This window comes from Pseudomonas sp. Pseusp49 (assembly GCF_059491875.1).
In genome coordinates this window covers 5,740,259-5,795,324 of record NZ_CP168514.1, presented here as the reverse complement: position 1 = coordinate 5,795,324, position 55,066 = coordinate 5,740,259, and the positions used below count along the sequence as shown (strand labels likewise).

Below are 55,066 nucleotides of genomic sequence, written 5' to 3'. Positions count from 1 at the left end.
AAGATCAGTTCCAGGTCGATGATTTCGATGTCGCGTTTCGGGTCGACGCTGTTGGAGACGTGAATCACGTTCTCGTCTTCGAAGCAGCGGACCACGTGGGCGATGGCATCGGTTTCACGGATGTTGGCCAAAAACTTGTTGCCCAGGCCTTCACCTTTCGACGCGCCGGCAACCAGGCCCGCGATGTCGACGAATTCCATGGTGGTCGGCAGGATGCGCTTTGGATTGACGATGGCCGCCAGGGCTTCCAGACGCGGATCCGGCATCGGCACGATACCGCTGTTCGGTTCGATGGTGCAGAAGGGGAAGTTCTCGGCCGCGATCCCGGATTTGGTCAGGGCGTTGAACAGGGTGGACTTGCCGACGTTAGGCAGACCGACGATGCCGCAATTGAATCCCATGGTGTTTTCCCCGAGGAGTGAGTCAGGCCTTCTGGCTGTGCAGGTTTTTCATCGCGCGGTTCCATTCCCCGGCGAGGATATCCGGCAGCACGCCGAGGGCAAAGTCGATGCTGGCATCGAGTTTTTCCTGTTCGGCGCGTGGCGCACGACCCAGGACGAAATTTGAAACCATACTGGCAACGCCCGGGTGGCCAATGCCAAGCCGCAAGCGGTGAAAGGTATTCTGATTGCCCAGTTGCGCAATGATGTCGCGCAACCCGTTGTGACCGCCGTGGCCGCCGCCTACTTTGAGCTTGGCAACGCCCGGAGGCAGGTCGAGTTCGTCGTGCGCCACGAGGATTTCTTCGGGCTTGATGCGGAAGAAACCGGCGAGTGCCGCCACGGCCTGGCCGCTGCGGTTCATGTACGTGGTGGGAATCAGCAGACGAACATCCTGACCCTGGTGCGAATAGCGCCCGGTCAGGCCGAAATATTTGCGGTCCGCCACAAGGTTCACGCCTTGTGCGTTCGCGATGCGCTCAACAAAAAGGGCCCCTGCGTTATGCCGGGTCTGTTCGTATTCAGCGCCTGGATTTCCCAGGCCAACGATCAGTTTGATGGCAGTCACGATAGGGGCCCTTCATTGGAGTGGTGGATAACATCGCCGCAATCAGGGAAAGCGGCGAAAGTGGACGAAAATTGCTCATTTACCATGATGTAAACTCCGCGTTCTCGCCCGCTTTCTCGCTATGCTCTAGTCCGCGATGTTTCCGGTCACTCCGGCGTACAGAGTAAAATTACTCTGCAGCGCCTTCTGCAGCTTCTGGAGCAACACGTGGAGCGTGGACGTTGGCAACAGCCTTGTCATCGCCGTGTGCCAGGGCCACGAACTCAACGCCTTTAGGCGCCTTGAGGTCCGACAGGTGAATGATCGAACCGATTTCAGCGTTAGCCAGGTCGACTTCGATGAACTCAGGCAGATCTTTCGGCAGGCAGGAAACTTCGATCTCGGCAACAACGTGCGAGATTTCGCCGCCTTTCTTGGTCGGTGCTTCTTCGTTGATGAAGTGCACTGGAACGATCGCGGTCAGTTTCTGGCCAGCGACTACGCGTACGAAGTCAGCGTGCATCACGTGGCCTTTGGCCGGGTGACGCTGCAGGGCTTTGATCACGACGTTCTGCTTGGTGCCACCAACGTTCAGCTCGATGATGTGGCTGTAAGCCGCTTCGTTTTCGAGCAGTTTGGCAACTTCTTTGGCCAGCATGCTGATGGATTCAGGGGCTTTGTCGCCACCGTAAACTACAGCTGGAACCAGGCTTGCGAGACGACGCAGGCGGCGGCTCGCACCTTTCCCCAGGTCGGAACGCACTTCAGCATTCAGAGTAAAATCGTTCATGTTGTATCTCCAAAATAACCACACTCGCCCCAGCGTTTGCGACCAGCGCTAAAGGCGATATGGGCAAAAAAGCCCCGCCCCGACAGGAATGCCGGGGCGGGGCGCTTTTCGTCAACGAGACATTTCGAGAAGGGCAGGGCCCTTAGCGGAACATCGCGCTGATCGATTCTTCATTGCTGATGCGGCGGACCGCCTCGGCAACTACCGGTGCGATATCCAGTTGGCGGATACGCGCACAGGCTTGTGCTGCAGCGGACAGCGGAATGGTGTTGGTCACCACCAGCTCGTCCAGCACGGAATTTTCAATGTTCTCGATTGCCCGACCCGACAGCACAGGGTGCGTGCAGTAGGCGAAAACCTTGGCAGCGCCATGCTCTTTCAGGGCCTTGGCCGCGTGGCACAGGGTGCCGGCGGTATCGACCATGTCATCGACCAGAATACAGGTACGCCCTTCGACATCACCGATGATATGCATCACTTCGGAGTGATTGGCTTTCTCACGGCGTTTGTCGATGATCCCGAGATCCACGCCCAGGGATTTGGCAACGGCACGTGCACGCACGACGCCGCCAATGTCCGGGGACACGATCATCAGGTTTTCGAAGCGCTGATCTTCGATGTCATCCACCAGAACCGGGGAGCCGTAGATGTTATCTACCGGAATATCGAAGAAACCCTGGATTTGGTCAGCATGCAGATCAACCGTGAGAACACGGTCGATGCCGACTACGGTAAGCATGTCAGCCACGACTTTCGCGCTGATAGCCACACGTGCGGAACGCGGACGGCGATCCTGACGGGCATAACCAAAGTAAGGAATAACAGCAGTGATACGAGTAGCCGAGGAGCGGCGGAAGGCATCAGCCATCACTACCAGTTCCATCAGGTTATCGTTGGTCGGAGCGCAAGTCGGCTGAATAATGAAGACGTCTTTACCGCGGACGTTTTCATTGATCTCGGCTGTAATTTCGCCGTCGGAGAATTTACCGACAGAGATGTCACCGAGAGGGATATGCAGCTGACGTACGACACGCCGAGCCAGATCGGGGTTAGCGTTCCCCGTAAAGACCATCATCTTGGACACGCGCAGTACCTGAAGGCTGAGGGTAACCTGGATGAGTATAGGAAAATGGCAGGGGCGGCTGGATTCGAACCAACGCATGGCAGGATCAAAACCTGCTGCCTTACCGCTTGGCGACGCCCCTGTATCTGTTGCAACGATTACCCGGTAATCGGTTCCTTTAGAGCAGACTTTGAAGCTTGCGATGCAACATCGAAACGTTGCTTCCTTTTGCTACAAAACCTGTAAGGGTCTCTGTAAGAAGGGCCGAGACTTTATCAGCTTCAGCTTTGCTTGGGAAGCCCCCAAACACACAACTTCCAGTTCCGGTGAGTTTTGCTTCGGTAAATTTACCTAACAAATTCAAAGCGTTACGTACCTCTGGATAACGCCTTGTTACCACCGGCAAGCAGTCATTTCGACTGTTTCCCTTGGGAACGGGGCGCACTTTAATGGGAGGAGTGTTACGTGTCAACAACGGATCTGAAAAAATTTCTGCCGTACTTACAGAGACTTGCGGCACCAGCACCAGATACCACGGTTCTTCGGGGTCGACAGGGGTCAGTTTCTCCCCCACGCCCTCGGCGAAAGCCGCATGGCCACGAACGAAAACCGGGACGTCGGCGCCCAGCGTCAATCCCAGGCCAGCCAGGCGATCTTCATCCCAGCCCAATTGCCACAGGTGATTGAGGCCGAGCAAAGTCGTGGCGGCATTCGAACTGCCGCCGCCAATGCCGCCGCCCATGGGCAGGATCTTTTCGATCCAGATATCGACACCCAGCGAACAACCGGATTGCTCCTGGAGTTTTTTCGCGGCCTTGACGATCAGGTTGCTGTCGTGGGGTACGCCGGCGAATTCGGTGTGCAGTTGAATGACACCGTCATCGCGCAGGGCGTAGGTGATTTCGTCGCCGTAATCGAGAAACTGAAACATCGTTTGCAGTTCGTGGTAGCCGTCTTCGCGGCGACCGAGAATGTGCAGCATCAAATTGAGTTTGGCCGGAGACGGCAGAGTCAGGCGATTGACTGGCATGTCATGACCCCAGTTTGCGTGGTTGCCAGGCCTTGATCACCAGGGTGACGTCAAGGTCGGTGCCATGCAGCTTGATGCGCTCGGGCAGCCAGTAACCGTTTTGCTGGGTGTAGTCGGTGTATTCGACCTGCCAGCCATCCTGCTCGAGGTTGGCCAGGCGACTGTCGGCATCCAGGGTCAGGTGACTTTTGCTGTCCGGAGACGGGAGCCCGCGTACCCACCAGGCCAGATTGGACACCGGCAGCTTCCAGCCCAACTGTTCTTCGAGCAGTACTTCCGGATTCGGCGCGTCGTAGCGTCCCTGGTTGGCGACTTCCAGCGACACCTTGCCCGGACGTCCGGTCAGGCGAGCCGCACCGCGGCCCAGTGGCCCGGACAGGCGAATGTCGTAGTAATCCTGGCGCTGCAGCCAGAACAGCGTGCCGCTGCCCGAATCTTTCGGCGCACGGATGCCGATCTTGCCGTCGATCTGCCAGCCGTCGAGGCCGGTCAGTTGCTGTTTGTGCTCACGCCATTGGGCGGCGTTGCCATGACCCTCGACCGATTCGCGGGGACCAAGGCCTGCGCAACCGGCGAGCAGGGCGATAAAGCTGAAAACGATGAAATGGCGCAAAAACATAATCTTAAAGAGTCTCTGATCCGGTCAGGCGTTTGATGGTGCCACGCAGAGTCGGGCTGTCAGGCTGTTCCTTGAGGAATTTGCCCCAGACTTGTCTGGCCTCGCGCTGTTTGCCGTTGGCCCACAGGACTTCGCCCAGGTGTGCGGCGACTTCCTGGTCGGGGAAGCGTTCCAGGGCCTGGCGCAGCAGGCGCTCGGCTTCGTCGAGATTGCCCAGGCGGTAATTCACCCAGCCAAGGCTGTCGAGTACCGCCGGGTCTTCCGGACTGATCTGGTGCGCCTGTTCGATCAGGGCCTTGGCTTCGGCGTAGCGCGTGGTGCGGTCGGACAGGGTGTAACCGAGGGCGTTCAATGCCATGGCATTGTCCGGGTCACGCTTGATGATCGTGCGCAGGTCTTTTTCCATCTGCGCCAGGTCATTGCGTTTTTCCGCCTGCATGGCACGGGTGTAGAGCAGGTTCAAATCGTCCGGGTATTGCTGCAAGGCTTGATGCAGAACGCTCCAGGCCTTGTCGCCCTGATTGTTGGCGGACAGGGTTTCGGCTTCGATGAGGTACAGCTGGATCGCGTAATCCGGCTGCTCGTCGCGCTCTGCCGCCAGCTTTCTCTGCGCTTCGGCGGTCCTGCCGTTGTCTATCAGGATGTCGGCCTGACGCAACTGCGCCGGCAGGAAATCGTTGCCCGGGCCAACCTTGGCGTACTCGATCAATGCGCCTTGCGGGTCGTTTTGTTCTTCGGCGATGCGGCCGAGGTTCAGGTGCGCCGAGTCGACGTGGCTGTCCCGGGCGATCAGGTCTTCAAGATAACCCTTGGCCTCGTTCCAGGCCTTGGCTTCCAGGCAGACCAGTGCCAGGGAGTATCGCAGTTCGTCGTCTTCCGGGTATTGCTGGACCAGGCTGGAGAATTCGGCCTTGGCGTCGTCCATGCGGTCCTGTTCAACCAGCATCCGCGCATAAGTCAGGCGCAGGCGCTTGTCGTCCGGGTATTTCTTGATGCTTTTCTGCAGCAGCGGCAAGGCCTCGTCACCGCGATCGAGGGTTTGCAGCAGGCGTGCGCGCAGCAGGATCGGAGCAATTTCGCCGTCGTCCGGCGGATTGTCTTCCAGCAGTTTCAGTGCGCCTTTGGCGTCGCCATCCTGTTGCATCAGCAGTGCCTTGCCGAAAATCAGCTGGCTGTTGTTCGGATGGCGTTGCAGCAAGCGGTCGAAGCTTTTCATCAGGCCGTTGCGTGTGTCCTGGTCGGTGTCGGCCGCCGACAGTGCCAGGAAGTCGAAATGAGTGTCGCCCTTGCCTTGCAGGACTTTCTCCATATAGACCATGGAGTCGTCATAACGCCCGGCGCGGGCCAGTTGCACGGCGGCGGCGCGTTGCGCTTCGAGGTCGTCGGGGGCGTTTTTCGCCCAGATCAGCGCAGTGTCCAGGGCAGCCTGATCGGCGCCCAGGTATTCGGCGATACGGAATGCCCGCTCCGAGATGCCCGGATCCTGGGTGTTGATGGCCTGGGTCACATAGTTGTCCAGGGCAATGTCGAAACGATTGCGCTGGCCAGCCAGTTCGGCGCTCAACAAGCTGAAGACGGTTTCCTCGCTGAAGGAGCTGTAGACCTTCGGCTTTTCAGGGGCCGGGGTGCTGTCTTCAACCGGCGGCGTACCGTCCGACGAAACGGGTGCCAAGGCCTGGCAGCCGCTGAGGAAGACAAAAGCGAGGAGCAACGCGGAAGATCTATTCATATAGGAAGAGGACGACTAACCTGCGGTCGGATCATCATGACACAAGCTTTAGGCCAAACATAACCGGCCCGCCAATTTACCCAATCCCGGGACTTGCGCGATGCCCCTGTAGGAGCTGCCGCAGGCTGCGATCTTTTGACTTTGCTTTTCAAGATCAAAAGATCGCAGCCTGCGGCAGCTCCTACAAAGAGCCGAAACGAGAATTGCTCGCAACGTTGGCGTCGTCTACCGGCGCGATAGATATCGAGTGGTTGTTCTGATTCCGTCGAAGTAGGACAATTGCCGGCTTCACGTCACCATCAGCGACTTTGAATGGCCTTCCTTGCACTCGGTATTAACCACAAGACTGCTTCAGTAGACGTCCGCGAGCGCGTGGCTTTTACCCCTGAGCAGCTGGTTGAGGCCTTGCAGCAGCTCTGCCGACTCACCGACAGCCGCGAAGCTGCGATCCTCTCCACCTGCAATCGCAGTGAACTCTATATAGAACAGGATCACCTGTCGGCGGACGTCGTGCTGCGCTGGCTGGCCGAATATCATCATTTGAGCTACGACGAGCTGCGCGAAAGCGCCTATGTGCATGAAGATGATGCGGCAGTTCGTCACATGATGCGGGTGGCCTCCGGGCTCGACTCGTTGGTGTTGGGCGAGCCGCAGATTCTCGGCCAGATGAAGTCGGCCTATGCCGTAGCTCGCGAGGCGGGCACGATCGGGCCATTGCTGGGGCGGCTGTTCCAGGCCACGTTCAACGCGGCCAAGCAGGTGCGCACCGACACGGCCATCGGCGAGAACCCGGTGTCGGTGGCATTTGCCGCGGTGAGCCTGGCCAAGCAGATTTTCAGCGACCTGCAGCGCAGCCAGGCCTTGTTGATCGGCGCCGGCGAGACCATCACCCTGGTCGCCCGCCATCTGCATGACCTGGGGGTAAAGCGCATCGTGGTCGCCAACCGTACCCTGGAGCGCGCGAGCATCCTGGCCGAGCAGTTCGGCGCCCATGCGGTGTTGCTGTCGGATATTCCGGCAGAGCTGGTGCGCAGCGATATCGTCATCAGTTCCACCGCCAGCCAGTTGCCGATCCTGGGCAAGGGTGCAGTGGAAAGCGCCTTGAAACTGCGCAAGCACAAACCCATTTTCATGGTGGATATCGCCGTTCCCCGCGATATCGAACCCGAAGTCGGCGAGTTGGACGACGTTTACCTCTACAGCGTCGACGATCTTCACGAAGTGGTCGCCGAGAACCTCAAGAGCCGCCAGGGCGCTGCCCAGGCCGCCGAAGAGATGGTCTCGGTCGGCGCCGAAGACTTCATGGTCCGCCTGCGTGAATTGGCGGCGGTGGACGTGCTCAAGGCCTATCGTCAACAGAGCGAACGCCTGCGCGACGAAGAATTGCAAAAGGCCCAGCGCATGCTGGCCAACGGCAGCAGCGCCGAAGAGGTGCTGGTGCAACTGGCTCGCGGGCTGACCAACAAACTCTTGCACGCACCGAGCGTGCAGTTGAAAAAGCTCTCTGCCGAAGGTCGCCTGGACGCGCTGGCGATGGCCCAGGAACTCTTTGCCCTCGGTGAGGGCTCATCGGATAGCTTTTCGGATAAAAAACCGCAATGAAAGCGTCACTGCTCAATAAGCTGGATATTCTCCAGGACCGTTTCGAGGAATTGACTGCCCTGCTGGGCGACGGCGAGGTCATTTCCGATCAGAACAAGTTCCGTACCTATTCCAAGGAGTACGCGGAAGTTGAACCGATCGTGGGCACCTATAAAGAACTGCTGAAAGTGCAGGATGACCTCGAGGGCGCCCAGGCTCTGCTCAAGGACAGCGACCCGGACATGCGTGAAATGGCCGTGGAAGAAGTCCGCGAGGCCAAGGAGCGCCTGGTCACGCTCGAAGCCGACCTGCAGCGCATGCTGCTGCCCAAGGACCCGAACGACGGGCGCAACGTGTTCCTCGAAATCCGTGCCGGCACCGGCGGCGACGAGGCGGCGATTTTCTCCGGCGACCTGTTTCGCATGTATTCGCGTTACGCCGAGCGTCGTGGCTGGCGGGTGGAGATCCTCTCGGAAAACGAGGGTGAACACGGCGGCTATAAAGAGGTGATTGCCCGGGTCGAGGGCGACAACGTCTACGGCAAACTCAAGTTCGAATCCGGTGCGCACCGTGTGCAGCGGGTTCCGGCGACCGAATCCCAGGGCCGCATCCACACGTCGGCCTGCACCGTGGCGGTATTGCCCGAGCCGGACGAACAGGAAGCCATCGAGATCAACCCGGCCGACCTGCGCATCGATACCTATCGCTCCTCCGGCGCCGGTGGCCAGCACGTCAACAAGACCGATTCGGCGATCCGCATTACGCACTTGCCGTCCGGCATCGTGGTCGAATGCCAGGAAGAGCGTTCGCAGCACAAGAACCGTGCCCGGGCGATGTCCTGGTTGTCGGCCAAGCTGAACGATCAGCAGACTTCCGCCGCGGCCAACGCCATCGCCAGCGAGCGCAAGCTGCTGGTGGGTTCCGGTGATCGCTCCGAGCGAATCCGCACCTACAATTTTGCCCAGGGCCGGGTCACCGACCACCGGGTCAACCTGACCTTGTACTCCCTCGACGAGATCCTCGCCGGCGGCGTCGAGGCGGTGATCGAGCCGTTGCTGGCCGAGTACCAGGCCGATCAACTGGCGGCGATAGGTGAGTAAATGACGATCATCGCCAGTTTGTTGCGTGCCGCCGATCTGCCCGACTCGCCGACGGCGCGTCTGGATGCCGAATTGCTGCTGGCGGCGGCGTTGGGCAAGTCCCGCAGTTTCCTGCACACCTGGCCGGAACGTATCGTGCCGAGCGAAGCGGCGCTGACGTTCGCCGAGTATTTGCAGCGCCGCCGCAGCGGCGAGCCGGTGGCCTACATCCTCGGCCAGCAAGGTTTCTGGAAGCTGGACCTGGAAGTGGCGCCGCATACGCTGATCCCGCGCCCGGACACCGAACTGCTGGTGGAAGCTGCGCTGGAATTGTTGCCGGCCGCACCGGCCAAGGTGCTCGACCTCGGTACCGGCAGCGGCGCGATTGCCCTGGCGTTGGCCAGCGAGCGTCCGGCCTGGAGCGTCACGGCCGTGGATCGCGTGCTGGAAGCCGTCGCCCTGGCCGAACGCAATCGCCAGCGTTTGCACCTGAACAACGCCAAGGTGCTGAGCAGCCATTGGTTCAGCGCTCTGGAAGGTCAGCGTTTTCAGCTGATCATCAGCAATCCGCCCTACATTGCAGCGGCCGATCCGCATCTGGTCGAGGGCGATGTGCGCTTTGAACCGGCCAGTGCCCTGGTGGCCGGTGTCGACGGGCTCGACGATCTGCGTCTGATCGTCGCCCAGGCGCCGGATCATCTCGACGCTGGCGGCTGGCTGATGCTCGAACACGGTTACGATCAGGCCGAGGCGGTCCGCGACCTGCTGCTGACTCGCGGTTTTGAAGAAGTCCACAGCCGCACCGATCTGGGCGGTCATCAACGCATCAGTCTGGGGCGCCTGCCGTGCTGAATGATCAGGAGTTGCTGCGTTACAGTCGGCAGATTCTGCTGCAACACATCGATATCGACGGTCAGTTGCGGCTCAAGGACAGCCGCGTATTGATCGTCGGACTCGGCGGCCTTGGCGCGCCAGTGGCGCTGTATCTGGCGGCCGCCGGCATTGGCGAGATGCACCTGGCGGACTTCGACACGGTCGACCTGACCAACCTGCAACGCCAGATCATTCACGACACTGACAGCGTCGGTATGACCAAGGTCGATTCGGCGCTCAAGCGCCTGACGGCGATCAATCCCGAGATCCGCTTGATCGCCCATCGCGCGGCGCTGGACGAAGATTCCCTGGCCGCCGTGGTGGCCGGGGTGGATCTGGTCCTCGATTGCTCGGACAATTTCTCTACCCGTGAAGCGGTCAATGCCGCGTGCGTGGCCGCCGGCAAACCGCTGGTCAGTGGTGCGGCGATTCGCCTCGAAGGCCAGCTGTCGGTGTTCGATCCGCGTCGGCCAGAGAGTCCGTGCTACCACTGTTTGTACGGGCACGGCAGCGAAGCCGAACTGACCTGCAGCGAAGCCGGCGTGGTCGGTCCACTGGTGGGACTGGTCGGCAGCCTGCAAGCGCTTGAAGCGCTGAAGTTACTGGCCGGATTCGGTGAGCCACTGGTGGGGCGCCTGTTGCTGATCGATGCCTTGGGCACGCGCTTTCGCGAATTGCGGGTCAAGCGTGATCCGGGCTGCAGCGTCTGTGGGTCGAAACATGCGTGAAGCGCCGATTGGCGTGTTCGACTCCGGTGTCGGTGGACTCTCGGTGCTGGCCGAGATCCAGCGCTTGCTGCCCAACGAGACGCTGATGTACGTCGCCGATTGCGGCAATGTTCCCTATGGCGAGAAAACTCCGGCATTTATCCAGCAGCGTTGCAGCGTGATGGCCGATTTCTTTCAGCAGCAGGGTGCCAAGGCCCTGGTGCTGGCCTGCAACACGGCAACGGTGGCCGGCGTCGCCGACTTGCGTCGCGACTATCCCGAATGGCCCATCGTCGGCATGGAGCCGGCCGTCAAGCCGGCGGCCGCCGCGACCCGCTCCGGCGTGGTCGGGGTGCTGGCCACCACCGGCACCTTGCAGAGCGCCAAGTTCGCCGCGTTGCTCGACCGCTTCGCCACGGACGTGAAAGTGATCACCCAGCCCTGTCCCGGGCTGGTGGAACTGATTGAAAACGGCGACCTGCATAGCGCCGAGCTGCGTGAGCTGTTGGCCGGGTATGTCGAGCCACTGCTGGCGGCTGGCGCGGACACCCTGATTCTTGGCTGCACCCATTACCCCTTTCTCAAGCCGATGCTCCGGCAGATGATCCCCGCGGACATCAGCCTGATCGATACCGGTGCCGCCGTCGCGCGGCAACTCCAGCGGCTTTTGGCCGAACGCGAACTGCTCGCCGCCGGGCCTGCCCGTGAAGCGCAGTTCTGGACCAGCGCCGATCCGCTTCATTTCAGAAATATCTTGCCGATACTGTGGAATACCACTGGCGTTGTGCGAAGCTTCAACCGGTAGAAGGCTGTCTGGGGGGACGAAAAATCGGGGTGAACTTCTGATAAATCGCTGACTTCTATAGTTTTGCTGGGCCAGGCAACAAAAAATCATACGAAATCGTTCGGAAAAGGAAGTTTCTAGTGAAGCGACTATTCTGCTTGGCCGCGATTGCGGCCGCATTTATGGGGCACACCTTTACTGCGCAGGCGGCAGGTGTGGAGTTCGCGGTTGGTCAGACCAGCGATTCGACCATGACATATCGACTGGGCATGCAATTCGATTGGGACCAGAGTTGGTGGCAGAGCGACGTGGGTCGCCTGACCGGTTACTGGAGCGGCGCGTATACCTATTGGGAAGGTGACGAGAAATCCAGTAACCACAGCCTGTCGTTCTCGCCTGTGCTGGTTTATGAATTTTCCGGCCAGAACGTCAAACCCTACGTCGAGTTCGGGGTAGGCGTGGCGGCGTTTGCCAGTACCGAAGTCGAAAGCAACGATCTGGGCAGCGCCTTCCAGTTTGAAGACCGCTTTGGATTCGGTTTGCGCTTTGCCGGCGGACATGAAGTCGGGGTTCGTGCGACGCACTATTCCAACGCCGGGATTACCACTCCGAACGATGGTGTAGAAAGTTACGCATTGCATTACACGATGCCGTTGTAACTGCTTAATACACACCCATGTGGGAGCGGGCTTGCTCGCGAAAGCAGTGGAACAGTCGACACTTTGATCGACTGACCTGACGCTTTCGCGAGCAAGCCCGCTCCCACATTGGTATTGGGACAACTTCAAATTAGCGATACGCCGTCGAAATCCCCAGGCGTTCGTCAATGCACTCTGGTGCGCCCATCTCGAACTCCCGGCAGATCAGCGGACGTTTTTCGTAGATGGTGCACATCATCGTGTTGCGATCCAGGGCGGCACACCAGCCGTCGTCCAGACGCAGCATGACTTCCCCGCCCCAGTCATCGGTATCGATGAACCGTTCAGGCACACCCGTATCGGTGATCAGCATGACTTCGAGCTGGCAGCAACAGGCTGCGCAGGTCGAGCACGTGACCGCGGGTTCCGCGATTTGCGTATGGGGGATGGTTTTCATGGCGCGCAGTGTAAGGCAGTCACCCGGTGCTGTGTGAAAGGTCTGACGGACGCCCGGGTATCGGCGCGTCCGGGATGCCGCTGTCGATGATGGCGATTTTCAGGGTTGGTCAATGATCGGTGGCTGGCTGCGTACCATGCGTTTGCCGATCTCCAGTTTCACTTGGTCCGGCCGTTTGGACAGCGGCCAGAGGGCGGCCATGAACGCAGCCGGGAAAGCGATTTCCAGCGGGCGGTCCTTGAGCTTTTCGAAGATGTGTCGCGCAGCTTTCTCCACCGGCCAGCTCAAGGGCATGGGAAAGTCGTTTTTCGCCCTCAGCGGCGTTTCGACAGGCCCAGGGTTGATCACCGTGAGTTCTATGCCTTCAGGGGCCAGGTCGATGCGCAGGGATTCGAACAGGTAACGCAGCCCGGCCTTTGAGGTGCCATACGCTTCTGCCTTGGGCAGCGGCAGGTAAGTGACCGTACTGGCCATGGCCACCAAATGGGGTGCGGTACCGGCACGCAGCAAAGGCAGGGCGGCATCGATGCAATAACTACTGGCCAACAGGTTGGTACGCAACACATGCTCGACAATCGACGCATCGAACTGCCTGGCATCCACGTACTCGCTGGTGCCGGCATTGAGTATCACGGTGTCCAGCGAGCCCCAGTCCTCGGCAATCTGCTCACCGATCTCGCGCACGGTCTGGCTGTTGGTCAGGTCACCGGCCACCACCAGCACTTGCCCCGGATAGCGTTGCGACAAGACTTTCAACTGCGCTACCGAGCGCGAACTGACGGCCAGGTGCGCACCGCTTTTCAGGATTTCTTCGGCCAGGGCCGCACCAATGCCACTGCTGGCACCGGTCAGCCAGTATCGTCGTGAGAGCGTACGACTCATCCCAATCTCCTTTTCAGCCAGGCCATTGGCCGGCCCAATACGGGTAAACATTTATGAAGCGGAGCCCCGGCATCGAGGTAGTTCCGGTGGCGGTCATTCATGATCCAGCGCCGGCGTATTGGCGTGACGGCAGGTTTTTGAACGCCGTCAACGCTCGCGTACGGGATGTGCTCAAGTCGACGATCGGTGAAGGGTAATCCACCCCACCAAAAAGGCCGCCGAGATTGGCGGGGTTGTGCACGTCTTTTTTATTCAGCCCTGCCAGCTCCGGCAGCCATTGCTTGATGAACACACCTTCGGGATCGAATTTTTCCGACTGGCTCAGCGGGTTGAAAATCCGGAAGTAAGGCGCCGAGTCGGTGCCGGTGGAAGAGCTCCATTGCCAGCCACCATTGTTCGCCGCCAGGTCGCCATCGATCAGGTGACGCATGAAAAAGCGTTCGCCTTCGCGCCAGTCGATCAGCAGGTTCTTGGTCAGGAACATCGCCACCACCATGCGCAGGCGGTTGTGCATCCAGCCGGTGGCCAGCAGTTGGCGCATGGCGGCGTCGATGATCGGCAAACCGGTGCGCGCCTGTTGCCAGGCGGCCAGTTCATCGGGAGCGTTGCGCCAGGCCAGCGCTTCGGTTTCCGGGCGAAACGCGCGATGCCGGGACACTCGCGGGTAGCCCACCAGGATGTGTTTGTAGAATTCGCGCCACAGCAGTTCGTTGATCCAGGTGACGGCGCCTGTGTTGCCGCTTTCGAACTCGCCCTGATTGCTGTTCAACGCGGCGTGCAGGCATTGGCGTGGAGAAATCACCCCGGCGGCAAGATAGGCCGAGAGCTGACTGGTGCCGGGTTTTGCCGGGAAGTCGCGTTCGTTCCGGTAGTGGTCGATCTGCGCTTCGCTAAAGCTGTCGAGGCGGCGCCGGGCTTCGGTTTCGCCGGCCGGCCACAGGCTGCGCAAGTGATCACCGGGCGTTGCGAAACCCTCGACGCTCAAGGGGATCGCATCGCTGGCAATGTTCAGCGGTGCTTGTTTGTGCGGCGCGCGGACCAGATTGGGCAGCGCGTGGTGCAGTCGTTCGTAGCAGACTTTGCGGAACTGGCTGAAGACCTGAAAGTAAGTGCCGGTCCGGGTCAGCACGCTCCCGGGCTTGAACAGCAATTGATCGAGGTAGCGGTGAACTTCGATGCCTTCGGCCTGTAGCGCCCGGGCGACCGCAGCATCGCGACGGGACTCGTGAATGCCGTACTCATCGTTGAGGTGCAACGCGTCGACCTGCCACTGCCGGCACAGGTTGAGCAATACGCTGGGCGCGTCATCCCAGCGGGGTGCCTGGCGGATCAGCAGGGGAATGTTCAGTTGAGCCAGTTCGCGGCTCAGCTCGTGCAGGTTGCGCAGCCAGAAGTCCACTTTGCAGGGCGCATCGTCATGTTCCAGCCATTGCTCCGGACTCAGCAGGTACACCGCCACGCACGGGCCACGAGCCGCGGCGGCCGAGAGGGCGGTGTTGTCATGTAGGCGCAAGTCGCTGCGCAGCCAGATCAATTGCATAGGGGGATCCACGCGATTCATTTAAATCAGCCCGCACTGAACGAGTGCCTGATGTGCCGACAATGGATCTTCGGCCAGGTACAAGTCAGTGATCTCGTTGGTACTGGCGGACAACTCGGCGTGGTGGATGCACACCGTTGGTCCGGCAATCATTTTTGGGCAACTGACACCTTTGAAAAGTTTCGGCAGTTGCGCCAGGTTCATGGCCTTGCTGGAGTACAGCAAAACCCCGCGGGGTTGCAGCAGTTCGACCGCCAATGCCAGTTCGCTGACTGGCAGCGGCCCGTCGAAGACCTCCACCGGGCAATCCGCGCTGCTGATCAGCCAGGCCGTGAGCCACAGCTGAGGTTCCATGGGCAGGTCCGAGTGGTTGATCAACAGCAGTGGCGCGGTGCGCAACTGACGATTGTTATGGTAGATGCGCGCGCCGAATTTGCTGCGCAGCCAGGCAGAAAAAAACACACGCTCCATCTGCGCACCGAACTGGCCTTGCCAGCGTTGCTCCAGAGCGGCCAGCAAAGGCATCAACAATTGCTCGCACAGGGTTCGCGGCGGATACAGCGCCATCGCCTGATTGACGTTGTCATCCAGGGCGCGTTCCTGCAATTCGCTGACTGCCTGCAGCAGCGTTAGCAGCAAGGTGTGCCAGTCGTTGTCCACGGACTCGCTGAATACTTGCGGCGTGTCGAGCAATTCCTTGACCTGGCTGACGGCGACGCCACGGTTGAGCCAGGTGAGGATGGCCTGGACACGTTGTACATGATCGGGCGAGAACAGCCGATGCCCCTTGGGGGTGCGTTGCGGCACGATCAGACCGTAGCGCCGCTCCCAGGCGCGCAGGGTCACGGCATTGACGCCGGTCAGGCGCGCCACCTCGCGGATCGGCAGCCAGCCCTCGTCCAGTGCCTTTTTAAAGTCATCGCCGAGGTCTTCGCGGGCGCTGGTGTCGAGTGTCTTTTTCATCAGATGGCGTTTCGCAGGCTGAGGTTTTCCGGGTGCGGTTGCAGATAGACCTGCTGTGCGATGTACGGATCGGGGTGTTGGCGAAAGTGATGTTTGAGCAGCGTCAGCGGCACCACCAACGGCACGATGCCTTGGTGGTACTGGCTGATCAGCTGTTGCACTTCCTGCTTGTCTTCGCGGCTGATGGCCTGTTTCAGGTAACCGCTGATGTGTTGCAGGACGTTGGTATGGGTGCGGCGGGTGGCGCACTTTTTCAGCGCTGCCATCAATTCGCTGAAATATCGGGGGCCCAGTTCCTGCGGATCGTTTTTGCCCATGCTGCCCAGCAGGTGGCCCAGGGCTTTGTATTGCACCGGATTGTGGGCCATCAACAGGTATTTGTAGCGTGAGTGAAAGTCCGTGAGGCCGCGCCGGGTCAAGCCTGCCTGGCGTAGCTGCTGCCAGGCACTGTAGGCGAATACGCGGGTGAGGAAGTTTTCCCGAAGCACCGGATCGTTGAGCCGGCCGTCTTCCTCCACCGGCAAGTCCGGGTGCAGCAGGCAGAAGGCCTGGGCGTAGATCCCGCGACCGCCACTGTCCGCTCGTGTGCCGTTGGCGTGGTAGACCTTGACCCGCTCCAGGCCACAGGACGGGGAATTTTGCATGAAGATATAGCCGCAAATATCCCCCAACTGCCCTGCCATGTCCCGGCCGTAGTTGGCCAGCGGTTGTGTCACGTTCAGGTTGTGATCCAGGGTTCCCACGGCTTCGGGTTGATCGGCACCACTCACCAGTCGAATCGGTTGGCGGGGTACGCCGAGGCCGATGGCCACTTCCGGGCAGACCGGGATGAAATCGAAATAATCAGTGAGGGTACGGCTGCACAGCCGCGATTCCTTGTGCCCGCCGTTGAAGCGCACATCGAGTCCCATCAGGCAGGCGCTGATGGCTATTTTCGGTTTGACAGGGGCGTGGGACATCGGAACACCTCGAATCTAAACCTGTACAAACATTTGTGTCTGTACAAGATAACCTCATCATAGATTCGAAGTTATACAAGTCAAATTTTTTGTATAGGTTTTTGCGACGTAATGCCCCTGTAGGAGCTGCCGAAGGCTGCGATCTTTTGATCTTGAAAAGCAAAATCAAAAGATCGCAGCCTTCGGCAGCTCCTACGCATCATTGCAGGTGTTCATGCAAGCGGCGGGCAGCTTCCTGACCGCTCAGCCAGGCGCCTTCGACGCGTCCGGACAGGCACCAGTCGCCACAGGCGTACAGCCCCAGGTCGGCATCGGCCAGGGTGCCCCATTCGTGATTGCTGGCGGGGCGGGCGTAGAGCCAGCGGTGGGCGAGGCTGAAGCTCGGCGCTGGCATGGAGTCGTGCAGCAGTTCGGCAAACGCGCCGTGCAACTGCTCGATCACCGCTTCCTTGGGCAGGTCGATGTGTTGCCGGCTCCAGGCACTCGTGGCGTGCAGCACCCAGGTATCGAGGGTGTTGTCGCGCCCGGGCTTGCTGCGGTTGCGGGCCAGCCAGTCGAGTGGGCTGTCCTGTACGAAGCAGCCTTCCATGGGCGTTTCCAGGGGCGTTTCGAAGGCGAGGGCGATGGCCCAGGTCGGGTCCATTTTCACCCCGGCGGCGGCCCCTGCGAGTTTCGGCGCCGATGCCAGCAAAGCCGTGGCCTGGGGCGCCGGCGTGGCGATGACGACGTGGCTGAACGGTCCATGGGTGAAGCCCTCGGCGTCCTGCAGATGCCAGTGCTCTTCCCCGCGATAGACCTCGGTGATCCGGCAGGCGAAATGCACTTCAAGATCACCGAGCAGGGCGCGGGTGATGGCACTCATGCGGGGTGTGCCGACCCAGCGGGTCTGCTCGTCCGGCGACAGATTGAGCTGACCGCCATGGTAGGTGTACAGCTGCGGCGTCCACTCGGCGACCCAGCCTCTGGCCTGCCAGCGCTGGACTTCCGTGACAAAGCGGCGGTCGCGGGCGGTGAAATACTGCGCGCCCATGTCCAGAGCACCCGCATCGCTGCGCTTGCTCGACATGCGCCCGCCACTCCCGCGGCTTTTATCGAAAAGTTGAACCACATACCCGAGGTCCGTAAGGGCCTGGGCGGCGGAGAGTCCGGCAATGCCGGTGCCAATGATTGCGATAGGTACAGTCATAGGGGCCTCGTTTACCTTTCTGTACAGACTACGCCGGGGTTCAAACCTGTACAATATTGTTTTTTGGTATAACTTTTAGCGTTCTCGTTCTGACAGCTTGGCCTATTGTTAACCATAGAGCCTGCTCGATACCAAAGATCCCTGCTTATAAAAATAGACTAGTGGACAGGGTAAAACGCCACGCGAGGAAGAAGTCATGCACATATTGCTGACCGGCGGTACTGGTTTGATAGGACGTCAGCTCTGCCGGCACTGGTCGGGACAGGGCCATCGCCTGACAGTCTGGAGTCGCAAGCCTGAAAAAGTCGCGAAAACATGTGGTGCCCAGGTGCGTGGAATTGCCCGGTTGGAGGATCTGGGGCAGGAGCCGGTAGATGCTATCGTCAATCTGGCCGGTGCGCCGATTGCCGACCGGCCCTGGACGCACAAGCGTAAAGCCTTGTTGTGGAGTAGCCGGATCACACTGACTGAAACCCTGCTGGCGTGGCTGGAAAGTCGCGAGCAGAAACCCCGGGTGTTGATTTCCGGTTCGGCCGTCGGCTGGTATGGCGACGGTGGCGAGCGCGAACTGACCGAGGACTCGGGGCCGGTCAGCGAAGACTTCGCCAGCCAGTTATGCATCGCCTGGGAAGAAACCGCGCAACGGGCTGAAGCGCTGGGCATTCGCGTCATCCTCATTCGAACCGGGTTGGTGCTGTCGGCCGAGGGCGGCTTTTTGTCGCGGCTGTTACTGCCCTTCAAGCTGGGGCTGGGAGGGCCGATCGGCAACGGCCGGCAATGGATGCCATGGATTCATATCGACGATCAAATCGCTCTGATTGATTTTCTTCTGCATCGTAACGAGGCCAGCGGTCCCTATAATGCGTGCGCACCCAAACCGGTGCGCAACCGCGAGTTTGCCAAGACGTTGGGCAGCGTGCTGCATCGCCCGGCATTCATGCCGATGCCGGCCTTCGCCTTGAAGGTCGGGCTGGGCGAGTTGTCCTTGCTGTTGCTGGGCGGCCAACGGGCCACGCCGGTTCGCTTGTTACAGGCGGGTTTCACTTTTCAGTTCACGGATTTGCGTGCGGCACTGGATGATCTGTCCGCTCGCCTTTGAAATAGGATGTTGCATGACCGATCACGCGTTGCTTCTGGTCAACCTGGGTTCACCTGCCTCCACCTCGGTGGCGGATGTGCGCAGCTACCTCAATCAATTTCTGATGGACCCGTACGTGATCGACCTGCCATGGCCGGTGCGGCGCCTGCTGGTGTCGCTGATCTTGATCAAGCGTCCCGAGCAGTCGGCCCATGCCTATGCCTCGATCTGGTGGGACGAGGGCTCGCCGCTGGTGGTGCTCAGCCGTCGCCTGCAACAGGCCATGACTGCCCAGTGGCAACACGGCCCGGTCGAGCTGGCGATGCGCTACGGTGAGCCGTCGATCGAGTCGACGCTGGTGCGCATGGCTGCGGCGGGGCACAAGCGAATAACCCTGGCGCCGCTTTATCCACAGTTCGCCGACAGCACCACCACCACGGTGATTGCAGAAGCCAAGCGTGTGCTGCGCGAAAAAGGACTCGATCTGCAATTGTCGATTCTTCAGCCGTTTTATGACCAACCGGAATACATCGACGCATTGGTCGCCAGCGCGAGGCCACATTTGCAGCAGGATTACGATCACTTGCTGCTGAGCTTTCACGGATTGCCGGAGCGGCACCTGACCAAGCTCGATCCGACGGGGAAGCATTGCTTCAAGAATGAGGATTGCTGCAAGAACGCGTCGCCAGCGGTATTGGCCACCTGCTATCGCGCGCAATGCCTGCGGACAGCATCGGAGTTTGCCAAGCGCATGGGTTTGCCGGACGGCAAGTGGTCGGTGTCATTCCAGTCGCGCCTGGGACGCGCCAAATGGATCGAACCCTACACCGAGGCGCGCCTCGATGAGTTGGCCAAAAGCGGCGTGAAAAAGATTCTGGTGATGTGCCCGGCGTTCGTTGCCGATTGCATCGAGACCCTGGAAGAGATTGGTGATCGCGGCAAGGAGCAATTCCGCGCGGCGGGGGGGGAGGATTTGGTGCTGGTGCCGTGCCTCAACGACGACCCGCATTGGGCGCGGGCGTTGAGTGCGTTGTGCGAGCGCGCGCCGTTGGCGCTTTAAAAGCTTCGTCGGAACGCCGCCCGGAGCAAGCCCGCTCCCACAGGGAAATGCATTCCAAAATTGTGGGAGCGGGCTTGCTCGCGAAGAGGCTCTTACAGTCAGCGAAAAATCCGAACCTGCTTAGATCAGCGGCTCATTCGCCTTCTTGTGCTTCCAGCTGTCATTGCCCGGCAGGATCAGGTTCAAGCCAATCGCCACCACCGCGCACAGCGCGATGCCTTTGAGGCCGAAGTCGTCCGGCCCGGTGCCGGTGCCGATCAGCACGCCGCCGATCCCGAACACCAGGGTCACCGAGACAATCACCAGGTTGCGCGCCTCGCCCAGATCGATCTTGTGGCGGATCAGTGTGTTCATCCCCACCGCCGCAATCGAACCGAACAACAGGCACAGAATTCCGCCCATCACCGGCACCGGAATGCTTTGCAGCAGTGCGCCGAACTTGCCGATGAACGCCAGGCTGATGGCGAAGATCGCCGCCCAGGTCATGATTTTCGGGTTGTAGTTCTTGGTCAGCATGACCGCGCCGGTCACTTCGGCGTAGGTGGTGTTGGGCGGGCCGCCAAACAGACCGGCCGCCGTGGTGGCAATGCCGTCGCCGAGCAGGGTGCGGTGCAGGCCGGGCTTCTTCAGGTAATCGCGACCGGTCACGCTACCCACGGCAATCACGCCGCCGATGTGTTCGATGGCCGGGGCCAAAGCTACCGGAACGATGAACAGGATCGCCTGCCAGTTGAATTCCGGCGCCGTGAAGTGAGGAATGGCGAACCAGGGGGCCGCAGCGATCTTCGCGGTATCGACCACGCCGAAGTAGAACGACATGCCGAAACCGACCAGTACGCCGGAAATGATCGGCACCAGGCGGAAGATGCCCTTGCCGAAAACCGCAACGATCAGCGTGGTCAGCAGCGCAGGCATCGAGATCATCATCGCCGTCTGGTAATGAATCAATTCACTGCCGTCACCGGCCTTGCCCATGGCCATGTTGGCGGCAATCGGTGCCATCGCCAGGCCAATCGAAATGATCACCGGCCCGATCACCACCGGCGGCAGCAGGCGGTCGATGAAACCGGTGCCTTTGATTTTCACCGCGAGGCCGAGGAAGGTATAGACGAAACCTGCCGCCATCACGCCGCCCATGGTCGCGGCCAGGCCGAACTGGCCCTTGGCGAGAATGATCGGGGTAATGAAGGCAAAGCTCGATGCCAGGAACACCGGCACCTGACGCCCGGTGACGATCTGGAACAGGATCGTCCCCAGGCCGGCCGTGAACAGCGCCACGTTCGGGTCGAGACCGGTGATCAGCGGCATCAATACCAGGGCGCCGAAGGCCACGAACAGCATCTGTGCACCCGACAGGGCCGTGCGCCAGAGCGGATCGTTGAACTCTTGCTGCATGGTCACGCGTCCTTCTGCTTGGTGCCGAAGATCTTGTCACCGGCATCGCCCAGCCCCGGGATGATGTAGCCATGTTCGTTCAGTTTTTGATCAATGGACGCGGTATAGATGATCACGTCCGGGTGAGCCTTCTCGACCACGGCAATACCTTCTGGCGCAGCGACCAGCACCATGGCGCGGATGTCCTTGCAGCCGGCTTTTTTCAGCAGGTCGATGGTTGCAACCATCGAGCCGCCGGTGGCGAGCATCGGGTCGATGATCATGGCCAGGCGTTCGTCGATTTCCGGCACCAGCTTCTCGAGGTAGGTGTGGGCCTCGAGGGTTTCCTCGTTGCGGGCCACGCCCACGGCGCTGACTTTGGCGCCCGGGATCAGGCTGAGCACGCCTTCGAGCATGCCGATGCCGGCACGCAGGATCGGCACCACGGTAATTTTCTTGCCGGCGATTTTCTCGACCGACACAGTGCCGCACCAGCCATCGATATCGTAGGATTCCAGCGGCAGGTCTTTGGTGGCTTCATAGGTCAACAGGGCGCCGACTTCCTGAGCGAGCTCACGGAAATTCTTGGTGCTGATGTCTGCGCGGCGCATAAGGCCAAGTTTATGACGGATCAGCGGGTGGCGGATCTCATGGATGGGCATGGGGAAAGGCTCCGGCGGCGGGCAAAAAAACCGGCCTAGATTAATCTATCCGAGGGTGTTGTCCTATAGACATACAGTACGTTAGTCCACAAACGCTTGATCTGGCCTCGCTTGATGCGTACCTTTGCCCGCTTTTCCCGAATCCGCCATCCCCTGGAGAGCACCATGTCCGCTGATCTCGAGCATATCCGTCAAATCATGCGAGAGGCTGACTGCCTGTACACCGAAGCTGAAGTCGAGGCGGCTATCGCCCGCGTCGGTGCACAAATCAACGATCAACTGGCGGATTCCAACCCGGTGGTGTTCTGCGTGATGAACGGCGGGCTGATTTTCTCCGGCAAGCTGCTGACCTATCTGCACTTCCCGCTGGAAGCGTCCTACCTGCACGCTACCCGCTATCGCAACGAAACCAGCGGCGGCGACCTGTTCTGGAAGGCCAAGCCGGAAGTTTCCTTCATCGACCGTGATGTCTTGATCATCGACGACATCCTCGACGAAGGGCACACCCTGGGTGCGATCATCGACTTCTGCAAACACGCTGGCGCACGTAAAGTGCACACCGCCGTGCTGATCGATAAAGACCACGACCGCAAGGCCCGTCCGGACCTCAAGGCCGATTTCGTCGGTCTGCCGTGCGTCGACCGCTACATCTTCGGTTACGGTATGGACTACAAAGGCTACTGGCGTAACGCCAACGGGATTTTCGCCGTTAAAGGAATGTAAGACATGGATACGCCGCGTTTTCTCGATCAGACCTTGTTCGCCGAGCTGGCCGGGAAAGCCGCGGCCAATCCTCGCGGGCGCCAGCATCACAATTTCCATCAGATGGAAGACGCTTGCCATCGCATGGCGGTGGGGCTGCAGCCATCCACGTATATCCCGCCTCACCGGCACTTGGGCGACAACAAGGCCGAAACCTTGCTGGTCCTCAAAGGCCGCCTCGGCGTGTTGATTTTCGACGAAGCCGGCGCTGTGCTGAGCAAGACAGTTCTGCAGGCCGGTGGCGACTGTGTGGGCGTGGATCTGCCAACTGGCGTATTCCACGGCTTGGTGGTGCTGGAAGCCGATAGCCTGATGTTCGAATGCAAGGCCGGTCCTTACCGTCCGGTCGGCGAGGGTGAGCTGGCGCATTGGGCGCCGCGCGAAGGCGAGCCTGGTGTTGCCGAGTATCAGGCCTGGATGCACGCGCAGTTCGATTAGGATCAAAAGATCGCAGCCTGCGGCAGCTCCTACAGGGGCTGCGATCTTTTGCTTTTACACCCGTGGTAAAGTGCCCGGCCCCGCCCTCCGGAGCCCGTCATGAGTGTTTTGATCCGCTGTTGCGCCGCTCTGGCGCTGACCCTCAGCCTGCCCTTGGCCGCCGCCCCGGCGCCCATGCACAGTCAATTCCTGCCGCCGGACGATCTCACTTTACGCGCTGCTGATCCCGAGCAGCAGCAACTGATGCAGGTCACTGATTATTCGGTGGTGGTCGGCGCTCAGCGTCAATCCACTCAACAGCCGATTCCGGTCACTTCGCCGTTGCTGATTCGTCTCAAGGGCAAATCCCTGAACAAGGGCGCTAACATCAGTCAGGTGCTGGTCAACTTCGATGGTGAAAGCAAGAGCCTGAAGAAGCCGGTTTACGATGAGTCGAGCAAGACCCTGACCCTTTATTACCCGCTGGCGCAATACCGGGTGGTGATCGACTTGCTGCGCAATGAGACTGTGTATTGCCAGTTTCTCAGCTACGCCAACGGCCATGTCTGGGCCGATCTGCATACCGGCAGCACTCGTGCGCGTTGAGCCCTGTGCCTGCGCGGGGGTAAACTGCCCGCCCCGTGAAATGTCTGCGAGCTGGAGTCGGCAATGCGTAAAGATAAAAAACAAGTGATTGGTGACGAGATCGGCGATGAGCAGATCAAGTTGTTCCTCGATTTCGAACCGGTCGACGCGACTTCTCCGTCCCTGCACAAACTGGTCAAGGCCTACCGTGGCCTGCGCATCGACGATTTCGAGCGTTTCCTGACGTTCTTCGTCGAAGCCGGTTACGACGTGAATGGCAAGGATGAGCACGGCAATGACTTTGTTGCCCTGATCAAGGATCAGCGCAACGCGCCGGACTACATCGAGCTGATCGAGAAGGTTCGCGGCTGACTCTCACCTGTAGGAGCCGGCTTGCCGGCGATGGCGTCCCTGTGAACGCGATCGCCGGCAAGCCGGCTCCTACAAAAGGCATAAAAAAACGCCCCGCTCTCAATGAGAACGGGGCGTTTTTCATGGGGGCCGAATCAAGCGTAGCTTTCGGTCTCGCTGCTGGCTTCAACCAGTTCCAGGGCAACGTTGTTCTGCGTGTTGATCTTGCGATACAGCGCAGCGTCGGTTTCCAGAACCTTCTCCCGGGCCGGGAAGATTTCTGCCAGTTTGCCAGCCCATTCGCCCTTGGCTTTGCCCGGGAAGCATTTCTCGATCAGTTCCAGCATGATCGAAACGGTCACCGAAGCACCTGGCGAAGCGCCGAGCAGTGCCGCCAGGGAACCGTCCTTGGCCGCGACCAGTTCGGTACCGAATTGCAGGATGCCGCCTTTTTTCGGGTCTTTCTTGATGATCTGCACCCGTTGGCCGGCCACTTCCAGGCGCCAGTCTTCGGCTTTCGCTTCAGGGTAGAAGCGACGCAGGGAATCCAGGCGCTGCTCCATCGACTGCATCACTTCGCTGACCAGGTACTTGGTCAGGTCCATGTTGTTTTTCGCCACGGCGAGCATCGGGCCGATGTTGCCGGCGCGAACCGACAGCGGCAGGTCCATGAAGGAGCCGTGCTTGAGGAACTTGGTGGTGAAACCGGCGTACGGTCCGAACAGCAGGGACTTCTTGCCATCGACCACGCGGGTGTCCAGGTGCGGCACGGACATTGGCGGTGAGCCTACGGCGGCCTGGCTGTAGACCTTGGCCTGGTGGTGCTTGACCACTTCCGGGTTGTCACAGCGCAGCCACTGGCCGCTGATCGGGAAGCCGCCGAAGCCTTTGCTCTCTTCGATGCCCGAGGCTTGCAGCAGCGGCAGTGCCGCGCCACCAGCGCCGAGGAAGACGAATTTGGCGTCGACTTCACGGGTGTTGCCGCTGTTGACGTCCTTGATGCTGACGGTCCAGCCGCCGTTGCTGCGCTTGAGGCCGGTCACGCGCTTGCAGTACTTGACCTGGGCATCGGGTGCGCTGGTCAGGTGCTTGAGCAACTGGTTGGTCAAAGCGCCGAAGTTGACGTCGGTACCATTGATCACGCGGGTGGCGGCAAGGGTTTCGCCGGGGTCGCGCCCAGGCATCATCAATGGCATCCACTCTGCCATTGTCGCCTTGTCTTCGGTGTATTCCATGTCGGCGAAGGCGTGGTGCTTGCTCAGCACCTTGAAGCGTTCCTTGAGGAAGGACACGCCGCTGTCGCCCTGCACGAAACTCAGGTGTGGCACCGGGCTGATAAACGATTTGCACGAGCCGAACGTGCCTTTTTTGGTCAGGTACGACCAGAACTGCTTCGACACCTCGAACTGGGTGTTGATGTGCACGGCTTTCTTGATGTCGACGGCGCCATCGGCTGCCTGCGGCGTGTAGTTGAGCTCACACAGCCCGGCGTGACCGGTACCGGCGTTGTTCCACGGGTTGGAACTCTCCGCGGCACCGGAATCCATCAGCTCGACGACTTCCAGCTTGATCGCGGGGTCGAGCTCTTTGAGCAGGACTGCAAGGGTGGCACTCATGATGCCGGCCCCAACCAGTACTACGTCGACTGCTTCGTTATGCGCCATTTAACGCGTCTCCAAAATCTGCAGCACCAAATTGTCGGCATGGCTGCCAGGTGTTCCGGGGCGTGTCAGTGTGGCCCCAAGGTATCCATGGCAGTATCGCCATGTCCGAATCTTCGCAATTTATCGCAACTTCGACGGACGCTACCTGCCGGGTCTAATAGGAGCCCTATGGACTCATTTCAACGTGCGACTGGCAATTCGACTTATGGTCGATACATCCGTTTGTGCAACCAAATCCGTAGCGGACAGGCTTCAGGCTCCGGTGTTCGAGGAATACTCGGTCCTGTGTCGTTGGGCTGTTGTAGACGCTAATGGTGCATGTTCAGACGCAAAACTATTCATTTGCTCGCCACACTCTTGTGAAGTTGTGAAAACCCGTTTTTTTCACGCTCTTTTGAAGACGTGAACCTCAAAAAGGGCTGTCCCAGCCTGGCACCGTGCCCGGGTGGATTGCCGCCATGGGATACAGGGCAGGCAAAAACGGGCAAACAGCTCAGTGACCGAGCGTAATGACAGCTCTGCAGATTCGCGAAAAGTGGAGGTTTTGCTCAACAAAACAGCAAGCGCGCCAGCTTCACTCGATCTGTGTGGGCGGCTCTCTGTGGGCGGAGCGGGGTGTCAACACAAGCGCATTGACGATGCTGCGAGGCCCGATCAGGAGACGTCCTTATAATCGGGGGGAGATTGTATCTAAGAAACGCAGGGAAATGGTCGTGTTTTATGACTTTTATTAGGTGTTTGGTCAGGTCGTCAGCAGTTGCTGTGCACGCGAGCGTGGCTGGTGCGGTTGCGAAACGACGCGAGCGCCGGCCGGCAGCGGCTGATTCAACCAGTTCAGGCGGATTTCCTCGATTTCAACCCAGCCATCTCCCATGGGCTGCAAGCTGCACTGCTTGAAGGCCTGGCAGTGGCCGTTGCGGTCGAGCAGGGCGAAGCAACGGTGCAACGGGCGTGGCGCGAACAGAGAGATCAGATGGCGCATGGTGAAGTACCGTGTGGGTGATTGCCGGGAAGATTGCCTGTAGGCCATTACATGCAAGTGTAGGAGTGGTGACATCTGTGTGACATGAACTGCAATCCCCAGGGTTTGTCAGAGATTTCATCAAACACTGTGAGGTGCTGGTTCCCCGCAGTGGCGCACCGCTATACTGCCGGCCTGTTTGTGCCTGATTCTGGAGAGAAGAGCATGTTGCAACGCCTGTTGTTCGGTTTGATCACTGTGACCAGTTTGACCCTGGTTGGATGCGCCCACAGCCCGCAACAACTGAGCCCGGAACCCAAGCTGACCGCGCAGTTGGCCCCGGTCGGCCATGGCCAGCCCGTCGTCGTGCGTGTCGTGGACGGTCGCCCGTCGCCGACGCTGGGCACCCGTGGTGGCCTGTACCCGGAAACCAGCGCGATCACCGTGCAGGGCGCGCAGATCCTGCCGAAGCTGCAGGCCCAGGCTGAAGCCGCCGTGCGTCTGTTGGGCTTTACCCCGACGAACAACGCCATGAATGCGCCGCAACTGACCGTGACCCTGGCGGAACTGAAGTACCAGTCGCCCAAGGAAGGCATGTACGTGACCGAAGCCACCATCGGCGCGACGTTCCGCTCGGATGTGCAGAACGCCAACCGTCGCTACAGCGGCCGTTATGGTTCGTCCCTAGACCAGCGCTTCGGCATGGCGCCGAACCAGGAAACCAACACCAAGCTGGTCAGCGATGTGTTGAGCGATGCGTTGACCCGCCTGTTCAAGGACCCGACCGTGGGGCAGATTCTGGGCGAGTAATGCGAGCCCCGTAGGAGCTGCCGAAGGCTGCGATCTTTTGATCTTGATCTTGATCTTCGGCGGTTCAACCCTCAAAAAACAAATCAAAAGATCGCAGCCTGCGGCAGCTCCTACAGGACGGTTTCGTCAGAAGGATGTCGTCAGGAATACGGTGTCGTCAGAAGGGCTTCATCAAGCAGCCTGCGAGTAAAAATCCAGCACACTCACGCCCGTCAGCAAGTCCGCCTCCGGCAAATCCGCATGTTGATGCCCACCCAAGGCGCAATACACCAGCCAATGGCGATCCTGAACGTTGAAGGCGAGGCTGCCGACGAGGGTTTGTTGTTCTTCGCTGGGGGTGATGAGGTAGAGACGATCCTGGTTTTCGGCGTGGAGCATGACGTGATCCGTGTCGGTTTCGGGATGCGCATGTTCGCCGATACAGATGACGAAGCCGTGACTCAGGACAGTCATTGATCAAAAGCTTCGTTATTTGTCGGAAACAGAGGGCAGGGGCGCAGGCTTTCGGTAGAATCCGCGCCGCGGTCGCCCGTCCGGCACCTGCTACCTGATTGACCTGAGGTTCGTAATGTCGCTGCACTTGATGACGCTGTTTACCGCCCATCCCGCCAAACTGATCAATCTGCTGGCCTTGCTCTTCGCCTTCCCGGGCGGCTGGTTGCTGCACGCCACCCGTCGCCGCGAACTGCGTGCGATGGCCAGTTTGCAGGCGCAGCGCCAGAGCAGCCCGAACGTAGAGCCCACGCTGGATTGGGCGACCCTGCGCATGAACCGGTTTTTCTATATCTTCGGTTTTGCCTGCATGGGGATGGCGTTGCTGGTGTCGTGGATCAGCACTCAGGTCTGAATCTTTTCAAAGCAAAAGATCGCAGGCTTCGCCAGCTCCTACAGGTGTACATCAATCCCGTGTAGGAGCTGGCGAAGGCTGCGATCTTTTGATCTTGACCGCTTACAGCGGCAATCCAGCCTTCACCCGGTACTGATTGCGCACCGGCGTCGCATATTGCAGCACCAGGTATGGACGATGCTCTGGCGGGCAAGCGTCCAGGCGGCGTTGCCATTCTTCCTGGGCCTTGGCCAGTTCTTCGGCCGGGAACACCTCGGCGGCCTTCGGCACCTGCAACTGCGGATCAGCGTCTTTCCACTGCGCGTAAGCCAGGTAGTGCACCGGGAACAAGCGATAGCCGCTGAGGATTTGCTTGTCCATCTCGACTGCCAATTGCTTGGTGTCTTCGAACAGTTCGGTGATCGGCGCGGCAAAGTTCACATGCACCCGGCCCTTGTAGCCAGTGATGCCCTTGGCGATGCTCACGTCATCCTCGCCCGGCACCTTGGTGTAGCTGCCGGTGGTGGCGCGGATGTAAAGCTCGCGGGCCTTGGCCTGATCGCAGGGGTCGTATTCGTAGCTGATCGACACCGGGGTCAGGTTCAGCGACTGAATGACTTCGCCGAACGGCTCGTCCTTGCGGCTCATGTGGAACATCTTGAGGATCGCCGATTCGGTACGGTCGTCACCGTCCTTGGCGCGGCCCTCGGCCTGGGCGATCCAGATCGAGGCGCAATCGTTGCGGATCGAATGGTTGATATACGCCGACAGCAATTGATAGGCCGCCATTTTCTCCCGGCGACCGCTGATCGAGCGGTGCACGATGAAGCTCTTGTTCAGGCGCATCAGGTCGCTGACGAAAGGCTTTTGCAGCAGGTTGTCGCCAATGGCGATGCGCGGGGTCGGCAGGCCGGCGTGGTACACGGCGTAGTTGACGAAGGCCGGGTCCATCACGATATCGCGGTGGTTGGCGATAAACAGGTAGGCGCTGCCGGACTTGAATTGCTCCACCCCGGTATAAGTGACACCGTCGGTGGCGCGCTCGATGGTGTGGTCGACGTAAACCTCGACTTTGTCCTGTAACGTGGCCACGCAGGTCACGCCGGCAAACTCACGGCGCAGCCGATGGGCTATAAGAGGTTTGAGCGCCCAGCCTAAAGCGCCGGCAAAACGCGGGAAGCGGAAGTGGGTGAGGATATCTAGAAACGCCTTGTCGCCGAGCAGCCGGTCCAGCACCGCTGGGACTTCGCTGTCGTCGTAAGGTCGGATGGCATCGAATTCGCCCATCATGCTCTCTTGTTAGAAACGGCTAGGGTAAGTAAAGGTTTTGTTCGAAAACCGGCGGGGCACGGTCTGAAAAAGTAGCCAGACAAAAATAGCCCTGCAAATAGACCGGCGATTATACGCACAAGTCACCTGGGAGGCCGCGATGCTGGAAAACGCAGTGTATGAATGTCCGTATTGTGGTGAGGAGGTAGAGACTACTCTGGATTTGTCCGGTGGCGATCAGACCTACATCGAGGACTGTCAGGTGTGCTGCCGGCCGATAACCTTCGTGTTGCAGGTTCATGAGGATGAATGGCATCTCGAAGTGTTCAGTGAAAACGAATGAGGGGCGTGTATGCAGCGCATCTACGATCCGGAAAACCTGATGGAAGGCGAGTTGCTGCAAGGCATGCTCGCCAGCGAGGGTATCGAGGCGCATCTGGTGGGCCGTGATTTGCTCGGGGGCAGTGGCGAGTTGCCGATCTATGGCCTGCTCGGGCTGTCGGTCGAGAACGACCAGGCCGAATACGCCCGCGAGCTGATCACCGCGTACAATGCAGCGCTGCCGCTGTCCGGCGATGAACCGGACAGCTTTCCCGGCACGCTGGTCTGTTAGGCTGGCGTTCGTTTGATCAAGAGCCGTGTTGCCCCATGTGTGGACGTTATGCCCTGTTTCGCTGGAACCCTGCCTTCGCGGCCCTGCCCGGTTTTCCCGCCGACCAGAAGGCGCAGTGGAACATTTCCCCGAATGATTCGGTGTTGATGCTGCGGGCCGAGCCTGACGGTCAGCGCTCGCTTGCCCGCGCCCGCTGGGGCCTGACGCCACCCTGGCTGACCGATCTGTCCCGCACCCCGGCCCACGCCCGCGCCGAAACCGTTGCCGAGCAGCCAATGTTTCGCCAGGCCTTGCGCGAGCGCCGCTGCCTGTTGCCGGCCAATGGTTTCTACGAGTGGCGCGGCACGACGCGCAAGCGCCCGTACTGGCTGACACCGGGGGAGGGTTCGTCATTGTTTTTTGCGGCGATCTGGGAGGCGTATCCGGTACAGGAGCAGGTGTGGCTGAGTATCGCCGTGATTACCCAGCCGGCGGCGAGCCAGCGACGGCCGTTGATTCTGGATGAGGCGGGGCAGGCCGCGTGGCTCGATCCCGAGACGCCGTTGCATGCTTTGCAAGCCTTGCTGGCCAGTGAACCTGCCGCGTTGCGCGAACGGGTGCTGGCCAATATGGTGAATGATCCGAAGCTCAATGGGCCGGAGTGTTTGACGCCGGGTTGAGTTTTTTTGGTGGCAGTGCTGGCCCCTTCGCGAGCAAGCCCGCTCCCACACTGGATCTGTGGCGTACACAAATCCCCTGTGGGAGCGGGCTTGCTCGCGAAGAGGGCCTGAAGGTCAAACCCTGAACTGATTGATCAACCGCCGCTGCTGTTCCGCCAGCTTGGTCAAATCCGCACTGGCCGCACTCGACTCATCCGCACCGCCGGCCACTTCATTGGCCACCTGCCCAATGTTGATCACGTTACGGTTGATGTCGTCCGCCACCGCACTTTGTTCCTCGGCCGCGCTGGCGATCTGGGTGTTCATGTCGTTGATCACCGACACCGCCTGAGTGATGGTCTCCAGTGCTTCGGCAGCCTTCGATGCGTGCAGTACGCTTTCGTCCGTGCGGTTCTGGCTGTCTTCCATGACTCGCACCACATCCCGCGTGCCTTGCTGCAGTTGCTGGATCATGGCCTGGATTTCTTCGGTGGCCTTTTGCGTCTTCTGCGCCAGGTTGCGCACCTCGTCGGCCACCACGGCAAAACCCCGGCCCTGTTCACCGGCGCGGGCCGCTTCGATGGCTGCGTTCAGGGCCAGCAGGTTGGTCTGCTCGGCGATCCCGCGAATGGCGGTGAGGATGGCGTTGATGTTTTCGCTGTCCTTGGCCAGGGTCTGCACCACGCCGACGGCCCGACCGATCTCCACGGCGAGGGCGCCAATCGAGTTCGAGGTGTCGCGCACGATCTGCATGCCTTGGCTGGCAGCCTGATCGGCATGGCTGGCGGCCTGTGCGGCCTGGGTCGCGTTGCGTGCCACGTCCTGGGCGGTGGCGGTCATTTCCTGCACGGCGGTGGCCACCTGATCGATCTCGGCCATTTGCTTGTGTACGCCGGTGTTGGTGCGGATGGCGATGTCGGCGGTGTGTTCCGATGAATCGCTGACGCTCTGCACCGATGTCACCACCTGGGTGATCATCGCCTGCAACTTGGCCAGGAAGGTGTTGAAGCCTTTGGCGATCGAACCCAGCTCATCGGCGCGATCGCTGGTCAGGCGCCGGGTCAGGTCGCCTTCGCCTTGGGCGATATCGTCGAGCATGGCCACCATCTGCTTGAGCGGACGGGCGATGCCGTGGCCCACCAGCCAGATCACCAGCAAACCGATACCGGCAATCACCAGGCCGACCATCGCCATGCCGAAGGTGTCGGATTTACGCTGCGCATCCAGGTCTGCCTGGAGTTTTAGCAGGTCGGCCATGACCGCGTTCAGCGGCAATTGCAGCATCAGGGTCCAGCGGGCGTCGGTCTGGCCGATGCCGAACGGCAGGTACAACTCGATCCGGCCCTGGGCTTTGTCGACGGTGTAGGTGACTTCGCCGCGCTTGAGATTGGCCATGTTGGCAATCTGTTTGCTGTCGAGGATATCGCTGACTTTTTCGCCGAACTTGCTCGGATCCTTGGTGTAGGCAACGATGCGGCCATTGCCGCCGATCAGGGCCATTTCCCCGGCGCCGCTGTAGAGTTTCTGGTTGGCGCCCAGGAGCATTTCCTGAATGAAGTTCACCGACAGGTCGGCGCCAACGATGCCCTGGAAAGCACCATTGAGCATGATCGGTTCAATAAAGGAGGCGAGCATGACGATTTTGTCGCCCACCTTGTAAGGGGCCGGATCGATCACGCAGGATTTTCTGGTTTCTTTCGAGCACAGGTAGTACTCGCTGGCGCGCACGCCGGTGGACAGGGTTTTCTGGTCGTCAACGTCCACCAGTTTGTCCAGGCCCAGAGTGCCGTCGTCGTTGCGGAACCACCAGGGCAGGAAGCGCCCGTTGCTGGCGTCGATACCGACCACCTGGGTGCCGACGTAGGCCGCATCGTTGTGGTCCAGTGCGTCTTTTTCCCAACCGATGTAGGTGCCGAGGATCTTCGGGTTCTTGACCACGTTTTCCTTGATCAGGCCGATCAGTTGCTCACGGCTGAGGCTCAGGGCGGGCTGGCCATCGGCACCGGGTGTGCCGATCAGGGCATTGACCCGCACCAGTCCGCCGGCGATCAGCAGCGGTGCTTCGAGTTCACGCTGGATCTGGCTGACCTGGGTCTGCGCCAGGGACGTCAGGCGTTGTTCGATGACTTGCTCGAACTGGGCCTGGGTCCGTTCCTGGACCATGTCCTGCGTCCGGGCACCGGAAAACAGCGCGTACACCACCAGCGCTGCCACGACACTAAGGACAATGGCGCCGGCAAGGGCCGCCACGGAAAACTGGATCGACTTGAATTTCATGGAGGCTCCGCACGCGAAAGGACGTCTGCCCAGGTGTATCGGCAAGGTGTCGGGCGGGCATGAGCGCGGGTCGTTGAAATGGCTGTTTTTGCGTGGCGGATGTCGCAAATGAATCAATGCGCGGCGTGACGGGCTGCGGCTCGCCCCGGAATGTGAATTTTTTCCTGCATCGATGAGAGCTTTGCCTGAATTGCGCGTCTTATGTCTATTGTCTCTGGCGTCGATACCATTCCACGCCTAGGATACCCGGCATGTTTTCAGGGAGTTTTTCGATGAACAAGACATTGGCTCTATGTGCGCTGAGCGCCAGTCTGCTGCTCGCTGGCTGCCAGTCGGTCAATACCACCAGTGGTGGCGCTGTCGGCGTTGAGCGCAAGCAGTACATGTTCAGCATGTTGTCCTCGCAAGAGGTCGACCAGATGTACGCCCAGTCCTATACACAGACTGTGAATGAGGCGAGCAGCAAAGGCGTGCTGGACAAGACCAGCAGCGATGCCAAGCGTGTTCGGGTCATTGCTGACCGGCTGATTGCCCAGGCGCCGAACTTTCGTCCGGATGCGGCCCAATGGAAATGGGAAGTGAACCTGATCAAGAGCGACGAGCTCAATGCCAACTGTGGTCCTGGCGGCAAGATCTTTGTCTACACCGGGCTGATCGACAGTCTTCAACTCACTGACGATGAACTCGCCGCGGTCATGGGCCATGAAATCGCCCACGCCCTGCGTGAGCACGGTCGTGAGGCGATGTCCAAGGCATATGGTATTGAAATGGCCAAGCAGGGCGCCGGTGCATTGCTCGGGTTGGGCCAGGACAGCCTGGCCCTGGCGGATGCGGTAGCCAACTACGGCATGACCTTGCCCAACAGCCGTGCCAATGAAAACGAGGCGGACCTGATCGGCCTGGAGCTGGCTGCCCGCGCCGGGTACAACCCGAACGCAGCGATCACCCTGTGGAACAAGATGAGCAAGGCCAGTGAAGGTGCTCCACCGGAGTTCCTCAGCACGCACCCGTCTTCGAGCAGTCGGACTGCGGCGTTGCAGGCGGCGATTCCGAAGGTTATGCCGTTGTACGAGCAGGCCAAGAAGTCCTGATAGTCATGCGGTAAGGCTGTTGGCCTCTTCGCGAGCAAGCCCGCTCCCACACTGGATATCGGTCGTACACAAAATTTGTGTTCACCGAAGATCAATTGTGGGAGCGGGCTTGCTCGCGAAGAACGATAACGCGGTCTAACGACCTATCGGGTCAAACCCACCCGCTGCTCTGCATCGCCTTGTACACCGCGACAATCGCCAGGATGAAGAACGCCGACGCCGCCAGTCGACGGATCAGAGTCAATGGCAGCTTGTCTGCGGCAAAGTTACCCGCCAGAACCACCGGTACGTTGGCAATCAGCATGCCGGCGGTGGTGCCGATGATCACCAGCCACAACTCCGGATATTGCGCAGCCAGCATCACGGTTGCGATCTGGGTCTTGTCGCCGATTTCCGCCAGGAAGAACGCGATCAGTGTGGTCAGGAACGGACCGAACTTGCGGGCGGTGCTGGCCTCGTCATCATCCATCTTGTCCGGCACCAGGGTCCACAGGGCGGTCGCGGCGAAGCTCGCGGCGAGGATCCAGTGCAGCATCGTATCCGAGAAGAAGCTGCCGACCCAGGCACCGACTGCACCGGCGGCCGCGTGGTTGGCCAGGGTCGCGGCAACGATACCGGCGATGATCGGCCAGGGCTTGCGGAAGCGAGCGGCGAGAATGAGCGCGAGCAGTTGCGTCTTGTCGCCGATTTCGGCCAAGGCAACGATTGCGGTGGGAACGAGTAGTGAATCCAGCATCAGGGGTTTTCCTAAGGGGCGGGTCGACACGGCTATGACACGTACAGCCTTCCCGCCCCGGGTAAGGTGTGCGTGTCATAGGTCTTGTCAAACCCTGCGATCCATCTGGTGTGGATGCTTGGGTCGCATGCGCCATGGTCTGAGGACCAAGTATGTTGACGCATGCCGGACGAGCGTGGCGCTCGTGGGAGACTACTCCCCTAGGACGGAGCGGATTCTGCCTTCGCAAAACCCATTCGGCAAGCCCTCTTTTTCAAAAAGGTTTCAGCCGCGTTTTGCCCGGTAAATTCGAAAGCCCTGTCCTTCGGCCTTGATCGCGCACACGCCAAGGTGCTCTTCAATCAACGGTTGATACTTCAGGAAGCTGTTCGCTACCAAGCGAAGTTCTCCGCCGTTTTTCAGATGTTTGGCTGCTTTTCGCAGCAAGTTCTCCGTTGCGAAATAGTCGGTGTGCACGCCGACATGGAACGGAGGATTGCTCAGGATCGCACTCAAACCCATCGGCGCTGCGTCGATTCCGTCACCGGTAATCACCTCGGCTTCCAGACCATTGGCAGCCAGGGTCAGGCGACTGCTGGCAGCGGCAAAGGCGTCCACATCCAGCATCGTGACCTGGTTGTGCGGGTAACGACGTTTCACCGCAGCGCCCAGAACCCCGGCGCCGCAACCGAAATCAAGCAAGTGTCCGCTGGGCAGTTTGTCCAGATGCTCCAGCAGCAGCGCGCTGCCACGATCGAGGCGACCATGGCTGAATACCCCCGGCAGGCTGATGACCTTCAGCGGGCCTTCGGCAAGGGGCAGTTCGTAGGTCTGCGCCAGGCTTTCCAGCGGCTTGGCTTCAGGTGCGTTGGCCACGGTCACCTGCCAGAGCTGGCAGTGGCGCGCGCTGTCGAGTTTGCGTGGCTTGCCGAACGGGTTGAGTTGTTTGGCGGCGCCTTCGATGCCGCTTTTTTTCTCGCCGACCAGATACAGTTCGCGGCCGGCCAGCCGCGAGGCAAGGGCGTTGAGGATGTAGTCGGTCAGGTCCTTGGCCTTGGGCAGAAACACCACGGCGCTATCGAACCCGCGCTCCGGTGCGTTCACGCCAAAGTGGCTGCGCTCGGGGAAGCGGGCGTCCAGCGCGGCCTGATCGCCGGCATGCCAGCACCAGCCATGGGCATCGGGCAGGCGGCCCAGCAGGTCGTCGGCGGGCAAACCGGCCAACAGCACCGAACCCTGGAATAACTCGGCCTGGCGAAGCAGTACTTCACTGCGCGGATCCATAACTGCTCCCGTGAAAAAAAGTGCCGCAGTTTATCAACTGACGACCCGCAGCGCCTTACCGCTGAAGTATCCCAATGCATTTTCGGTCACTTGGCCAACGATTCGCTGGCGCGCTTCGCGGCTGCCCCAGGCGTTGTGCGGGGTGACGATCAGGCGCGGGATATCTTGGGCCAGCAGAGGATTGCCGTTGACGGGAGGCTCGACGCTCAGCACGTCAGTGGCTGCGCCTCCCAGATGACCGTTGCGCAAGGCATCGGCCAGCGCCTGTTCGTCGATCAGTCCGCCGCGGGCGGTGTTGACCAGGAACGCTTCGGGTTTCATCGAGGCCAGTTCGCGGGCACCGATGAAGTGACGGGTGTGTTCGTTGAGCGGGCAGTGCAGGGTCAGGGCATCGACTTGCGGCAGCAGTTCATCGAGTGGCAGGCGGTCCGGACGGGCAGGGCGTCCGGGAATCTGCCCCAGCAGCACGCGCATGCCGAAGGCTTCAGCCAGCCGTGCGACCGCGCCGCCCAGTTCGCCGTGACCCAGCAGGCCAAGGGTTTTGCCTTCGAGTTCGACAATCGGGTAGTCGAGCAAGCAGAACTGTTTGGCCTGTTGCCAGCGGCCTGCACCGACGGCCTTCTGATAGTCGGCCAGGCGCGTGGCCAGGTTGAGCAGCAGCATGATCGTGTGCTGCGCCACCGACGGCGTGCCGTAACCCTGGCAGTTGCACACGGTGATCCCGTGGGCGCGGGCGGCAGCGAGGTCGACGTTGTTGGTGCCGGTGGCGGTGATCAGGATCAGCTTGAGGTCAGGGCTGGCGGCCATGGCGGCGGCGTCGATCAGGATCTTGTTGCTGATGGCGACGGTGGCGCCCTTGAGGTGTTCGATGACTTGATCGGGCAAGGTCTGGGGGAACAGCTGCAATTCGCTGAAACAACTGCGCAGCGGGCTGAGGTCAAGGTCGCCGAGGTCCAGGGACGGGTGGTCGAGGAAAACGGCGCGGCGAGTGTTCGTCATCAACTGTACCTTTTGTGCATTGAACTGAAGGCGTAATCTGCCGAGCCTACCAGATGAAATAACTGTGGCGAGGGGGCTTGTCGGATCGCCGCACCGCCCCGTTGGGGCGCGAAGCGGCCCCGGTTTTGCGACTGCTGCGCAGTCGAACGGGAGCGAGCCCCCTCGCCACAGGTGTGATGGATGTCTCGGACTTTTTATTGATTGGACTACCCCTAAAGGAGCCCCACATGTACTGGACAGAGTTCTTGACCGTTGCCCTGATTCACTTGCTGGCCGTGGCCAGCCCCGGCCCGGACTTTGCCGTGGTGGTACGTGAAAGCGTTACCCACGGTCGCCGCGCGGGCACCTGGACCGCGCTGGGTGTGGGGACGGCGATTTTCCTGCATGTGGGTTATTCATTGTTGGGTATCGGCCTGATCGTGTCCCAGTCGATCGTGCTGTTCAATGCCTTGAAATGGGCCGCCGCCGCTTACCTGCTGTACATCGGTTACAAGGCGCTGCGCGCGCAACCGGCCAAGCCTGTGGCGGACGATCTGCACAAGGAAGCGGGGGAGCGCACGGCCCGTGGCGCCTTCACCTCGGGTTTCGTCACCAACGGTCTCAACCCGAAAGCCACGCTGTTCTTCCTCTCGTTGTTCACCGTGGTAATCAACCCGCACACGCCGCTGGCCGTGCAGGCCGGTTACGGGGTTTACCTGGCAGCCGCCACAGCGACCTGGTTTTGCCTGGTGGCGATGTTGTTCAGCCAGCAGCGCGTACGCGCCGGTTTCGCGCGCATGGGGCACTGGTTCGACCGGACCATGGGTGCGGTGCTGATTGCGATTGGCGTGAAGCTCGCTTTTACCGAGATGCATTAATCAAAGGTGATTCCCTGTAGGAGCTGCCGCAGGCTGCGATCTTTTGATCTTTGACAATTCTGGAGTTGCCGAAGACAAGATCAAAAGATCGCAGCGTGCGGCAGCTCCTACAGTGCGTAATAAATGACCGTAGATGGCGTAGTGCCAGTATTTGCGGGGCTCTGCAAATCATTCCTTTGGCTGATTTGGCTGACGATCAGGGGCACTACAGTGTGTACTTTCAGTCACGTCCGTGCAGTCAGAAAAAGGGATTCTTATGTTGCAGACTCGCGTTATCCCCCCGGCCGAAGGCGCTTACCAATACCCGCTGCTGATCAAGCGGCTGCTGATGTCCGGTGCCCGTTATGAGAAAACCCGCGAGATCATCTACCGCGACAAGTTGCGCTACAGCTACCCGACCCTGATCGAACGGGTGGCCCGCCTGGCCAACGTGCTGACAGCGGCCGGGGTCAAGCCCGGGGATGCCGTGGGTGTGATGGACTGGGACAGCCATCGTTACCTGGAATGCATGTTCGCCATCCCGATGATCGGCGCGGTGATCCACACCATCAACGTGCGCCTGTCGCCGGAACAGATCCTCTACACCATGAACCACGCCGAGGACCGCTTTGTGTTGGTCAACAGCGAGTTCGTCGGCCTCTACAAGGCCATCGAAGGGCATCTGACCACGGTCGATAAAACCCTGTTGCTGACTGACCTGCCGGAAAAAAACGCGGACCTGCCGAACCTTGTCGGCGAATACGAACAACTGCTGGCCGCGGCGAGCCCGCAGTACGATTTCCAGGATTTCGACGAAAACTCGGTCGCGACCACGTTCTATACCACCGGTACCACCGGCAATCCCAAGGGCGTGTACTTCACCCATCGGCAACTGGTGCTGCACACCATGGGCGTGTCGACCATCATGGGCGCGATCGACAGCGTGCGCCTGCTGGGTACCAGCGACGTGTACATGCCGATCACCCCGATGTTCCACGTCCACGCCTGGGGCCTGCCGTATGTGGCGACCATGCTCGGACTCAAGCAGGTGTACCCCGGTCGTTATGACCCGGAGTACCTGGTGGAGTTGTGGCGCAAGGAGAAGGTCACGTTCTCCCATTGCGTACCGACCATTTTGCAGATGGTCCTCAATGCCAAGGCCGCGCAGAACGTCGACTTCGGCGGCTGGAAAATCGTCATCGGCGGCAGCGCCCTGAACCGCACGCTTTACGAAGCGGCCAAGGCCAAGGGCATTCAGTTGACCGCCGCCTACGGTATGTCGGAAACCGGGCCGCTGGTCTCGTGCGCGCACTTGAACGATGAGTTGATGGCCGGCACCGAAGATGAGCGCACCACCTACCGGATCAAGGCCGGCGTGCCTGGGCCGCTGGTGGAGGCGGCGATCGTCGATACCGAGGGCAACTTCCTGCCCGCCGACGGCGAGACCCAGGGCGAACTGGTGCTGCGTGCACCCTGGCTGACCGAGGGTTATTTCAACGAGCCGCAGAAGGGCGCCGAACTCTGGGCCGGAGGCTGGCTGCACACCGGCGACGTGGCGACCCTGGACAGCATGGGGGTGATCGACATTCGTGACCGCATCAAGGACGTGATCAAGACCGGTGGCGAGTGGATCTCCTCCCTGGACCTGGAAGACCTGATCAGTCGTCATGTGGCGGTACGTGAAGTAGCAGTGGTGGGGATCCCTGATCCGCAGTGGGGAGAGCGGCCGTTTGCCCTGCTCGTACTGCGTGAAGGTCATGTCATCGGGGCGCGGGAACTCAAGGAGCACCTCAAGCCTTTTGTGGAGTTGGGGCACCTGAGCAAGTGGGCGATTCCGAGTCAGATCGCCCTTGTTACTGAAATTCCCAAGACCAGCGTCGGCAAACTCGACAAGAAGCGCATTCGTGTCGACATCAGCGAATGGCAGGCCACCAACAGCACCTTCCTCTCGACGCTTTAAGCACCTCCCGGCGTGCCCGAAAGGGCACGCCAGCCCCACCAAGCAAGCGCTTGGCTTGTCAAATCGAAATTTTCAGCCATCCTTGCCGTGCCGACGGGTGTCGGCCTGGCGAAAGGACTGTTCCAGAGTGGCTGGCAACTGCAAATCACACTTTAGAGGGATCAAGCACTACTACCTGCTGGCTATAGTCCGCTCAAGGATTTTTAGAAACGGAGCACACGCACAAACTGAGGCGATGCAACTTTGGAATGACTTTGGGATGCCATGGCTCCCGGTTATCCACAGCGTTTTTAGAAGTGCTCAATGCCATAAAAATAAAATGCACATGGAGTAGCGTCGATGACATCAGTAAACCAGTTCTGGCGCCGGGCGAAGCTGCCCCTGGCTGTCAGTCTTGCCTCTACGCTCGCCGGGCCAGCATTCGGCGTCAGTTTCAACGTCGGTGAAATCGAAGGTCAGTTCGACTCATCCCTGTCGATTGGTGCCAGTTGGTCTACCGAGCAGCCGAACAAGAACCTCATCGGTGTCAACAACGGCGGCAAGGGTCTGTCCCAGACTTCTGATGACGGTCACCTGAACTTCAAGAGCGGGGAAACCTTCTCGAAGATCTTCAAGGGCATCCATGACCTTGAACTCAAGTACGGCGATACCGGTGTTTTCGTCCGTGGCAAATACTGGTACGACTTTGAACTGAAGGACGAAAGCCGTCCGTTCAAGGACATCAGCGACGATGGCCGCAAGGAAGGCGCCAAGTCCGCCGGCGGCCAGATCCTCGACGCCTTCGTCTACCACAACTACTCCATTGCCGAGCAACCAGGCTCCGTGCGCCTGGGCAAGCAGGTGGTGAGCTGGGGTGAAAGTACCTTCATCGGTGGTGGCATCAACTCGATCAACCCGATCGACGTGTCCGCGTTCCGTCGTCCGGGTGCCGAGATCAAGGAAGGCCTGATCCCGGTCAACATGTTCTATGTGTCCCAGAGCCTGACCGAAAACCTCTCGGCCGAAGCGTTCTATCAAATCGAATGGGACCAGACCGTCGTCGATAACTGCGGCACGTTCTTCTCCCAGCCGGACATCGTTGCCGACGGCTGTAACGATAACCTGCGCGTGCTGGCCAAGCGCTCGCAGATTCCGGCCATTGCCCTGGGGCCTTTGGCCGCCAACGGCGTCGACGTCAACAATGAGGGTGTTCTGGTACGTCGAGGCGGCGATCGAGATGCCCGAGACAGCGGCCAGTGGGGCGCGTCCTTCAAGTACATGTTCGATCCGCTGGACACCGAGTTCGGCGCCTACTTCATGAACTACCACAGCCGTGCGCCAATCTTCAGTGCCACCGGTGCGCCGCAGTCGGTCTACAACACAGCGGCGGGACTCCCGGGGCCGTTCGCCGCGCTGGCGCCATTGCTGGTGGCGGGTAATTCGCAGTACTTCATCGAATACCCGGAGGACATTCGCCTGTATGGCTTGAGCTTCTCCACCACCCTGCCTACCGGTACCGCGTGGAGCGGTGAGATCAGCTACCGTCCGAACGCTCCGGTGCAGCTCAACTCCACCGACATCCTGTTCGCCGGTGTACGTCCTTTGGGCAACAACAACCCGAACAACCCGTTGACCAACGCATCGCTGCTGACCGGCGTGCCGGGTCAGGACCTGCACGGGTATCGTCGCAAGGAAATCACCCAGTTCCAGACCACCCTGACGCACTTCTTCGATCAGGTCATGGGCGCCAGCCGTCTGACCCTGGTGGGTGAAGTGGGCGTGACCCACGTCGGCGGCCTGGAAAGCACTTCCGATGTTCGTTATGGCCGCGATCCGGTCTACGGCCCGGGTGAGTTGCCTGCCTCTGGCGCGCTCGATACCTGCGTGGCGCTCAACACCAGCACCATCAACGGTGCCGGTCCGGGTACGCCGACCAACAACCGCAGCCGCAACTGCACCGACGAAGGCTTCACCACTGCGACTTCGTGGGGCTACCGCGGTCGTGCCATCTGGGAATACAACGACGTGTTTGCCGGTGTGAACCTCAAGCCGAACGTTGCCTGGTCCCATGACGTGAGCGGTTACTCCCCTGGCCCTGGCGGCAACTTCGAGGAAGGCCGCAAGGCGGTGAGCCTGGGTGTCGACGCCGAGTACCAGAACACCTACACCGCAAGCCTGGCCTACACCAACTTCTTCGACGGCAAGTACACCACCGTGGATGATCGCGACTTCGTTGCGCTCAGTGTCGGCGTGAACTTCTAAGCACAGTATTTTCAGGACGAACGCATATATGAAAATAACAAAGAGTCTGTTCCACGCCGGTGTTCTGGGTCTTTCGCTGCTGGCGACCAGCGTCATCGCAGCGGTTCCCCAGGCTGAGGCCGATAAACTGGGCAAGAGCCTGACCCCGATGGGCGCCGAAATGGCGGGTAACGCCGACGGTTCGATCCCGGCCTGGAAACCGATGGCGAAGAACGCCGGTACGGTCGACAGCAAAGGTTTCCTGTCCAATCCGTTCGCCAGCGAAAAACCGCTGTTCACCATCACGGCGCAGAACGTCGACCAGTACAAGGACAAGCTCGCACCGGGCCAGTACGCGATGTTCAAGCGCTACCCGGAAACCTTCAAGATGCCGGTCTATCCATCCCATCGCGGTGCTACCGTGCCGGATGATGTATTCGCCGCCATCAAGCGCAACGCCACCAACACCAACCTGGTGTCCGGCGGCAACGGCCTGGAAAACTTTGAAACCGCCATTCCGTTCCCGATTCCGAAAAGCGGCGTTGAAGTCATCTGGAACCACATCACCCGTTATCGCGGTGGTAGCGTGACCCGCCTGGTAACCCAGGCTACGCCACAGCCGAACGGCTCGTTCAGTCTGGTGTACTTCCAGGACCAGTTCGTGTTCCGCGACAAGATGAAGGATTACGATCCGAAAAACCCGGGCAACATCCTGTTCTACTTCAAGCAGAAAGTGACCGCGCCGGCGCGTCTGGCCGGTGGTGTGCTGCTGGTTCACGAAACCCTCGACCAGGTCAAGGAACCGCGCTCGGCGTGGGTCTACAACGCCGGCCAGCGTCGCGTGCGCCGTGCACCGCAAGTGTCCTATGACGGCCCGGGTACCGCGGCTGACGGCCTGCGTACTTCCGACAACCTGGACATGTACAACGGTGCGCCGGATCGTTACGACTGGAAGCTCGAAGGCAAGAAAGAGATGTACATCGCCTCCGACAGCTACAAACTCGACGACCCGAGCCTCAAGTACACCGACATCATCAAGGCCGGTCACATCAATCAGGATCTGGCGCGTTACGAGCTGCGCCGAGTGTGGCATGTGGTTGCCACCTTGAAGGAAGGCCAGCGTCACATCTACGCCAAGCGTGACTTCTACATCGACGAAGATACCTGGCAGGCAGCCGTCATCGACCATTACGACGGTCGCGGCCAACTGTGGCGAGTAGGTGAGGCACATGCCGAGAACTACTACGACAAGCAAGTGCCGTGGTATGCCCTCGAAGCCCTGTATGACCTGCAGTCGGGTCGTTACCTGGCGCTGGGCATGAAGAACGAAGAGAAGTCGGCTTATGACTTCGGTTTCCAGGCCACCACCAGCGACTTCACCCCGGCCGCCTTGCGTCAGGATGGTGTTCGCTAAGGTGAACTGAGTAGAGACCGCGCCCTCTGAAACGCCCCGACTGGTTCGGGGCGTTTTTTTTGCTTGTAGACTTTTTGTAGCCATTTGTAGCAATTACCTTCATTCCCTATCCGTTTACGGCTAGTCTGCGGACATCTGCAACGCCGCCACCCGCAATTCAAACAAGAGCCGGCTATGACTGATTTGTCCACACCCCAAGGTTCTGCACCGGTTGCTGTCGCGACACTCGACGGGCGGTTTTTCCGTCCGCCGTTGCCCGACGGCCATGTGCTGCGCCCACGTTTGTGCGAGCGTCTGAGTGCCGGGCTCGCAGGCAGGTTACTGCTGGTCAGTGCCCCGGCAGGGTTTGGCAAGAGTTCGCTGGCGGTGGAGTTTTGTCAGGGGTTGCCGGCGCACTGGCAAAGTCTCTGGCTGGGGTTGAGCCCGCGAGACAGTGACCCGGGGCGCTTTCTCGAGCGGCTGCTGGAAGGCCTTCAGGACTATTTCCCGCACTTGGGCAGGCAATCCCTCGGGCTGTTGAAGATGCGTCAGCGCCATCAACCGTTCGCATTCGAAGAATGGCTCGACGGCTTGCTCGACGAACTGGCCGTACACCTGTCCACGGCTAAGCCCTTGCTGCTGGTGCTGGATGATTACCACCTGGCTCAGGGTCCGGTGCTGGACCGTTGCCTGCAGTTTTTCCTCAATCATCTTCCCGATGGTTTGCTGGTGATGGTTACCAGTCGCCAACGTCCCGACTGGCACCTGGCGCGGCTACGGCTGTCGCGGCAATTGCTGGAATTACATGAACAGGATCTGCGCCTGACTCACGACGAGGCCTTGAGCCTGCTCGACCGGCACAGCAGCTCCTTGCGCGGCGCGGCACTGGAAAACCTGATCCAGCGCAGCGAAGGCTGGGTTGCGGGGTTGCGCTTCTGGCTGCTGGCGGCTTCGGAGGCGGGCACCGATGGCACGCTGCCGCAATCGTTGCATGGCGGGGAGGGGTTGATCCGCGATTATCTGCTCGAAGAAGTCATCGATTGCCTGCCCGCCGAGGTCCAGTCGTTCCTCTATGACACGGCGCCCCAGGAGCGTTTCTGCAGCGAGCTGTGCGATGCCGTTCGCGACGCCCATGACAGTGGAGAGATCCTGCGCTTCCTGCTGGCCCATCAAGTGTTCCTGGTACCGCTGGACGAACATGGTCATTGGTATCGTTATCACCATCTGTTTTCCGATCTGTTGCGCACGCGGCCGACGTCCCAGTCGATGGTGCCGGCCGCGAGCCTGCACCTGCGTGCCTGCCGCTGGTTCAATGCCCAGGGACTGCTCGATGAGGCGGTGGAGCAAGCCTTGCGTGCCGGTCACTTGGACGTCGCGGCGAACCTGGTTCAGAACCTCTCCGAAGAGCAACTGCTGGCCGAGCAGAATGTCGGCATGTTGCTGCGCTGGAAAATGGACTTGCCTGACAGCTTGTTGATCAGCACGCCGCGACTGATTGTGCTGTATAGCTGGGCACTGGGCATGGCGTGCCAGCTGGATGCTGCCGAAGAGCTGGCCAGCCATTTGAGCCGCTTCCTGCCCGCGCCGTCGGCCACCGCCCAGAAGTCCATGCTGGCTCAATGGCTGGCGTTGAGTGGCATCATTGCCCGTGGGCGCGGCAACCGCGAACTGACGCTGCAGTACTGCCGCGAGGCATTGGAAAGTCTTCCGGCCAAGCGTTACGGCCAGCGCCTGATGTGCCTCTCGACCCTGTCCAACCTGGCCATTGCCGACGGTGATTTGTGGCGGGCACGGGGACTGAACCGCGAATCGCTGGAACTGGCGCAGCGTGTCGGCAACCCGCTGTTCGAAGCGCTCGCGCACTACGACCGTGCACGGGTGCTGCAAGCGCGCGGGGAAATCTGTCGGGCACTGGAAGAAGTCCGTCAGGGCCTGCAACGCCTGCAGAGCTTGTCTGCGCAACGGCTGTATGCGGTTCGCGCCCGGCTGACCCTGTACGAAGGGTTTTTGCTGGCCCTGCGCATGCAGCCGCAATTGGCGCGGGTGCGCTTGCAGGCCGGTCTGAGCGAGGCGCGCGCCTGCCGTGACATCAGCGTGCTGATCGGCCACTGCGTGATTGCCAGGCTGGAAGGCAGCAGCGGCGAGTTCGCCAAGGCCTTTGCCGAACTGGCCGAAGCCGAACGGCTCATGCACATCTGGGACGTGCCACCGATCTACTACCTGGCCATGATCACCCTGGTCAAATGTGAACTCTGGCTGGCCCAGGGGCGCACCGATCTGGCCGAAGCCTGGCTGGCGCGCCTGGGGCAGACCTATAACGGCGAAAATGCGGCGGCACCGCCGGAGTTCCATCCGCAACTGCCGCTGCATATCGAGTTGCAACAAGCCTTGCTGGACGTCATCCAGGGCCAGCCGATGCTGGCCGAAGGGCGATTGAATGCGCTGCTCGAACATGGCCAGCAAAGTGGTCGGCAGATGCTCAGTGCCATGGCGCTGACCCAGAAAGTGGCGTTGTTGCTGGGCACCGGACGGGAGCCGGAAGCACGCAAGGCACTGGTCCAGGCCTTGGACGCTGCTGGCGGAGGCGTGTTGCAACCCTTCGAGGGCTTGCTGGCCGAGCACCCGGACTGGCTGCGTGGGCAGCTTCAACAGTGTTCGCCAACCCCTGTTTCCCTGAGTCTCAGTGAAAAGCTGCCGGCGCTGACAGCCCGCCCCGGAGCGGAATCCGGCGCGGCTGCGGAGCAACTCAGCACGCGGGAACTGGCGGTTCTGCGATTGATTGCCCAGGGCTGTTCGAATCAGGAAATCAGCGATCAGCTGTTTATTTCCTTACACACGGTCAAGACCCACGCCAGCCACATCAACAGCAAGCTCGGGGTCGAGCGGCGTACGCAGGCCGTGGCGCGGGCGAAGGAGCTTGGGGTGCTGGGTTAAGGATTTTTCACGTTACACATCGCGGCGATTGGCTGGATACTCAATTGTGCGAAAATCGCTCGTCCCCGTTTATCGAGCAGGCCCCCGATGTCCCAGCATCCCACCCTCATCCGCGAAACCTTCCCCGTCGGCCCTTTGCAGTGCAACTGCACGATCATCGGCGATCCGGTGACGAAAAAGGCCATCGTCGTCGATCCAGGTGGCAATCATGAGCTGATCCTGGCGCGTCTCGATGCCCTGGGGCTGAAAGTGGTCAGCATCATTCACACCCACGCGCACCTCGATCATTTCCTGGCGTCTGGTCAACTCAAGGAGAAAACCGGCGCAACCTTGCACCTGCACAAGGAAGACCAGTTTCTGTGGGACAACCTTGAAATGCAGTGCCAGATGTTCGGTGTGCCCTACACCCCGGTGCCGTCCCCGGACCGCTGGCTGGCCGATGATGAAGAGCTGGCCTGCGGCTGTGGCGTGGCGCTTCACACGCCTGGGCACACACCGGGATCGATGAGTTTCTGGTTTGCCGATGCCAGGCTGCTGATTGCCGGTGACACGTTGTTCAAGCGTGGGGTAGGGCGCACGGATTTGTGGGGTGGCGACCAGGCCACCATCGTGCGTTCGATCAAGCAGCGTTTGTACACCCTCGACGAAGAGGCGACGGTGGTCGCCGGGCATGGTCCGGACACCCGTCTGGGCGATGAAATGCGCGAAAACCCCTTTGTACGGGCCTGATTTGTAACGAGTGGAATTTTTGTTCCCGGAAGTGATCCAACACCCGCAATGGCTATGCCTTGGTCCGTTGCACCACAGAATGCAAAAAAGTAGGAGCTATACATGTTCACCACGCGTCGTTTGATTATTGTCGCTACGGCTGTGGCCGTTTTGTCCGGTTGTGCCTCGCCCAATCCTTACGGCGGTCAAGGCCAGGCTCAGGGGCAGGCGGACAGCGGCTCCGAAGGCATGAGCAAGACCGCGAAGTATGGTGGTCTCGGCGCTCTGGCCGGTGCGCTGGCGGGTGCTGCGATCAACCACGATAACCGTGGCAAGGGCGCGCTGATCGGTGCGGCAGTGGTCGGTGCTTCGGCCGCCGGTTACGGCTACTACGCCGACCAGCAAGAGAAAAAGCTGCGTGCCAGCATGGCCAATACCGGTGTTGAAGTGCAGCGCCAGGGCGACCAGATCAAGCTGATCATGCCGGGCAACATCACGTTCGCTACCGATTCGGCAAACATTGCCCCAAGTTTCTATCAGCCGCTGAACAACCTGGCGGGCTCGCTGAAAGAGTTCAACCAGAACCAGATCGAAATCGTCGGCTATACCGACAGTACCGGCAGCCGCCAACACAACATGGACCTGTCCCAGCGTCGTGCACAAAGCGTGGCCACCTACCTGACCTCGCAAGGGGTTAGCGGTACCAACCTGAGTGCCCGTGGCGCGGGTCCGGATAGCCCGGTTGCCAGCAACGGCGATGCCAACGGCCGGGCGCAGAACCGCCGTGTAGAGGTCAACCTCAAGGCGATTCCGGGCCAGCAGTATGGTGGTCAGCAGCAAGGTCAGGTTCAGCAGTACCCTTGATCGTCTGATTGAACCCCAGGTGTAAAAAAACCGCCCGATCCTCATTAGATCGGGCGGTTTTTTTGTGCTGTAGGAGCTGCCGCAGGCTGCGATCTTTTGATCTTGCTTCTGAAAATCAAAAGATCGCAGCCTGCGGCAGCTCCTACAGGAGACCATTCACATCAATGACGAACCCGGAAACGAAAAAGCCCCCGGACAATCAATCGTCCGGGGGCTTTTTCACACCTGCAGCCTGATTATTTCTTCAGGCCGTAATGCTCATCGAGCATGCCGGGCGCGTTCGGGGCTTTTGGCGCGTAGTCGCGAGGCGGCTCCTGATCGCGCGGTGGCGTCAGGCGTTCACGGGGGGCCTGCGCCGCATCGGCGTGCAGGGAGGCCAGCAGGCGTTGGCGAGTCTGTTCATCCAGGGCCAGACGGTTGGCGCCTTCGGCGAGATGGTCCTGCACTTCCTGATAGCTCGCAGTCAGTTTCTTGACCAATGTTGCAGTGCTGTTGAAGTGGGTCACCACTTCGTTCTGATAACTGTCGAAACGTTCCTGAATATCGTCCAGCTGACGTTGCGTGCTGCTAGGCGCGGCATTCGGCGCAAGGCGAGCGATCAGGAACCCAATGGCGACACCCACAACCAGGGCAAGAGTCGGTAGCAACCAAACTAAGAGCGAGTGTTCCACGAGTCCTTCCTCTATAAACGGCTTTGCTTTACGTTAACGGCTCGAACCTGCGCTGTATACCGCGATTCACTCGCAATAGACAGCCACAGACAATTTGCTAGACGAGTCGACCCGATTCGAGGTCACGGAGTTCCTTCCTTGCTTATGCGCGAAACCCCTGTAGTGATTGATGGCCCGGTAGGTCAACTGGAAGCCCTTTACCTGGACAACGAGCAGCCTCGCGGCCTGGCGCTGATCTGCCATCCGAACCCGGTACAGGGCGGCACCATGCTCAACAAAGTGGTTTCGACCCTGCAGCGCACCGCGCGCGACGCCGGACTGGTGACCCTGCGCTTCAACTATCGTGGCGTCGGTGCCAGCGAGGGTTCCCACGACATGGGCACTGGTGAAGTTGATGATGCCCAGGCTGTCGCCGAATGGTTTCGCAGCAAACACCCGGAGTTGCCGCTGACCCTGTTCGGTTTCTCCTTCGGCGGTTTTGTTGCAGCAAGTCTCGGCGGACGCCTTGAGGCCGAGGGCGAGCAGCTCAAGCACCTGTTCATGGTCGCGCCGGCGGTCATGCGCCTGGGGGACCAGGATCAGCTGCCGCAGCACGGCGAGCTGACCTTGATCCAGCCAGAAACCGACGAAGTGATCGATCCACAACTCGTTTACCAATGGTCCGACAAGCTCGAACGTCCCCATGAGCTGCTGAAAGTGGCAGAATGCGGACACTTTTTTCATGGCAAGCTGACCGATCTCAAGGATCTGATCCTGCCGCGTCTCTCGAATTGATTGCAGTCTGACAAGCGATTACCCATGACGACCCGTACCCGTATCCTCACCGGCATCACCACCACCGGCACGCCGCACCTGGGCAACTACGCTGGCGCCATCCGCCCGGCGATCGTCGCCAGCCGTGACAGCAATGCCGATTCGTTCTACTTCCTGGCCGACTACCATGCCCTGATCAAGTGCGATGACCCGCTGCGCATCCAGCGCTCGCGTCTGGAAATCGCCGCGACCTGGCTGGCCGGTGGCCTGGATGTCGACCGCGTGACCTTCTATCGCCAGTCCGACATCCCGGAAATCCCCGAGCTGACCTGGCTGCTGACCTGCGTCGCCGCCAAGGGCCTGCTCAATCGCGCCCACGCCTACAAGGCTTCCGTGGACAAGAACGTCGAGACCGGCGAAGACCCGGACGCCGGCATCACCATGGGCCTGTACAGCTACCCGGTGCTGATGGCGGCGGACATCCTGATGTTCAACGCGCACAAGGTGCCGGTCGGTCGCGACCAGATCCAGCACGTGGAAATGGCGCGGGACATCGGCCAGCGCTTCAACCACCTGTTTGGCCAGGGCAAAGAGTTCTTCACCATGCCCGAGGCGTTGATCGAAGAGAGCGTCGCCACGTTGCCGGGCCTGGATGGCCGCAAGATGTCGAAGAGCTACGACAACACCATTCCGCTGTTCTCAAGCGCCAAGGAAATGAAGGACGCGATTTCGCGGATCGTCACCGACTCCCGCGCGCCGGGTGAAGCCAAGGATCCTGATAACTCGCACCTGTTCACCCTGTTCCAGGCATTCGCTACCCCGACGCAGGCCGACGAGTTCCGCAGCGAACTGTTGCAGGGCCTGGGTTGGGGCGAGGCGAAGAATCGTCTGTTCCAACTGCTGGACAGTGAATTGGGCGAATCCCGCGAGCGCTACAACCAACTGATCGAGCGTCCGGCGGATCTGGAAGACATCCTGCAACATGGTGCGAAAAAGGCCCGTGCGGTCGCGACCCCCTTCCTCAATGAACTGCGTGAAGCGGTGGGCCTGCGTTCCTTCGTTGCCCAGACCCAAGTCGCGGCGACCACCAAGAAGAAGGCTGCGAAAGCCGCACGTTTTGTCAGCTTCCGCGAAGATGACGGCAGCTTCCGTTTCCGTCTGCTGGCCGCCGATGGCGAGCAACTGCTGCTGTCGCGCAACTTCGCCGACGGCAAGACCGCCGGTCAGGTGACCAAGCAACTGCAATCAGGTCAGCCACTGGACGTGCGCAGTGAAGAGCTGAACTTCAGCGTCTGGCTTGAAGGCGAGTGCGTTGCCGACAGCCCGGCCTTTGCCGACAGTGCTGCGCGTGACGCTGCTATCGAAGCATTGCGCATCGCCCTGACGCCTGTTCAGGACTAAACAACGGTCCGGCCCGACCAAGGGCCGATTGCCATTCCTCCGGGCCGTCGCTACAGTGTCGGCCCGTTTTTGTTGCCTTGCTAACGAATTATGACGCCCCTAGAACGATATCAAGCTGATCTGAAACGCCCGGAATTCTTCCATGACGCCGCGCAGGAAACTGCCGTGCGTCATTTGCAGCGCCTGTATGACGATCTGGTCGCGGCCGAGCAAAACAAGCCGGGCCTGCTGGGCAAGTTGTTTGGCAAGAAGGATCAGACCCCGGTCAAGGGCCTGTATTTCTGGGGCGGCGTAGGTCGCGGCAAGACTTACCTGGTGGACACCTTCTTCGAAGCGCTGCCTTTCAAGGAAAAGTCCCGTACGCACTTCCACCGCTTCATGAAGCGCGTGCACGAAGAGATGAAAACCCTGGGCGGCGAGAAAAACCCGCTGACCATCATCGCCAAGCGCTTCGCCACCGAAGCCCGGGTCATCTGCTTCGATGAATTCTTCGTTTCCGACATCACCGACGCCATGATCCTCGGCACCCTGATGGAAGAACTGTTCAAGAACGGCGTGACCCTGGTCGCGACGTCGAACATCGTGCCGGACGGCCTGTACAAGGACGGCCTGCAACGCGCGCGCTTCCTGCCGGCCATTGCGCTGATCAAGCAGAATACCGAGATCGTCAACGTCGACAGCGGCGTCGACTATCGTCTGCGTCACCTCGAACAAGCCGAGCTGTTCCACTATCCGCTCGACGAAGCCGCCAACGAAAGCCTGCGCAAGAGCTTCCGTGCGCTGACACCGGAATGCACGGCAGCGGTCGAAAATGACGTGCTGATGATCGAAAATCGTGAGATTCGTGCTCTGCGCACCTGTGATGACGTGGCCTGGTTCAACTTCCGTGAACTGTGCGACGGCCCGCGCAGCCAGAACGACTACATCGAACTGGGCAAGATCTTCCACGCCGTGTTGCTCAGCGATGTCGAGCAGATGAGCGTCACCACCGACGACATCGCCCGGCGCTTCATCAACATGGTCGACGAGTTCTACGACCGTAACGTGAAGCTGATCATTTCTGCCGAAGTCGAACTCAAGGATCTGTACACCGGCGGGCGCTTGAACTTCGAGTTCCAGCGTACCCTGAGTCGTCTGCTGGAAATGCAATCCCACGAATTCCTGTCCCGGGCACACAAGCCGTAAGAGGATTCGTAAAATAAAAGGGCCTGCATTTGCAGGCCCTTTTTTATGCGCTGAAGATCCACCCTGTAGGAGCTGCCGCAGGCTGCGATCTTTTGATTTTGATTTTTCAAGATCAAAAGATCGCAGCCTGCGGCAGCTCCTACAGTGTTTTGCGAATGCCTTGAGGCTCAGGCAGCTTGCTGGAACTGCTGCCGATACTGGTTCGGCGACAGCTCCGTGTGCTGGCGGAACAGCCGCGCAAAGAAGCTCGCATCGTCATAGCCCACCTCATAACTGATGGTCTTGATGCTCTTGCGGCTGCCGGACAACAAGCCCTTGGCGGTTTCGATGCGCAGGCGTTGCAGGTAATGCAGTGGCTTGTCGCCGGTGGCGGTCTGGAAGCGGCGCATGAAGTTGCGGATGCTCATGCCGTGTTCGCGGGCGACGTCTTCGAAGCGGAACTTGTCGGCGAAGTGCTCTTCGAGCCAGTGCTGGATCTGCAGGATGATCACGTCCTGGTGCAGCTTCTGGCCTCCAAAACCGATGCGTCCCGGCGAGTAGCTGCGCTGCACCTCATACAGAATGTCCCGCGCTACGGCCTGGGACACATTGGCGCCACAGAAGCGCTCGATCAGGTAAATGTACAGGTCGCACGCCGAGGTGGTGCCGCCGGCGCAGTACAGGTTATCGGCGTCGGTCAGGTGTTTGTCCTGATTGAGCTGGACCTGTGGGAAGCGTTCAGCGAAGGCATTGAAGAAGCGCCAGTAGGTGGTCGCTTCCTTGCCGTTGAGCAGCCCGGCTTCGGCCAGCCAGAATACACCGGTGGCCTCGCCGCACAGCACGGCGCCGCGCGCATGCTGTTGGCGCAACCAGGGCAGGACTTGCGGGTAGCGTTTGCAGAGGCTTTCAAAATCGTCCCAGAACGCGGGGAGAATGATGATGTCGGCGTTTTCCAGCCCGCCGTCCACCGGAATCATCACATCGCTGAAGGTGCTGACCGGTTTGCCATCGGGGCTGACCAGGCGGGTTTCGAACGCCGGTGTCAGGCCCTGGCCCAGCTGTTTGCCGTAGCGCAGGCTGGCGAGGTGGAAGAAATCCTTGGCTTGCATGAGGGTGGAAGCGAAAACCCGGTCGATGGCCAGGATGCTGACGCGCCGCAGGGGCGTGGAGGCTTGGTTAGACATAATTCAACTTTATTTTTATAGGGGGAAGTGGTCACCAGACGGCTGGATCGTCTTATTTTTTGTCGGATGTGTCCAGTGTCCTGTATCGGAAGCGAGGCATAGTCTCTGAAGGTCAACTCCTTCTAAAAACAAAGAAAAGGTGCCGCATGATCCCCAGAACCTTGTTCAGTTCCGAGCACGAGCTTTTCCGCGACAGCGTGCGGACGTTTCTCGAAAAGGAGGCGGTGCCCTTCCATGGGCAATGGGAAAAACAAGGCTATATCGACCGCAAGCTGTGGAACAAGGCAGGGGAGGCGGGGATGCTCTGCTCCCACCTGCCGGAAGAGTACGGCGGCCTGGGGGCGGACTTTCTCTACAGCGCGGTGGTGATCGAAGAAGTGGGGCGGCTTGGCCTGACCGGCATCGGTTTCTCCCTGCACTCGGACATCGTGGCGCCGTACATCCTGCATTACGGCAGTGAGGCGCTGAAGCAGAAGTACCTGCCGAAACTGGTGTCCGGCGAGATGGTGACCGCGATCGCCATGACCGAACCGGGCGCCGGTTCCGATCTGCAGGGCGTGAAAACCACGGCCGTGCTCGATGGCGACGAGTATGTGATCAACGGCTCCAAGACCTTCATCACCAACGGCTACCTGGCCGATCTGGTGATCGTCGTGGCCAAGACCGATCCGAAGGCCGGCGCGAAAGGCACCAGCCTGTTTCTGGTGGAAGCCGATACGCCGGGCTTCGACAAGGGCAAGCGCCTGGAGAAGGTCGGGATGAAAGCCCAGGACACCTCGGAGCTGTTCTTCCAGGACGTGCGTGTGCCCAAGGAAAACCTGCTGGGCCAGGCCGGGATGGGCTTTGCCTACCTGATGCAGGAGTTGCCTCAGGAGCGCCTCACGGTGGCCATTGGCGGGCTGGCTTCGGCCGAAGCGGCGCTGCAATGGACGCTGGACTACACCCGCGAGCGCAAGGCGTTCGGCAAGTCGATCGCAGACTTCCAGAATACCCGGTTCAAACTGGCGGAGATGGCCACGGAAATCCAGATCGGCCGTGTCTTCGTCGACCGCTGTCTGGAACTGCACCTGCAAGGCAAGCTCGACGTGCCGACGGCGGCGATGGCCAAGTACTGGGGCACCGACCTGCAGTGCAAGGTGCTGGATGAGTGTGTGCAGTTGCACGGTGGCTACGGGTTCATGTGGGAATACCCGATCGCGCGGGCATGGGCGGATGCGCGCGTGCAGCGGATCTATGCCGGGACGAACGAGATCATGAAGGAGATCATTGCGCGGTCGCTTTGATTAATTTTTGATGGCTGAAAAGATCGCAGCCTGCGGCAGCTCCTACATGGGATTGGCGTAAACCCTGTAGGAGCTGCCGCAGGCTGCGATCTTTTTAAATTATGGCGCAGGATTCGGATGATCCTTGTGAATCGCCTCGATCCCTTCCAGCACTTCCTCCGACAGCTTCAAGTCAAAACTGGCGATGTTGCTCTCCAGTTGCTCCATGGTGGTCGCGCCAATGATGTTGCTGGTCACGAACGGCTGCTGCGTCACGAACGCCAGGGCCATTTGCGCCGGGTCCAGGCCGTGTTCGCGAGCCAGGGCCACGTACCGGCTGCAGGCTGCTTCCGACTGTGGGTTGAAATAGCGGCTGAAGCGGCTGTAGAGGCTCAGGCGAGCTTTTGGCGGAC

At 60.2% G+C, this 55,066-nt stretch carries 55 protein-coding genes, 1 tRNA gene, 2 pseudogenes and 1 riboswitch (2 of these 59 cut by a window edge); of the genes and pseudogenes, 29 read left to right on the top strand and 29 right to left on the bottom strand.

The window, feature by feature from the left end:
* From ychF to ACEN83_RS25735, 8 genes are all read right to left on the bottom strand, one after another.
* On the bottom strand, nt 1–401 hold the beginning of the coding sequence (gene ychF, locus ACEN83_RS25770) for a redox-regulated ATPase YchF (RefSeq protein ID WP_096509090.1). The gene continues 700 nt to the left of window position 1, outside the view; only the first 401 of its 1,101 coding nucleotides appear in the window; the start codon lies at nt 399–401; the stop codon falls past the left edge of the window.
* 22 nt (nt 402–423) lie between these two features.
* On the bottom strand, nt 424–1,008 hold the full coding sequence (gene pth / locus ACEN83_RS25765) for an aminoacyl-tRNA hydrolase (protein WP_007973893.1): 585 nt from the start codon (nt 1,006–1,008) through the stop codon (nt 424–426).
* A 169-nt stretch (nt 1,009–1,177) separates the two neighbouring features.
* Entirely contained in the window at nt 1,178–1,777 is a 600-nt protein-coding gene (locus ACEN83_RS25760) for a 50S ribosomal protein L25/general stress protein Ctc (RefSeq protein ID WP_007973891.1), read from the bottom strand.
* A gap of 142 nt (nt 1,778–1,919) precedes the next feature.
* Nucleotides 1,920–2,861, bottom strand: a complete 942-nt coding sequence (locus ACEN83_RS25755; RefSeq protein ID WP_003171603.1) for a ribose-phosphate pyrophosphokinase — start codon at nt 2,859–2,861, stop codon at nt 1,920–1,922.
* Between the two features lie 46 nt (nt 2,862–2,907).
* A tRNA-Gln gene (locus ACEN83_RS25750) sits at nt 2,908–2,982 on the bottom strand.
* Between the two features lie 36 nt (nt 2,983–3,018).
* Nucleotides 3,019–3,870 (bottom strand): 4-(cytidine 5'-diphospho)-2-C-methyl-D-erythritol kinase, encoded by an 852-nt coding sequence (ispE, locus tag ACEN83_RS25745; RefSeq protein ID WP_495578770.1) that lies wholly within the window; start codon nt 3,868–3,870, stop codon nt 3,019–3,021.
* Between the two features lies 1 nt (nt 3,871).
* The gene (lolB, locus tag ACEN83_RS25740) at nt 3,872–4,489 is read right to left on the bottom strand and encodes a lipoprotein insertase outer membrane protein LolB (RefSeq protein WP_007973886.1); all 618 of its coding nucleotides are present in this window, start codon (nt 4,487–4,489) and stop codon (nt 3,872–3,874) included.
* A 4-nt stretch (nt 4,490–4,493) separates the two neighbouring features.
* Nucleotides 4,494–6,218: a tetratricopeptide repeat protein gene (locus tag ACEN83_RS25735; protein WP_495578769.1), complete on the bottom strand. Its 1,725-nt coding sequence runs from the start codon at nt 6,216–6,218 to the stop codon at nt 4,494–4,496.
* Between the two features lie 312 nt (nt 6,219–6,530).
* On the opposite strand from ACEN83_RS25735, the gene hemA reads away from it, so the two are divergent.
* The 6 genes from hemA to ACEN83_RS25705 all read left to right on the top strand — a co-directional run bounded on the left by hemA (nt 6,531) and on the right by ACEN83_RS25705 (nt 11,901).
* On the top strand, nt 6,531–7,820 hold the full coding sequence (gene hemA / locus ACEN83_RS25730) for a glutamyl-tRNA reductase (RefSeq protein ID WP_007973881.1): 1,290 nt from the start codon (nt 6,531–6,533) through the stop codon (nt 7,818–7,820).
* Nucleotides 7,817–8,899, top strand: a complete 1,083-nt coding sequence (gene prfA / locus ACEN83_RS25725) for a peptide chain release factor 1 (RefSeq protein WP_007973879.1) — start codon at nt 7,817–7,819, stop codon at nt 8,897–8,899. The genes hemA and prfA overlap by 4 nt, the downstream gene beginning before the upstream one ends.
* Complete coding sequence (gene prmC, locus ACEN83_RS25720) at nt 8,900–9,730, top strand: peptide chain release factor N(5)-glutamine methyltransferase (protein ID WP_495578768.1); 831 nt, start codon at nt 8,900–8,902, stop codon at nt 9,728–9,730.
* Entirely contained in the window at nt 9,724–10,479 is a 756-nt protein-coding gene (locus ACEN83_RS25715) for a molybdopterin-synthase adenylyltransferase MoeB (RefSeq protein WP_007973877.1), read from the top strand. The genes prmC and ACEN83_RS25715 overlap by 7 nt, the downstream gene beginning before the upstream one ends.
* Nucleotides 10,472–11,263 (top strand): glutamate racemase, encoded by a 792-nt coding sequence (gene murI / locus ACEN83_RS25710; RefSeq protein WP_495578767.1) that lies wholly within the window; start codon nt 10,472–10,474, stop codon nt 11,261–11,263. The genes ACEN83_RS25715 and murI overlap by 8 nt, the downstream gene beginning before the upstream one ends.
* Before the next feature lie 119 nt (nt 11,264–11,382).
* Nucleotides 11,383–11,901, top strand: a complete 519-nt coding sequence (locus tag ACEN83_RS25705) for an acyloxyacyl hydrolase (RefSeq protein ID WP_495578766.1) — start codon at nt 11,383–11,385, stop codon at nt 11,899–11,901.
* Between the two features lie 130 nt (nt 11,902–12,031).
* On the opposite strand, the gene ACEN83_RS25700 is transcribed toward ACEN83_RS25705, so the two are convergent.
* The 7 genes and pseudogenes from ACEN83_RS25700 to ACEN83_RS25670 form a co-directional block, all read right to left on the bottom strand.
* The gene (locus ACEN83_RS25700) at nt 12,032–12,337 is read right to left on the bottom strand and encodes a YkgJ family cysteine cluster protein (RefSeq protein ID WP_015096814.1); all 306 of its coding nucleotides are present in this window, start codon (nt 12,335–12,337) and stop codon (nt 12,032–12,034) included.
* 99 nt (nt 12,338–12,436) lie between these two features.
* Nucleotides 12,437–13,219, bottom strand: a complete 783-nt coding sequence (locus ACEN83_RS25695) for an SDR family NAD(P)-dependent oxidoreductase (protein WP_495578765.1) — start codon at nt 13,217–13,219, stop codon at nt 12,437–12,439.
* Nucleotides 13,216–13,311: pseudogene (locus ACEN83_RS25690) on the bottom strand (transcriptional regulator); the annotation flags it as partial. The gene ACEN83_RS25695 and the pseudogene ACEN83_RS25690, both read right to left, overlap by 4 nt.
* A gap of 5 nt (nt 13,312–13,316) precedes the next feature.
* A complete protein-coding gene (phrB, locus tag ACEN83_RS25685) occupies nt 13,317–14,759 on the bottom strand; it encodes a deoxyribodipyrimidine photo-lyase (protein WP_495578764.1) in 1,443 nt (480 codons plus the stop codon).
* A gap of 21 nt (nt 14,760–14,780) precedes the next feature.
* Nucleotides 14,781–15,722 (bottom strand): MerR family transcriptional regulator, encoded by a 942-nt coding sequence (locus ACEN83_RS25680; protein WP_116581209.1) that lies wholly within the window; start codon nt 15,720–15,722, stop codon nt 14,781–14,783.
* Nucleotides 15,722–16,681: a YbgA family protein gene (locus tag ACEN83_RS25675; protein WP_116581208.1), complete on the bottom strand. Its 960-nt coding sequence runs from the start codon at nt 16,679–16,681 to the stop codon at nt 15,722–15,724. The genes ACEN83_RS25680 and ACEN83_RS25675 overlap by 1 nt, the downstream gene beginning before the upstream one ends.
* Before the next feature lie 199 nt (nt 16,682–16,880).
* Entirely contained in the window at nt 16,881–17,867 is a 987-nt protein-coding gene (locus tag ACEN83_RS25670) for an NAD(P)/FAD-dependent oxidoreductase (protein ID WP_116581207.1), read from the bottom strand.
* Between the two features lie 196 nt (nt 17,868–18,063).
* Between ACEN83_RS25670 and ACEN83_RS25665 the strand changes: the two genes are divergently transcribed.
* Both ACEN83_RS25665 and hemH read left to right on the top strand, forming a co-directional pair.
* Complete coding sequence (locus ACEN83_RS25665) at nt 18,064–18,966, top strand: TIGR01777 family oxidoreductase (RefSeq protein ID WP_102701904.1); 903 nt, start codon at nt 18,064–18,066, stop codon at nt 18,964–18,966.
* A gap of 13 nt (nt 18,967–18,979) precedes the next feature.
* Nucleotides 18,980–20,005 carry a ferrochelatase gene (hemH, locus tag ACEN83_RS25660; protein ID WP_495578763.1) on the top strand — a complete coding sequence of 342 codons (1,026 nt, stop codon included), beginning with the start codon at nt 18,980–18,982 and terminating at the stop codon, nt 20,003–20,005.
* A gap of 120 nt (nt 20,006–20,125) precedes the next feature.
* Here the strand turns inward: hemH and ACEN83_RS25655 are convergent, their stop codons facing one another.
* Both ACEN83_RS25655 and upp read right to left on the bottom strand, forming a co-directional pair.
* The gene (locus ACEN83_RS25655) at nt 20,126–21,400 is read right to left on the bottom strand and encodes a uracil-xanthine permease family protein (protein ID WP_495578762.1); all 1,275 of its coding nucleotides are present in this window, start codon (nt 21,398–21,400) and stop codon (nt 20,126–20,128) included.
* A gap of 2 nt (nt 21,401–21,402) precedes the next feature.
* Nucleotides 21,403–22,041, bottom strand: a complete 639-nt coding sequence (gene upp, locus ACEN83_RS25650; RefSeq protein ID WP_007973856.1) for a uracil phosphoribosyltransferase — start codon at nt 22,039–22,041, stop codon at nt 21,403–21,405.
* A 165-nt stretch (nt 22,042–22,206) separates the two neighbouring features.
* On the opposite strand from upp, the gene ACEN83_RS25645 reads away from it, so the two are divergent.
* The 4 genes from ACEN83_RS25645 (at nt 22,207) to ACEN83_RS25630 (ending at nt 24,177) form a co-directional block, all read left to right on the top strand.
* A complete protein-coding gene (locus ACEN83_RS25645) occupies nt 22,207–22,764 on the top strand; it encodes a hypoxanthine-guanine phosphoribosyltransferase (RefSeq protein ID WP_007973854.1) in 558 nt (185 codons plus the stop codon).
* 3 nt (nt 22,765–22,767) lie between these two features.
* Nucleotides 22,768–23,241 (top strand): WbuC family cupin fold metalloprotein, encoded by a 474-nt coding sequence (locus tag ACEN83_RS25640; RefSeq protein WP_104449391.1) that lies wholly within the window; start codon nt 22,768–22,770, stop codon nt 23,239–23,241.
* 99 nt (nt 23,242–23,340) lie between these two features.
* Nucleotides 23,341–23,826 (top strand): hypothetical protein, encoded by a 486-nt coding sequence (locus ACEN83_RS25635; RefSeq protein ID WP_495578761.1) that lies wholly within the window; start codon nt 23,341–23,343, stop codon nt 23,824–23,826.
* A gap of 63 nt (nt 23,827–23,889) precedes the next feature.
* The gene (locus ACEN83_RS25630) at nt 23,890–24,177 is read left to right on the top strand and encodes a PA4642 family protein (RefSeq protein WP_007973850.1); all 288 of its coding nucleotides are present in this window, start codon (nt 23,890–23,892) and stop codon (nt 24,175–24,177) included.
* Nucleotides 24,178–24,311: 134 nt separating this feature from the next.
* On the opposite strand, the gene mqo is transcribed toward ACEN83_RS25630, so the two are convergent.
* A complete protein-coding gene (gene mqo / locus ACEN83_RS25625) occupies nt 24,312–25,820 on the bottom strand; it encodes a malate dehydrogenase (quinone) (protein WP_495578760.1) in 1,509 nt (502 codons plus the stop codon).
* A gap of 742 nt (nt 25,821–26,562) precedes the next feature.
* Nucleotides 26,563–26,802, bottom strand: a complete 240-nt coding sequence (locus tag ACEN83_RS25620) for a hypothetical protein (RefSeq protein ID WP_104449387.1) — start codon at nt 26,800–26,802, stop codon at nt 26,563–26,565.
* A 204-nt stretch (nt 26,803–27,006) separates the two neighbouring features.
* On the opposite strand from ACEN83_RS25620, the gene ACEN83_RS25615 reads away from it, so the two are divergent.
* Complete coding sequence (locus ACEN83_RS25615; protein ID WP_007973847.1) at nt 27,007–27,591, top strand: YajG family lipoprotein; 585 nt, start codon at nt 27,007–27,009, stop codon at nt 27,589–27,591.
* Between the two features lie 171 nt (nt 27,592–27,762).
* Here the strand turns inward: ACEN83_RS25615 and ACEN83_RS25610 are convergent, their stop codons facing one another.
* Complete coding sequence (locus ACEN83_RS25610) at nt 27,763–27,969, bottom strand: hypothetical protein (protein ID WP_116581246.1); 207 nt, start codon at nt 27,967–27,969, stop codon at nt 27,763–27,765.
* A 190-nt stretch (nt 27,970–28,159) separates the two neighbouring features.
* Between ACEN83_RS25610 and ACEN83_RS25605 the strand changes: the two genes are divergently transcribed.
* A complete protein-coding gene (locus tag ACEN83_RS25605; protein WP_007979321.1) occupies nt 28,160–28,438 on the top strand; it encodes a hypothetical protein in 279 nt (92 codons plus the stop codon).
* Between the two features lie 102 nt (nt 28,439–28,540).
* Here the strand turns inward: ACEN83_RS25605 and ACEN83_RS25600 are convergent, their stop codons facing one another.
* Complete coding sequence (locus tag ACEN83_RS25600) at nt 28,541–29,704, bottom strand: 1-acyl-sn-glycerol-3-phosphate acyltransferase (protein WP_173900855.1); 1,164 nt, start codon at nt 29,702–29,704, stop codon at nt 28,541–28,543.
* A 142-nt stretch (nt 29,705–29,846) separates the two neighbouring features.
* Between ACEN83_RS25600 and ACEN83_RS25595 the strand changes: the two genes are divergently transcribed.
* The 3 genes from ACEN83_RS25595 to ACEN83_RS25585 are packed head-to-tail and all read left to right on the top strand — an operon-like array spanning nt 29,847 to nt 30,958.
* The gene (locus ACEN83_RS25595; protein WP_101161926.1) at nt 29,847–30,029 is read left to right on the top strand and encodes a CPXCG motif-containing cysteine-rich protein; all 183 of its coding nucleotides are present in this window, start codon (nt 29,847–29,849) and stop codon (nt 30,027–30,029) included.
* Between the two features lie 9 nt (nt 30,030–30,038).
* Nucleotides 30,039–30,299: a putative signal transducing protein gene (locus ACEN83_RS25590; RefSeq protein WP_007979315.1), complete on the top strand. Its 261-nt coding sequence runs from the start codon at nt 30,039–30,041 to the stop codon at nt 30,297–30,299.
* A gap of 35 nt (nt 30,300–30,334) precedes the next feature.
* Nucleotides 30,335–30,958 carry an SOS response-associated peptidase gene (locus ACEN83_RS25585; RefSeq protein ID WP_495578759.1) on the top strand — a complete coding sequence of 208 codons (624 nt, stop codon included), beginning with the start codon at nt 30,335–30,337 and terminating at the stop codon, nt 30,956–30,958.
* A gap of 114 nt (nt 30,959–31,072) precedes the next feature.
* Here ACEN83_RS25585 and ACEN83_RS25580 read toward each other — a convergent pair whose 3' ends face one another.
* Together ACEN83_RS25580 and ACEN83_RS25575 are read right to left on the bottom strand one after the other, a co-directional pair.
* Nucleotides 31,073–31,816: a methyl-accepting chemotaxis protein gene (locus tag ACEN83_RS25580; protein WP_371317821.1), complete on the bottom strand. Its 744-nt coding sequence runs from the start codon at nt 31,814–31,816 to the stop codon at nt 31,073–31,075.
* Nucleotides 31,817–31,927: 111 nt separating this feature from the next.
* Nucleotides 31,928–32,125, bottom strand: a pseudogene (locus tag ACEN83_RS25575) (HAMP domain-containing protein); the annotation flags it as partial.
* Nucleotides 32,126–33,486: 1,361 nt separating this feature from the next.
* On the opposite strand from ACEN83_RS25575, the gene ACEN83_RS25570 reads away from it, so the two are divergent.
* Nucleotides 33,487–34,305 (top strand): M48 family metallopeptidase, encoded by an 819-nt coding sequence (locus ACEN83_RS25570; RefSeq protein ID WP_116581201.1) that lies wholly within the window; start codon nt 33,487–33,489, stop codon nt 34,303–34,305.
* A 151-nt stretch (nt 34,306–34,456) separates the two neighbouring features.
* On the opposite strand, the gene ACEN83_RS25565 is transcribed toward ACEN83_RS25570, so the two are convergent.
* The 3 genes from ACEN83_RS25565 to ACEN83_RS25555 form a co-directional block, all read right to left on the bottom strand.
* Entirely contained in the window at nt 34,457–35,041 is a 585-nt protein-coding gene (locus tag ACEN83_RS25565) for a TMEM165/GDT1 family protein (RefSeq protein ID WP_007972537.1), read from the bottom strand.
* Nucleotides 35,042–35,130: 89 nt separating this feature from the next.
* A riboswitch (yybP-ykoY riboswitch) is annotated at nt 35,131–35,255 on the bottom strand.
* Between the two features lie 50 nt (nt 35,256–35,305).
* Nucleotides 35,306–36,304, bottom strand: coding sequence for a methyltransferase (locus ACEN83_RS25560; protein ID WP_495578758.1), 999 nt, complete (start codon nt 36,302–36,304; stop codon nt 35,306–35,308).
* Nucleotides 36,305–36,337: 33 nt separating this feature from the next.
* Complete coding sequence (locus ACEN83_RS25555) at nt 36,338–37,303, bottom strand: 2-hydroxyacid dehydrogenase (RefSeq protein WP_495578757.1); 966 nt, start codon at nt 37,301–37,303, stop codon at nt 36,338–36,340.
* Between the two features lie 227 nt (nt 37,304–37,530).
* Between ACEN83_RS25555 and ACEN83_RS25550 the strand changes: the two genes are divergently transcribed.
* The 7 genes from ACEN83_RS25550 to ACEN83_RS25520 all read left to right on the top strand — a co-directional run bounded on the left by ACEN83_RS25550 (nt 37,531) and on the right by ACEN83_RS25520 (nt 48,218).
* Nucleotides 37,531–38,160 carry a LysE family translocator gene (locus ACEN83_RS25550; protein WP_007972540.1) on the top strand — a complete coding sequence of 210 codons (630 nt, stop codon included), beginning with the start codon at nt 37,531–37,533 and terminating at the stop codon, nt 38,158–38,160.
* Between the two features lie 256 nt (nt 38,161–38,416).
* A complete protein-coding gene (locus ACEN83_RS25545; RefSeq protein ID WP_495578756.1) occupies nt 38,417–40,099 on the top strand; it encodes a fatty acid--CoA ligase in 1,683 nt (560 codons plus the stop codon).
* Nucleotides 40,100–40,438: 339 nt separating this feature from the next.
* A complete protein-coding gene (locus tag ACEN83_RS25540) occupies nt 40,439–42,340 on the top strand; it encodes a DUF1302 domain-containing protein (protein WP_495578755.1) in 1,902 nt (633 codons plus the stop codon).
* Nucleotides 42,341–42,368: 28 nt separating this feature from the next.
* The gene (locus ACEN83_RS25535) at nt 42,369–43,733 is read left to right on the top strand and encodes a DUF1329 domain-containing protein (RefSeq protein ID WP_116581196.1); all 1,365 of its coding nucleotides are present in this window, start codon (nt 42,369–42,371) and stop codon (nt 43,731–43,733) included.
* Between the two features lie 174 nt (nt 43,734–43,907).
* The gene (locus tag ACEN83_RS25530; protein ID WP_495578754.1) at nt 43,908–46,646 is read left to right on the top strand and encodes a winged helix-turn-helix domain-containing protein; all 2,739 of its coding nucleotides are present in this window, start codon (nt 43,908–43,910) and stop codon (nt 46,644–46,646) included.
* An 87-nt stretch (nt 46,647–46,733) separates the two neighbouring features.
* The gene (locus ACEN83_RS25525; RefSeq protein WP_116581194.1) at nt 46,734–47,375 is read left to right on the top strand and encodes an MBL fold metallo-hydrolase; all 642 of its coding nucleotides are present in this window, start codon (nt 46,734–46,736) and stop codon (nt 47,373–47,375) included.
* 102 nt (nt 47,376–47,477) lie between these two features.
* Nucleotides 47,478–48,218 (top strand): YiaD family glycine zipper/OmpA-like lipoprotein, encoded by a 741-nt coding sequence (locus ACEN83_RS25520; RefSeq protein ID WP_116581193.1) that lies wholly within the window; start codon nt 47,478–47,480, stop codon nt 48,216–48,218.
* Between the two features lie 236 nt (nt 48,219–48,454).
* On the opposite strand, the gene ACEN83_RS25515 is transcribed toward ACEN83_RS25520, so the two are convergent.
* On the bottom strand, nt 48,455–48,889 hold the full coding sequence (locus ACEN83_RS25515) for a Z-ring associated ZapG family protein (protein WP_102701919.1): 435 nt from the start codon (nt 48,887–48,889) through the stop codon (nt 48,455–48,457).
* 144 nt (nt 48,890–49,033) lie between these two features.
* Between ACEN83_RS25515 and ACEN83_RS25510 the strand changes: the two genes are divergently transcribed.
* The 3 genes from ACEN83_RS25510 (at nt 49,034) to zapE (ending at nt 52,228) form a co-directional block, all read left to right on the top strand.
* Nucleotides 49,034–49,663 carry an alpha/beta hydrolase gene (locus tag ACEN83_RS25510; protein WP_495578753.1) on the top strand — a complete coding sequence of 210 codons (630 nt, stop codon included), beginning with the start codon at nt 49,034–49,036 and terminating at the stop codon, nt 49,661–49,663.
* 24 nt (nt 49,664–49,687) lie between these two features.
* Nucleotides 49,688–51,043 (top strand): tryptophan--tRNA ligase, encoded by a 1,356-nt coding sequence (locus ACEN83_RS25505; RefSeq protein ID WP_495578752.1) that lies wholly within the window; start codon nt 49,688–49,690, stop codon nt 51,041–51,043.
* Between the two features lie 90 nt (nt 51,044–51,133).
* Nucleotides 51,134–52,228 carry a cell division protein ZapE gene (gene zapE / locus ACEN83_RS25500; RefSeq protein WP_007998226.1) on the top strand — a complete coding sequence of 365 codons (1,095 nt, stop codon included), beginning with the start codon at nt 51,134–51,136 and terminating at the stop codon, nt 52,226–52,228.
* Between the two features lie 167 nt (nt 52,229–52,395).
* Here the strand turns inward: zapE and ACEN83_RS25495 are convergent, their stop codons facing one another.
* On the bottom strand, nt 52,396–53,316 hold the full coding sequence (locus ACEN83_RS25495; protein ID WP_177323525.1) for a GlxA family transcriptional regulator: 921 nt from the start codon (nt 53,314–53,316) through the stop codon (nt 52,396–52,398).
* A gap of 221 nt (nt 53,317–53,537) precedes the next feature.
* On the opposite strand from ACEN83_RS25495, the gene ACEN83_RS25490 reads away from it, so the two are divergent.
* Nucleotides 53,538–54,674: an acyl-CoA dehydrogenase family protein gene (locus ACEN83_RS25490; protein WP_007972572.1), complete on the top strand. Its 1,137-nt coding sequence runs from the start codon at nt 53,538–53,540 to the stop codon at nt 54,672–54,674.
* A gap of 99 nt (nt 54,675–54,773) precedes the next feature.
* Here ACEN83_RS25490 and ACEN83_RS25485 read toward each other — a convergent pair whose 3' ends face one another.
* Nucleotides 54,774–55,066, bottom strand: partial view of an NADP(H)-dependent aldo-keto reductase gene (locus tag ACEN83_RS25485; RefSeq protein ID WP_258682594.1) — the 3' end only. 748 nt of this gene lie beyond the right edge of the window; the window shows 293 of its 1,041 coding nt (coding positions 749–1,041); its start codon lies off the right edge, out of view — the gene reads right to left on this strand; it ends in the stop codon at nt 54,774–54,776.

What these genes read in the sequence shown, in the direction of transcription:
- ACEN83_RS25760 (WP_007973891.1), bottom strand. Translation starts at nt 1,777, where the DNA reads ATGAACGATTTTACTCTGAATGCTGAAGTGCGTTCCGACCTGGGGAAA.
- ispE (WP_495578770.1), bottom strand. Translation starts at nt 3,870, where the DNA reads ATGCCAGTCAATCGCCTGACTCTGCCGTCTCCGGCCAAACTCAATTTG.
- lolB (WP_007973886.1), bottom strand. Translation starts at nt 4,489, where the DNA reads ATGTTTTTGCGCCATTTCATCGTTTTCAGCTTTATCGCCCTGCTCGCC.
- ACEN83_RS25735 (WP_495578769.1), bottom strand. Translation starts at nt 6,218, where the DNA reads ATGAATAGATCTTCCGCGTTGCTCCTCGCTTTTGTCTTCCTCAGCGGC.
- hemA (WP_007973881.1), top strand. Translation starts at nt 6,531, where the DNA reads ATGGCCTTCCTTGCACTCGGTATTAACCACAAGACTGCTTCAGTAGAC.
- prfA (WP_007973879.1), top strand. Translation starts at nt 7,817, where the DNA reads ATGAAAGCGTCACTGCTCAATAAGCTGGATATTCTCCAGGACCGTTTC.
- prmC (WP_495578768.1), top strand. Translation starts at nt 8,900, where the DNA reads ATGACGATCATCGCCAGTTTGTTGCGTGCCGCCGATCTGCCCGACTCG.
- murI (WP_495578767.1), top strand. Translation starts at nt 10,472, where the DNA reads ATGCGTGAAGCGCCGATTGGCGTGTTCGACTCCGGTGTCGGTGGACTC.
- ACEN83_RS25700 (WP_015096814.1), bottom strand. Translation starts at nt 12,337, where the DNA reads ATGAAAACCATCCCCCATACGCAAATCGCGGAACCCGCGGTCACGTGC.
- ACEN83_RS25695 (WP_495578765.1), bottom strand. Translation starts at nt 13,219, where the DNA reads ATGAGTCGTACGCTCTCACGACGATACTGGCTGACCGGTGCCAGCAGT.
- phrB (WP_495578764.1), bottom strand. Translation starts at nt 14,759, where the DNA reads ATGCAATTGATCTGGCTGCGCAGCGACTTGCGCCTACATGACAACACC.
- ACEN83_RS25680 (WP_116581209.1), bottom strand. Translation starts at nt 15,722, where the DNA reads ATGAAAAAGACACTCGACACCAGCGCCCGCGAAGACCTCGGCGATGAC.
- ACEN83_RS25675 (WP_116581208.1), bottom strand. Translation starts at nt 16,681, where the DNA reads ATGTCCCACGCCCCTGTCAAACCGAAAATAGCCATCAGCGCCTGCCTG.
- ACEN83_RS25670 (WP_116581207.1), bottom strand. Translation starts at nt 17,867, where the DNA reads ATGACTGTACCTATCGCAATCATTGGCACCGGCATTGCCGGACTCTCC.
- ACEN83_RS25665 (WP_102701904.1), top strand. Translation starts at nt 18,064, where the DNA reads ATGCACATATTGCTGACCGGCGGTACTGGTTTGATAGGACGTCAGCTC.
- hemH (WP_495578763.1), top strand. Translation starts at nt 18,980, where the DNA reads ATGACCGATCACGCGTTGCTTCTGGTCAACCTGGGTTCACCTGCCTCC.
- ACEN83_RS25655 (WP_495578762.1), bottom strand. Translation starts at nt 21,400, where the DNA reads ATGCAGCAAGAGTTCAACGATCCGCTCTGGCGCACGGCCCTGTCGGGT.
- upp (WP_007973856.1), bottom strand. Translation starts at nt 22,041, where the DNA reads ATGCCCATCCATGAGATCCGCCACCCGCTGATCCGTCATAAACTTGGC.
- ACEN83_RS25645 (WP_007973854.1), top strand. Translation starts at nt 22,207, where the DNA reads ATGTCCGCTGATCTCGAGCATATCCGTCAAATCATGCGAGAGGCTGAC.
- ACEN83_RS25640 (WP_104449391.1), top strand. Translation starts at nt 22,768, where the DNA reads ATGGATACGCCGCGTTTTCTCGATCAGACCTTGTTCGCCGAGCTGGCC.
- ACEN83_RS25635 (WP_495578761.1), top strand. Translation starts at nt 23,341, where the DNA reads ATGAGTGTTTTGATCCGCTGTTGCGCCGCTCTGGCGCTGACCCTCAGC.
- ACEN83_RS25630 (WP_007973850.1), top strand. Translation starts at nt 23,890, where the DNA reads ATGCGTAAAGATAAAAAACAAGTGATTGGTGACGAGATCGGCGATGAG.
- mqo (WP_495578760.1), bottom strand. Translation starts at nt 25,820, where the DNA reads ATGGCGCATAACGAAGCAGTCGACGTAGTACTGGTTGGGGCCGGCATC.
- ACEN83_RS25620 (WP_104449387.1), bottom strand. Translation starts at nt 26,802, where the DNA reads ATGCGCCATCTGATCTCTCTGTTCGCGCCACGCCCGTTGCACCGTTGC.
- ACEN83_RS25615 (WP_007973847.1), top strand. Translation starts at nt 27,007, where the DNA reads ATGTTGCAACGCCTGTTGTTCGGTTTGATCACTGTGACCAGTTTGACC.
- ACEN83_RS25610 (WP_116581246.1), bottom strand. Translation starts at nt 27,969, where the DNA reads ATGCTCCACGCCGAAAACCAGGATCGTCTCTACCTCATCACCCCCAGC.
- ACEN83_RS25605 (WP_007979321.1), top strand. Translation starts at nt 28,160, where the DNA reads ATGTCGCTGCACTTGATGACGCTGTTTACCGCCCATCCCGCCAAACTG.
- ACEN83_RS25600 (WP_173900855.1), bottom strand. Translation starts at nt 29,704, where the DNA reads ATGGGCGAATTCGATGCCATCCGACCTTACGACGACAGCGAAGTCCCA.
- ACEN83_RS25595 (WP_101161926.1), top strand. Translation starts at nt 29,847, where the DNA reads ATGCTGGAAAACGCAGTGTATGAATGTCCGTATTGTGGTGAGGAGGTA.
- ACEN83_RS25590 (WP_007979315.1), top strand. Translation starts at nt 30,039, where the DNA reads ATGCAGCGCATCTACGATCCGGAAAACCTGATGGAAGGCGAGTTGCTG.
- ACEN83_RS25585 (WP_495578759.1), top strand. Translation starts at nt 30,335, where the DNA reads ATGTGTGGACGTTATGCCCTGTTTCGCTGGAACCCTGCCTTCGCGGCC.
- ACEN83_RS25580 (WP_371317821.1), bottom strand. Translation starts at nt 31,816, where the DNA reads ATGGCCGAGATCGATCAGGTGGCCACCGCCGTGCAGGAAATGACCGCC.
- ACEN83_RS25570 (WP_116581201.1), top strand. Translation starts at nt 33,487, where the DNA reads ATGAACAAGACATTGGCTCTATGTGCGCTGAGCGCCAGTCTGCTGCTC.
- ACEN83_RS25565 (WP_007972537.1), bottom strand. Translation starts at nt 35,041, where the DNA reads ATGCTGGATTCACTACTCGTTCCCACCGCAATCGTTGCCTTGGCCGAA.
- ACEN83_RS25560 (WP_495578758.1), bottom strand. Translation starts at nt 36,304, where the DNA reads ATGGATCCGCGCAGTGAAGTACTGCTTCGCCAGGCCGAGTTATTCCAG.
- ACEN83_RS25555 (WP_495578757.1), bottom strand. Translation starts at nt 37,303, where the DNA reads ATGACGAACACTCGCCGCGCCGTTTTCCTCGACCACCCGTCCCTGGAC.
- ACEN83_RS25550 (WP_007972540.1), top strand. Translation starts at nt 37,531, where the DNA reads ATGTACTGGACAGAGTTCTTGACCGTTGCCCTGATTCACTTGCTGGCC.
- ACEN83_RS25545 (WP_495578756.1), top strand. Translation starts at nt 38,417, where the DNA reads ATGTTGCAGACTCGCGTTATCCCCCCGGCCGAAGGCGCTTACCAATAC.
- ACEN83_RS25540 (WP_495578755.1), top strand. Translation starts at nt 40,439, where the DNA reads ATGACATCAGTAAACCAGTTCTGGCGCCGGGCGAAGCTGCCCCTGGCT.
- ACEN83_RS25535 (WP_116581196.1), top strand. Translation starts at nt 42,369, where the DNA reads ATGAAAATAACAAAGAGTCTGTTCCACGCCGGTGTTCTGGGTCTTTCG.
- ACEN83_RS25530 (WP_495578754.1), top strand. Translation starts at nt 43,908, where the DNA reads ATGACTGATTTGTCCACACCCCAAGGTTCTGCACCGGTTGCTGTCGCG.
- ACEN83_RS25525 (WP_116581194.1), top strand. Translation starts at nt 46,734, where the DNA reads ATGTCCCAGCATCCCACCCTCATCCGCGAAACCTTCCCCGTCGGCCCT.
- ACEN83_RS25520 (WP_116581193.1), top strand. Translation starts at nt 47,478, where the DNA reads ATGTTCACCACGCGTCGTTTGATTATTGTCGCTACGGCTGTGGCCGTT.
- ACEN83_RS25510 (WP_495578753.1), top strand. Translation starts at nt 49,034, where the DNA reads ATGCGCGAAACCCCTGTAGTGATTGATGGCCCGGTAGGTCAACTGGAA.
- ACEN83_RS25505 (WP_495578752.1), top strand. Translation starts at nt 49,688, where the DNA reads ATGACGACCCGTACCCGTATCCTCACCGGCATCACCACCACCGGCACG.
- zapE (WP_007998226.1), top strand. Translation starts at nt 51,134, where the DNA reads ATGACGCCCCTAGAACGATATCAAGCTGATCTGAAACGCCCGGAATTC.
- ACEN83_RS25495 (WP_177323525.1), bottom strand. Translation starts at nt 53,316, where the DNA reads ATGCAAGCCAAGGATTTCTTCCACCTCGCCAGCCTGCGCTACGGCAAA.
- ACEN83_RS25490 (WP_007972572.1), top strand. Translation starts at nt 53,538, where the DNA reads ATGATCCCCAGAACCTTGTTCAGTTCCGAGCACGAGCTTTTCCGCGAC.